The organism is Cetobacterium sp. NK01 (assembly GCF_024506395.1).
GTDB lineage: Bacteria > Fusobacteriota > Fusobacteriia > Fusobacteriales > Fusobacteriaceae > Cetobacterium_A > Cetobacterium_A somerae_A.
In genome coordinates this window covers 1,095,297-1,152,967 of record NZ_JANIBO010000001.1, presented here as the reverse complement: position 1 = coordinate 1,152,967, position 57,671 = coordinate 1,095,297, and the positions used below count along the sequence as shown (strand labels likewise).

General features: G+C 29.8%; 51 protein-coding genes and 2 rRNA genes (2 of these 53 cut by a window edge). 24 read left to right on the top strand and 29 right to left on the bottom strand.

From position 1 onward, the window contains the following. The 3 genes from mgtE to NON08_RS05775 all read right to left on the bottom strand — a co-directional run. A protein-coding gene (gene mgtE, locus NON08_RS05785; protein WP_256690480.1) for a magnesium transporter crosses the window boundary here: on the bottom strand, positions 1-366 show its beginning. It extends 987 nt beyond the left edge of the window; the window shows 366 of its 1,353 coding nt (coding positions 1-366); its start codon is at positions 364-366; its stop codon lies off the left edge, out of view. Positions 367-609: 243 nt separating this feature from the next. Next, entirely contained in the window at positions 610-810 is a 201-nt protein-coding gene (locus NON08_RS05780) for a cold-shock protein (RefSeq protein ID WP_023052090.1), read from the bottom strand. Positions 811-991: 181 nt separating this feature from the next. Further along, positions 992-1,621 carry a polysaccharide deacetylase family protein gene (locus tag NON08_RS05775; RefSeq protein ID WP_256690479.1) on the bottom strand — a complete coding sequence of 210 codons (630 nt, stop codon included), beginning with the start codon at positions 1,619-1,621 and terminating at the stop codon, positions 992-994. A 239-nt stretch (positions 1,622-1,860) separates the two neighbouring features. Between NON08_RS05775 and NON08_RS05770 the strand changes: the two genes are divergently transcribed. Further along, the gene (locus NON08_RS05770; protein ID WP_256690478.1) at positions 1,861-3,399 is read left to right on the top strand and encodes a helix-turn-helix domain-containing protein; all 1,539 of its coding nucleotides are present in this window, start codon (positions 1,861-1,863) and stop codon (positions 3,397-3,399) included. 25 nt (positions 3,400-3,424) lie between these two features. On the opposite strand, the gene NON08_RS05765 is transcribed toward NON08_RS05770, so the two are convergent. Then, entirely contained in the window at positions 3,425-3,943 is a 519-nt protein-coding gene (locus NON08_RS05765) for a hypothetical protein (RefSeq protein ID WP_256690476.1), read from the bottom strand. 273 nt (positions 3,944-4,216) lie between these two features. On the opposite strand from NON08_RS05765, the gene glgB reads away from it, so the two are divergent. From glgB to NON08_RS05720, 9 genes are all read left to right on the top strand, one after another. Continuing rightward, on the top strand, positions 4,217-6,094 hold the full coding sequence (glgB, locus tag NON08_RS05760) for a 1,4-alpha-glucan branching protein GlgB (RefSeq protein WP_256690475.1): 1,878 nt from the start codon (positions 4,217-4,219) through the stop codon (positions 6,092-6,094). A 3-nt stretch (positions 6,095-6,097) separates the two neighbouring features. Beyond that, a complete protein-coding gene (locus NON08_RS05755; protein ID WP_256690474.1) occupies positions 6,098-7,216 on the top strand; it encodes a glucose-1-phosphate adenylyltransferase in 1,119 nt (372 codons plus the stop codon). Continuing rightward, complete coding sequence (gene glgD / locus NON08_RS05750; protein ID WP_256690473.1) at positions 7,216-8,307, top strand: glucose-1-phosphate adenylyltransferase subunit GlgD; 1,092 nt, start codon at positions 7,216-7,218, stop codon at positions 8,305-8,307. The genes NON08_RS05755 and glgD overlap by 1 nt, the downstream gene beginning before the upstream one ends. Positions 8,308-8,326: 19 nt before the next feature. Beyond that, entirely contained in the window at positions 8,327-9,769 is a 1,443-nt protein-coding gene (glgA, locus tag NON08_RS05745) for a glycogen synthase GlgA (protein WP_256690472.1), read from the top strand. Continuing rightward, complete coding sequence (locus NON08_RS05740) at positions 9,766-12,198, top strand: glycogen/starch/alpha-glucan phosphorylase (protein ID WP_256690470.1); 2,433 nt, start codon at positions 9,766-9,768, stop codon at positions 12,196-12,198. The genes glgA and NON08_RS05740 overlap by 4 nt, the downstream gene beginning before the upstream one ends. Then, a complete protein-coding gene (locus NON08_RS05735; protein ID WP_256690469.1) occupies positions 12,191-14,128 on the top strand; it encodes a glycoside hydrolase family 13 protein in 1,938 nt (645 codons plus the stop codon). The genes NON08_RS05740 and NON08_RS05735 overlap by 8 nt, the downstream gene beginning before the upstream one ends. 398 nt (positions 14,129-14,526) lie before the next feature. Then, positions 14,527-15,192 (top strand): amino acid ABC transporter permease, encoded by a 666-nt coding sequence (locus NON08_RS05730; RefSeq protein ID WP_256690468.1) that lies wholly within the window; start codon positions 14,527-14,529, stop codon positions 15,190-15,192. Next, positions 15,189-15,917, top strand: a complete 729-nt coding sequence (locus NON08_RS05725) for an amino acid ABC transporter ATP-binding protein (protein WP_256690467.1) — start codon at positions 15,189-15,191, stop codon at positions 15,915-15,917. The genes NON08_RS05730 and NON08_RS05725 overlap by 4 nt, the downstream gene beginning before the upstream one ends. A gap of 31 nt (positions 15,918-15,948) precedes the next feature. Continuing rightward, positions 15,949-16,668, top strand: a complete 720-nt coding sequence (locus NON08_RS05720; protein WP_256690465.1) for a basic amino acid ABC transporter substrate-binding protein — start codon at positions 15,949-15,951, stop codon at positions 16,666-16,668. Between the two features lie 27 nt (positions 16,669-16,695). On the opposite strand, the gene NON08_RS05715 is transcribed toward NON08_RS05720, so the two are convergent. Both NON08_RS05715 and NON08_RS05710 read right to left on the bottom strand, forming a co-directional pair. Next, positions 16,696-19,542, bottom strand: a complete 2,847-nt coding sequence (locus tag NON08_RS05715) for a non-ribosomal peptide synthetase (RefSeq protein WP_256690464.1) — start codon at positions 19,540-19,542, stop codon at positions 16,696-16,698. Continuing rightward, complete coding sequence (locus NON08_RS05710) at positions 19,539-19,979, bottom strand: DUF2147 domain-containing protein (protein WP_256690463.1); 441 nt, start codon at positions 19,977-19,979, stop codon at positions 19,539-19,541. The genes NON08_RS05715 and NON08_RS05710 overlap by 4 nt, the downstream gene beginning before the upstream one ends. Before the next feature lie 168 nt (positions 19,980-20,147). Here NON08_RS05710 and NON08_RS05705 point away from each other — a divergent pair, with 168 nt between their 5' ends. Then, positions 20,148-21,011 (top strand): hypothetical protein, encoded by an 864-nt coding sequence (locus tag NON08_RS05705; RefSeq protein ID WP_256690462.1) that lies wholly within the window; start codon positions 20,148-20,150, stop codon positions 21,009-21,011. Positions 21,012-21,038: 27 nt separating this feature from the next. Here the strand turns inward: NON08_RS05705 and NON08_RS05700 are convergent, their stop codons facing one another. Together NON08_RS05700 and NON08_RS05695 are read right to left on the bottom strand one after the other, a co-directional pair. Further along, complete coding sequence (locus NON08_RS05700) at positions 21,039-21,902, bottom strand: mechanosensitive ion channel family protein (protein ID WP_256690461.1); 864 nt, start codon at positions 21,900-21,902, stop codon at positions 21,039-21,041. Positions 21,903-22,031: 129 nt separating this feature from the next. After that, on the bottom strand, positions 22,032-22,670 hold the full coding sequence (locus tag NON08_RS05695; protein WP_256690460.1) for a carbonic anhydrase: 639 nt from the start codon (positions 22,668-22,670) through the stop codon (positions 22,032-22,034). A gap of 190 nt (positions 22,671-22,860) precedes the next feature. Between NON08_RS05695 and NON08_RS05690 the strand changes: the two genes are divergently transcribed. Both NON08_RS05690 and NON08_RS05685 read left to right on the top strand, forming a co-directional pair. Further along, positions 22,861-23,499: a bifunctional 2-keto-4-hydroxyglutarate aldolase/2-keto-3-deoxy-6-phosphogluconate aldolase gene (locus NON08_RS05690; protein ID WP_256690459.1), complete on the top strand. Its 639-nt coding sequence runs from the start codon at positions 22,861-22,863 to the stop codon at positions 23,497-23,499. 2 nt (positions 23,500-23,501) lie between these two features. Beyond that, on the top strand, positions 23,502-24,491 hold the full coding sequence (locus NON08_RS05685; RefSeq protein ID WP_256690458.1) for a sugar kinase: 990 nt from the start codon (positions 23,502-23,504) through the stop codon (positions 24,489-24,491). Between the two features lie 50 nt (positions 24,492-24,541). Here NON08_RS05685 and hcp read toward each other — a convergent pair whose 3' ends face one another. Beyond that, positions 24,542-26,209: a hydroxylamine reductase gene (gene hcp, locus NON08_RS05680; RefSeq protein ID WP_256690457.1), complete on the bottom strand. Its 1,668-nt coding sequence runs from the start codon at positions 26,207-26,209 to the stop codon at positions 24,542-24,544. Between the two features lie 168 nt (positions 26,210-26,377). Here hcp and NON08_RS05675 point away from each other — a divergent pair, with 168 nt between their 5' ends. From NON08_RS05675 to NON08_RS05665, 3 genes are all read left to right on the top strand, one after another. Further along, positions 26,378-26,887: a hypothetical protein gene (locus tag NON08_RS05675; RefSeq protein ID WP_256690456.1), complete on the top strand. Its 510-nt coding sequence runs from the start codon at positions 26,378-26,380 to the stop codon at positions 26,885-26,887. 3 nt (positions 26,888-26,890) lie between these two features. Further along, a complete protein-coding gene (locus tag NON08_RS05670) occupies positions 26,891-27,643 on the top strand; it encodes an IclR family transcriptional regulator (protein ID WP_256690455.1) in 753 nt (250 codons plus the stop codon). A gap of 102 nt (positions 27,644-27,745) precedes the next feature. Further along, positions 27,746-28,189 (top strand): Dps family protein, encoded by a 444-nt coding sequence (locus NON08_RS05665; protein WP_256690454.1) that lies wholly within the window; start codon positions 27,746-27,748, stop codon positions 28,187-28,189. A gap of 46 nt (positions 28,190-28,235) precedes the next feature. Here NON08_RS05665 and NON08_RS05660 read toward each other — a convergent pair whose 3' ends face one another. The 3 genes from NON08_RS05660 to NON08_RS05650 all read right to left on the bottom strand — a co-directional run bounded on the left by NON08_RS05660 (position 28,236) and on the right by NON08_RS05650 (position 30,994). Then, positions 28,236-28,574, bottom strand: a complete 339-nt coding sequence (locus tag NON08_RS05660; RefSeq protein WP_256690453.1) for a PTS lactose/cellobiose transporter subunit IIA — start codon at positions 28,572-28,574, stop codon at positions 28,236-28,238. A 24-nt stretch (positions 28,575-28,598) separates the two neighbouring features. Next, entirely contained in the window at positions 28,599-29,684 is a 1,086-nt protein-coding gene (locus NON08_RS05655) for a DUF871 domain-containing protein (RefSeq protein ID WP_256690452.1), read from the bottom strand. Positions 29,685-29,848: 164 nt separating this feature from the next. Further along, positions 29,849-30,994: a replication initiation protein gene (locus NON08_RS05650; protein ID WP_256690451.1), complete on the bottom strand. Its 1,146-nt coding sequence runs from the start codon at positions 30,992-30,994 to the stop codon at positions 29,849-29,851. A 322-nt stretch (positions 30,995-31,316) separates the two neighbouring features. Between NON08_RS05650 and NON08_RS05645 the strand changes: the two genes are divergently transcribed. The 3 genes from NON08_RS05645 to celB all read left to right on the top strand — a co-directional run bounded on the left by NON08_RS05645 (position 31,317) and on the right by celB (position 34,213). Continuing rightward, on the top strand, positions 31,317-31,622 hold the full coding sequence (locus tag NON08_RS05645; RefSeq protein WP_256690449.1) for a PTS sugar transporter subunit IIB: 306 nt from the start codon (positions 31,317-31,319) through the stop codon (positions 31,620-31,622). 58 nt (positions 31,623-31,680) lie between these two features. After that, entirely contained in the window at positions 31,681-32,766 is a 1,086-nt protein-coding gene (locus tag NON08_RS05640; protein ID WP_256690448.1) for a hypothetical protein, read from the top strand. 112 nt (positions 32,767-32,878) lie between these two features. After that, positions 32,879-34,213 carry a PTS cellobiose transporter subunit IIC gene (celB, locus tag NON08_RS05635; protein ID WP_256690447.1) on the top strand — a complete coding sequence of 445 codons (1,335 nt, stop codon included), beginning with the start codon at positions 32,879-32,881 and terminating at the stop codon, positions 34,211-34,213. 71 nt (positions 34,214-34,284) lie between these two features. Here the strand turns inward: celB and ligA are convergent, their stop codons facing one another. Further along, entirely contained in the window at positions 34,285-36,333 is a 2,049-nt protein-coding gene (ligA, locus tag NON08_RS05630) for an NAD-dependent DNA ligase LigA (protein ID WP_256690446.1), read from the bottom strand. Between the two features lie 114 nt (positions 36,334-36,447). Here ligA and NON08_RS05625 point away from each other — a divergent pair, with 114 nt between their 5' ends. After that, on the top strand, positions 36,448-37,524 hold the full coding sequence (locus NON08_RS05625; RefSeq protein ID WP_256690445.1) for a glycerol dehydrogenase: 1,077 nt from the start codon (positions 36,448-36,450) through the stop codon (positions 37,522-37,524). Positions 37,525-37,584: 60 nt separating this feature from the next. On the opposite strand, the gene NON08_RS05620 is transcribed toward NON08_RS05625, so the two are convergent. Continuing rightward, on the bottom strand, positions 37,585-38,682 hold the full coding sequence (locus NON08_RS05620; RefSeq protein WP_256690444.1) for a hypothetical protein: 1,098 nt from the start codon (positions 38,680-38,682) through the stop codon (positions 37,585-37,587). A 264-nt stretch (positions 38,683-38,946) separates the two neighbouring features. Further along, positions 38,947-40,128: an ROK family protein gene (locus tag NON08_RS05615; protein WP_256690443.1), complete on the bottom strand. Its 1,182-nt coding sequence runs from the start codon at positions 40,126-40,128 to the stop codon at positions 38,947-38,949. A gap of 312 nt (positions 40,129-40,440) precedes the next feature. Here NON08_RS05615 and NON08_RS05610 point away from each other — a divergent pair, with 312 nt between their 5' ends. Next, positions 40,441-40,716, top strand: coding sequence for a chaperonin GroS (locus NON08_RS05610; RefSeq protein ID WP_023052122.1), 276 nt, complete (start codon positions 40,441-40,443; stop codon positions 40,714-40,716). Positions 40,717-40,750: 34 nt separating this feature from the next. On the opposite strand, the gene pcp is transcribed toward NON08_RS05610, so the two are convergent. The 11 genes from pcp to secA are packed head-to-tail and all read right to left on the bottom strand — an operon-like array spanning position 40,751 to position 51,896. Further along, a complete protein-coding gene (gene pcp / locus NON08_RS05605) occupies positions 40,751-41,392 on the bottom strand; it encodes a pyroglutamyl-peptidase I (protein WP_256690442.1) in 642 nt (213 codons plus the stop codon). 18 nt (positions 41,393-41,410) lie between these two features. Next, complete coding sequence (locus NON08_RS05600) at positions 41,411-42,328, bottom strand: DUF979 domain-containing protein (protein WP_256690441.1); 918 nt, start codon at positions 42,326-42,328, stop codon at positions 41,411-41,413. Between the two features lie 12 nt (positions 42,329-42,340). Beyond that, positions 42,341-43,003, bottom strand: a complete 663-nt coding sequence (locus NON08_RS05595) for a DUF969 domain-containing protein (RefSeq protein ID WP_256690440.1) — start codon at positions 43,001-43,003, stop codon at positions 42,341-42,343. After that, the gene (gene hslO / locus NON08_RS05590; RefSeq protein ID WP_256690439.1) at positions 43,000-43,881 is read right to left on the bottom strand and encodes an Hsp33 family molecular chaperone HslO; all 882 of its coding nucleotides are present in this window, start codon (positions 43,879-43,881) and stop codon (positions 43,000-43,002) included. Before hslO ends, NON08_RS05595 begins: the two co-directional genes overlap by 4 nt. Positions 43,882-43,892: 11 nt before the next feature. Then, positions 43,893-44,390 carry a helix-hairpin-helix domain-containing protein gene (locus tag NON08_RS05585; RefSeq protein ID WP_256690438.1) on the bottom strand — a complete coding sequence of 166 codons (498 nt, stop codon included), beginning with the start codon at positions 44,388-44,390 and terminating at the stop codon, positions 43,893-43,895. Between the two features lie 3 nt (positions 44,391-44,393). After that, the gene (locus NON08_RS05580) at positions 44,394-45,794 is read right to left on the bottom strand and encodes a coproporphyrinogen III oxidase (RefSeq protein ID WP_256690437.1); all 1,401 of its coding nucleotides are present in this window, start codon (positions 45,792-45,794) and stop codon (positions 44,394-44,396) included. 16 nt (positions 45,795-45,810) lie between these two features. Continuing rightward, on the bottom strand, positions 45,811-46,614 hold the full coding sequence (locus tag NON08_RS05575) for an undecaprenyl-diphosphate phosphatase (protein WP_256690435.1): 804 nt from the start codon (positions 46,612-46,614) through the stop codon (positions 45,811-45,813). Positions 46,615-46,625: 11 nt separating this feature from the next. Next, a complete protein-coding gene (gene rfaD, locus NON08_RS05570) occupies positions 46,626-47,621 on the bottom strand; it encodes an ADP-glyceromanno-heptose 6-epimerase (protein WP_256690434.1) in 996 nt (331 codons plus the stop codon). Positions 47,622-47,637: 16 nt separating this feature from the next. Then, entirely contained in the window at positions 47,638-48,474 is an 837-nt protein-coding gene (locus NON08_RS05565; RefSeq protein ID WP_256690433.1) for a PHP domain-containing protein, read from the bottom strand. 56 nt (positions 48,475-48,530) lie between these two features. Further along, entirely contained in the window at positions 48,531-49,268 is a 738-nt protein-coding gene (locus tag NON08_RS05560; protein ID WP_256690432.1) for a hypothetical protein, read from the bottom strand. Positions 49,269-49,277: 9 nt separating this feature from the next. Beyond that, entirely contained in the window at positions 49,278-51,896 is a 2,619-nt protein-coding gene (gene secA / locus NON08_RS05555; RefSeq protein WP_256690431.1) for a preprotein translocase subunit SecA, read from the bottom strand. A gap of 187 nt (positions 51,897-52,083) precedes the next feature. Here secA and NON08_RS05550 point away from each other — a divergent pair, with 187 nt between their 5' ends. Further along, complete coding sequence (locus NON08_RS05550) at positions 52,084-53,112, top strand: YeiH family protein (RefSeq protein WP_256690430.1); 1,029 nt, start codon at positions 52,084-52,086, stop codon at positions 53,110-53,112. Positions 53,113-53,137: 25 nt separating this feature from the next. On the opposite strand, the gene gmhB is transcribed toward NON08_RS05550, so the two are convergent. Then, entirely contained in the window at positions 53,138-53,683 is a 546-nt protein-coding gene (gene gmhB, locus NON08_RS05545) for a D-glycero-beta-D-manno-heptose 1,7-bisphosphate 7-phosphatase (RefSeq protein WP_256690429.1), read from the bottom strand. A 101-nt stretch (positions 53,684-53,784) separates the two neighbouring features. Here gmhB and NON08_RS05540 point away from each other — a divergent pair, with 101 nt between their 5' ends. Both NON08_RS05540 and NON08_RS05535 read left to right on the top strand, forming a co-directional pair. After that, entirely contained in the window at positions 53,785-54,183 is a 399-nt protein-coding gene (locus NON08_RS05540) for a hypothetical protein (RefSeq protein ID WP_256690428.1), read from the top strand. An 8-nt stretch (positions 54,184-54,191) separates the two neighbouring features. Beyond that, positions 54,192-54,902, top strand: coding sequence for a sulfite exporter TauE/SafE family protein (locus NON08_RS05535; RefSeq protein ID WP_256690427.1), 711 nt, complete (start codon positions 54,192-54,194; stop codon positions 54,900-54,902). A 27-nt stretch (positions 54,903-54,929) separates the two neighbouring features. On the opposite strand, the gene rrf is transcribed toward NON08_RS05535, so the two are convergent. Continuing rightward, positions 54,930-55,046, bottom strand: a 5S ribosomal RNA gene (gene rrf, locus NON08_RS05530). Between the two features lie 49 nt (positions 55,047-55,095). Further along, a 23S ribosomal RNA gene (locus NON08_RS05525) occupies positions 55,096-57,671 on the bottom strand (it continues 341 nt past the right edge of the window).

The following is a 57,671-nucleotide window of genomic DNA, read 5'->3' as shown; positions in this document are numbered from 1 at the left end:
AAATTGATTAATTAAAGATCTATTCTCATGTCTGTAATTTTCAAGTACTCTCTTTACAACATTTGAAGGCATCTCTTCTAAAAAGTCAATCATATCATCAAAATATAGCTCCTCTAATAGAGATTGAAGTTTATCATCATTTATTGAACTTACAATTTTCATCTGCTCTTCAGCATCTAAATTTGCAAATACCTCTGCTGCTAACTCTTTATGTAAAAGTCTAAAAAGAATAATCATATCCTTTTCATTTTCACTATTAGCTTCAATAAATTCAGCTATATTCACAGGAGTTTCTAAGTTTAGAACCTCCTTTAGACCTTTTAAATCCTTTTTTAATAGAAGTTCTTTTACTTTTGCTTGAAACATTTTTCCTCCCTTGATTTTTGCAGAGGAAAAACGAAGAAAAATTTCTAGATTTTTCCCCTACAAACTATTATTAAATTTTTATTCTTTTTAGTCCGTTTGGGGTAACTATCCATCTTTTCTCTCCTTTAATTTATTTTTGTTTTTCAACCTTTAAATTATACCTTTTTTATAATAAAAAGTAAATCCTTTTACATTTTTTAATAAAAAAAAAGCCTTAGATTTCTCTAAGGCTTTAAAATATCATTACTTTACAGTTACGATGTTAGATGCTTGAGGTCCTCTTTCACCTTGAACTACGTCAAAAGTTACTTCTTCTCCTTCTACTAACTTCTTGAATCCATCTTTCTTGATTTGAGAGAAGTGTGCGAATACATCTTTCCCGTCCTCACCAGTGATAAATCCAAATCCTTTTTCTTCGTTAAACCATTTAACTGTACCTTTCATTTGATACCTCCATAAAATTATTTTTTTATAACTCTACAAATCTTAATCTTTAAATCAGAGGTTAAACAAACTCAAGTTACCTATTGGTTTCTCTTCTAAAAATTTTAAAACTCATATTATTAATCTAGAGTTATTATACATGTTTTTTGTTAAAAAGTAAAGTCTTTTTTATTTAAATTTTTTATTTTTTACTTAACTCTTCAACTGTCACAAACTGAAAACCTTTGGCTTTTAATTGAGGAATTGCAACTTTTAAGGCTTGAGCAGTTTTACCATAATCATGCAATAATACAATTCCATTATCTTTAGCATTTTCTACTAAAAATTTAGCTATATAATCTGCATCTGAAGGTTTTTCCCAGTCCTTTGGACAGATGTTCCACATAACAGATTCCATCCCTAAATTTTTTCTTAGCTCCTCTTTTTGAGTTTTAGTTAAAGCTCCATATGGTGGTCTAAAATGACCTACTTTTTTATTTGTTACAGCTGTTATTATTTTATTTGTACTTTCTAACTCTTTTTTTACTTCATTCATTGGTAATTTTTTTAAATTTGGATGATTATATGAGTGATTTGCTATTTGATGACCACCCTCATGGATTTTTTCTAAAATTTTAGGATATCTTTTCCCATTTGTTCCTAAGATAAAAAATGTTGCTTTTGCATCATTTTCATTTAAAACTTCTAGTATCTCCTCTGTAATCTTTGCCTTTGGACCATCATCAAAAGTTAATGCTATTCTCTTAGCCTCTTGAGCAAAAATAGATATACTTGCTAAGCATACCACTAATAAGTACTTTAATATTTTCATTTTCTCTCCCTCTCCATATTTTTTCAATTAAATATAACATATTTTAAATTAAAAAAGCTATAGATTTTTCTATAGCTTTTGGCTTTTAGTTGTCGGGGGGTAACTAAAAGAATTTTGAATATATTTTATATATCCTTTTCACTATATCATAATACTTTTTTTATAATCCGCAATAAAATTCTTTTATTTTTTTCTAAAAATTTATATAATTATTATAATTTTAATTAGAGGAGGCCTTTGTGAAACTTTCAAAAATTGATATATCTATTCTTAAGCTTCTTATAAATCACGAAACACTTTCTTTAGAACAGATTACTTTCTTTTTAAATATATCTATTGTTACAGCTCGAAATAGTATTAAAAATATTAATATTTTTTTAAAATCTTATAATTTTGGAAAAATAATAAAATCTAATAAAGAGTTTTATCTCAATTTAACTAAAGATTCTTTTGAAATTCCTGACAATGATTTAAATATAACTTTAAGTTCTGAAGAGCGAATATCATATATGATTATTCTATTAATTTTTGAGAAAAAAGTTAACCTTAACTCTTTAACTGATATCTTTCAAGTAAGTAGAAATACTCTAAACAATGATTTATTACACATGAAAAAATTTTTTAAAAAATCTAATCTATCTTTAAAAAGTATCTCTTGGCAAGGAATTCTTCTAAAAGGAGACTACAACACTATAAAGGAGTTTTCTATTAAATATTTAAGTAAAATCCTTATAAAAAAAGAACTTAACGAGATTATTTGGACACTTTATGGAAAATTTTTAAATCCTCTTGTAAAAAGGTATTTTGATACTTTTATAACACCTAAACTTCCCGCTAACATAAAATTACTTCAACAAAAGATAATAACTACTTTAAATCTTGAAATTGGAGTATATCTCTATGAAAAAATTGAGTGCATGCTTATATATCACTTTATTTTTTATAAAGATATTTGTGAGAATTTTGATTTAAATTTAAATTCTTTTTCTGAAGATTTACAAATTGTCTTTAATAATATTTATAACTCTTTAGAAAAAATAGATGATTTTAAAAATCTTGATTTAAAAGTTTTTCAAAGCTTAGCAACTTCTCTTTTAACTATAACAGATGAATATATCTATACTACTTATAAACCCCTTACTAAACCTATATCTGACCGTGTTGAAGAAATATATAGTGTCACTTTAAACAAAACAGAAGTTACTCTTCTATCTCAAATATTGAGTAATGCATACTTTAAATTTGATTTTTCCATTATAAGTTATTCTAATTATTTTATAACTGATTATGATATCCCTAAAAGTGTAATTACAGATATTAAATATACTTTAAAAAAGAAAAAAATTACTCTTTTAGAAGAGGACTATTATACTTTAGCAATCTATCTTTATGACACTATATGTACTCGTTATAAAACTTTAGATATCGATATAAACTTTTTAATAATTGATTCATCTTTTAAAAACTGGTTAGGTCATGAATTAAAAAAAGAGTTTCTAAAGCATCTCTCATTTTTAAAAATAGATATTTTATCTATTTTTAATTACTCTACTTTAGACAACTCTCTTATTGAAAAGTATGATTATATACTTTTTACAAACTACATAGATAAAAAAACTCTTTTGAAGAAAAATCCTGAATTAAAAGATAAGATATATTATGTTAAATATAATGATTTTTTTGAAGTCAATAATCTGTGGGGACAACTATTTTTTGGTCCTGGTGGTGAAAAATCACTACCATTTATAAAAAGAAAACTCAACAAATGCCTTTCTTAGATGTATATTTGAAATATACATCTTTTTAAATTTTAGCTATAATTAGCCCCAATTTCCCTCTTCTACTCTTTATAGAAGCCAAACTTCTTTTTAATTCAGCTGCTATTTCTAAATCTGTCTTTCTTAAGTAATTATCTTTTAAATATCTATCATCTATATCATTCCATTTTTTCTTCTCATAAAGCTTTAATTTTCCAATCATATAACCTATTTGATACTCACTTTTATTAAGTATTTCGGATAATTTTTTAGAACATTCTTTATAATTTCTTTTTAAATACTCTACCTCATTTTCTTTCCAAACTATCAAATTACTTCTTGTTTTGCTCTTCTTTTCACTATATCTCATATAAAAATGTTCTAAAGTTTTTTTTTGAAACTCCTTAGTTACATTTTTTATTACTAATATACGATTTTCTTTATTTAGAAGTCTAATCTCATTTTGTGGACAATATACATCTACACTTTCATTTAACAATTTTAAAAAACTCTCTTTTTTACCAGTATACTCATATGAATGACAAAATATATTTTCAAAACTCATAATTTCTAATGCTACCCCTCCTAATTTTTTAAATGTGCTTATACTTAAAGATTATATTAAATTTTAAATTTAGGTAATTCCAATTTTACTTTTTTTTTTTGAAAATTTTTTTGTAAAAATAAAAAAAATCTAAAAATATTGTTTACTAATCAAACTAATACTTTCTTTTTTTAATTTGGAAATTTTTTTTTATTTTAAGAAAGGAAAGGTGTATCTTTTTTCAAAAGAATATATTATAATAATTAAAATTTAAAAAAAGAGAGGGGGATTTCTATGAATTATACTCTTTATAACACTTTCGGAGCTCATATTAAAACTATTGATAATACTCAGGGTGTTTTATTTACTCTTTGGGCACCAAACGCTATCAAAATCTCTGTTGTTGGAGATTTTAATAATTGGGATGGGAAAGCAAATTATATGAATAAAGATGTAAAAACAGGAGTTTGGACTCTTTTTATTCCACATTTAAAAGAGGGAACACTTTACAAATATATGATTGCTGATAAAAATCATAAAATATTTTTGAAAAGTGATCCCTTTGCCTTTCTTTCAGAAGTGAGACCTAATACTGCCTCTATTGTTTATAACCCATTTACATCTTTTCCATGGGAAGATAACAAATGGTTAGAAAAAAGAGAGAAGGAAAACTTATATAAAAAACCTATAAGTATCTATGAGTTGCATCTTGGTTCATGGAAAAGAAACTATAACCGCGGAGAAGGTCCTGAAGATGGAAGAGAATTCCTAAATTATAAAGAGATTGCTAAAAAGCTTGTTCCTTATATATTGGAAACAGGTTTTACACACATTGAAATTCTCCCATTGACTGAGCATCCCCTAGATACCTCTTGGGGATATCAAGGTGTTGGATATTTCTCTATCACCAGTAGATACGGAACTCCAGAAGATTTCAAACACCTTGTAAACGAGTGCCATAAAGCTGGAATAGGAGTTATTTTAGATTGGGTTCCTGGACATTTTTGTAAAGACGCCCACGGTTTATATAGATTTGATGGAACACCTCTTTTTGAATACGAAAACGAAATTTTAGGGGAAAATCCCACTTGGGGAACTGCTAACTTTGACTTTACTAAACCCTTTGTAAAAAACTTTTTATTATCAAGTGCAACATTTTTATTTGAACATTTTCATATTGATGGAATCAGAGCTGATGCAGTCTCTAATCTTTTATACCTTGAGTATGGGCGAGAAAAAACTGGCCTTAAAAACTCTTTAGGTGGAGATGCTAAGCTAGAGGCTATTGATTTTCTTAGAACACTCAACGAAACAATTTTTAAACTTTACAAAAATCCACTAATGATCGCTGAAGAAGCTACTTCATGGCCTTTAGTTACCGCTCCTACATATAAGGGTGGACTAGGTTTTAACTATAAATGGAATATGGGATGGATGAATGATATGTTAAAGTACATGTCTTATTCTCCTTGCGAGAGAGATAGTCATCACAATCTTTTAACCTTCTCTCTTATGTATGCTTTTAGTGAAAACTTTATATTAGCTTTATCTCATGATGAAGTTGTTCATGGAAAAAAATCTCTTCTAGATAAAATGAATGGAGATTATATACAAAAATTTGACTCCCTTAGAATGTTTTATGGATTTATGTTTGGACATCCAGGAAAAAAACTTCTTTTCATGGGAGGGGAGTTTGGTCAATTTATTGAATGGAGATATTATGAGGAATTAGAGTGGAAACTTTTAAAATACCCTCAGCACGACTCTTTAAAAACTTACGTTAGTAAATTAAATGAGTTTTATAAATCAGAGCCAGCTCTTTGGGGAAATGATTCAACTGGTGATGGTTTCCAATGGTTAAATCACAAAAATCATACTCAAAAGCTCATAACTTTTATTAGAAAAGGTGATACTTCTGAAGATTTTATTTTAGTTGTTTGTAACTTTACTAAAAATGAATATATCAACCACTCTATTGGTGTTCCTAGAATGGTTGAATATGAAGAACTTTTCAATAGTGATAAAGATATCTTTGGAGGAAGTAATCAAACTAATCCAAATATTATAAAACCTATAAATAGAGAATTAGATGATCAACCATTCTCTATTCCTATAAACATAGCTCCACTTTGTACACTATTTTTAAAACCAATATTTAAAAGGGGGAAGTAAACTATGAAAAAGAAAATGATTGCCATGATTTTAGCTGGAGGACAAGGTAGTAGATTAAAAAAACTTACTAAAGATGTTGCTAAGCCAGCTGTTCCTTTTGGTGGAAAATACAGAATTATCGATTTTCCACTGAGTAATTGTGTTAACTCAGGAATTGATACTGTAGGGGTTTTAGTTCAGTATAAACCATTTTTATTAAATAGACACATAGGAGTTGGAAGTCCTTGGGATCTAGATATTGAAGGGGCTGGAGTTAGTATTTTACCTCCATACTCCACAGAAAGTGAAAATCGTTGGTATAAAGGAACTGCTGACGCAATCTTTCAAAATGAAAACTATATTGATATGTATAATCCTGAATATGTTCTTATTCTATCAGGAGATCATATCTATAAAATGGATTATGATAAGATGTTAGATTTTCATATTGAAAAAGGAGCTCAAGCCACAGTTGCTGTTATTGATGTTCCTATGGATGAGGCCTCTCGTTTTGGCATTATGAATACAACAGACACTGGAGAGATATATGAGTTTGAAGAAAAACCAAAAGAACCTAAGAGTACTCTAGCTAGTATGGGAATATACATTTTTAATTGGTCACTTCTAAAAAAAGCATTAAAAGAGGATCAACAAGATAAATATTCTGAAAAAGATTTTGGAAAGAATATTATTCCTAAGCTTTTGAGAGAGGGGCATAAACTAATGGCTTATCCTTTTGCTGGATATTGGAAAGACGTTGGAACAATTGAAAGCTTATGGGCTGCTAATATGGATCTATTAGATAGCTCTAATCCTATAGATTTATTTGATAGAAATTGGAGAATCTACTCTCAAGCAACTAATAAGCCAGGGCATCTTCTAGAAGAAACTGCTGTTATTAAAAACTCTATTATTTCAGAAGGGTGTATTATTAAAGGAGAGGTTATTAACTCAATTATCTCATCTGAAGTTCTAATTGAAGAGGGAGCTAAAGTACACAACAGCGTTATCTTAGCTGGGGCTGTTTTAAAAGAAGGAAGTTTTGTTAATAGAATAATTTTAGGTGAAAATGTAACAGTAGAAGCTGGAGAACACTTTGGAAGAAAAGATGAAATTTTATTTATAAGCGGGGGGGATGAATAATGTTATCAAAATACACTGGAGTTATAACATCTTTTGAAAGTAGAGATCTTTTAAAAACTTTAACTTTACATAGAGGAATTGCTACTGTACCCATTGCAGGTAAATATCGAGCAGTGGATTTCCCTCTGTCATATATGAGAAATGCTGGAATAAAAAATATCCACATACTTACACCTAAAAATTGTCGTTCTCTTAGAAACCACCTAGATGTTACTAAATCTTGGGGTTTAAATAGAAAAAATGGAGGTCTTACAATTCACACAGGAGATGTTGAAACAGATACTGAACTTTTAGTTGAAAATTTCGATGATCTTTTAAAAGCTAAAGATGATATGATTGTTATTGCTCCTACATATATGGTAGCTAATATAGATTTAGATAAAGCTATGGAGTTTCATGAACTTTCAGAAGCTGACATTACTGTTATATATAAAAATATCCCTGAACCATCTGAAAATTTTTTAGGATGCGATATATTAGAATTTAATGAAAAAAACAATCTAAATAGGGTTTGCAGTAATTTTTTACCAAAGAAAAACCAAAATGTATCTTTAGAGATATTTTTAATTAAAAGATCTCTTTTAATGGCCCTTATTATGGCAAGACCTAATAAGGATCTACCACTAAAAGATATTATTTATAGAAGTAAAACTAATCTAAAAATTACAGGATTTGAGCATAAAGAGTATCTATCATGTTTAAACTCTCTTGCTAATTATTTTAGAACTAATATGGAACTTATTAACTCTAAAAATTTAAAAGAACTATTTTTCAATGAAAATAGACCTATTTTTAGTAAAATAAAAGATTCTATTCCTACTCATTATTTAAGTGAAGAGGTAGTAAAAAACTCTATTATTTCCAATGAATGTTTTGTTGAAGGAACTGTTATAAATAGTGTTTTATCTAGATATGTAAATGTTGAGCGAGGTGCAAAGCTAGAGAATTGTATCATTCTTCAAAATTGTACTATTAAAGCTGGAACACATTTAAAAAATGTAATTGTTGATAAAAATGTAATTTTAGAAGATACAGAGTTAGAAGGTAATCCTTTTTATCCTCTCGTTATTCAAAAAAAATATAAGTTTTAATCTCAAAGGAGGAGACAAGATGAAAAATATTAATCTACTTTTTGCTACTTCAGAAGCTGATCCTTTCTTAAAAGTTGGTGGCTTAGGGGATGTTTCTCATGCCCTTCCCAAGGCTCTTAAAAAAGTAGGGGTTAATGCTAAAGTTATTCTTCCTAAAAATGGAAATATCCCTAAAAAATTTATTGAAAAAATGAATTTTTTAGGCTCTTTCACTGTTCCTGTAGGTTGGCGAAATCAATACGCTGGACTTTTTCATTTAGAATATGATGGAGTTGATTTTTACTTTTTAGATAATGAGTATTATTTTAAAAGACATGTTCCATATGGTCATTATGATGATGGGGAAATTTTCTCTTTTTACTGTAGAGGAGTTTTAGAAGCTATAAAACATATTCCTGACTTCACTCCAGATATAATTCATTGTAATGACTGGCATACTGGTATGATTCCTGTACTATTAAAAGCTTTTTATAAAAATGATCCTCTTTTAAAAAATACTAAAACAGTTTTTACTATTCATAATTTAAAATATCAAGGAGTTTTCTCTAAAGATATTTTAGGAGAGTTATTATGTCTTGATAGTTCTTACTATTCAGAGGATAAACTTAAATTTTATGATGGAGTTTCTTTTATGAAAGGAGGGCTTATATACTCTGATTTAGTAACAACCGTTAGTGAAACCTATGCTAAAGAGATCACTTATCCTTTCTATGGAGAAAAATTAAATGGATTAATAATCGAACTAGGAGATAAAGTTCATGGAATTGTAAATGGGATTGATTATACTCTCTATGATCCTAGAAAAGATGATAAACTTTATGCTAATTTTGGTCTTACGAACTTAAAGAAAAAATCTATAAATAAAGTTGAACTACAAAAACGTCTTGGACTTCCTGTTGATGAAAACGTTCTTATGGTTGGCTTAGTTTCTCGTTTAGTTAGCCAAAAAGGCCTTGATTTAATAAAGTGGGTTATGGATGAAATTTTAAATATTAACCTTCAATTTGTTGTTCTTGGAACTGGAGATGTTCAATATCAAGATCTATTTAATTACTACTCATATATTAATCCTGGAAAGCTTTCTGCAAATATAAAATTTAGTGATGAGCTAGCTCGAAAAATATATGGAGCTTGCGATCTATTTTTAATGCCGTCACTTTTTGAACCTTGTGGTATTGGTCAACTTATTGCTATGAGATATGGTACTATTCCTCTAGTTAGAGAAACAGGTGGATTAAAAGATACAGTTAGTAACTTTAACCCTGAAACTCTTGGTGGAACAGGATTTGTTTTTCAAAATTATAATGCTCATGACATGCTTTTTAAGCTTGAATATGCTGCTAAGATTTTCTATGAAGATAAAAAAGCCTGGACTGCTCTTATGAGATCATGCATGAAATATAACTCTGATTGGAAAGAGTCTGCTAAAAAATATAAATCATTATATGGAGGTCTTTTATGAATTTAACTAAAAACCAATTTAAAGATGACTATATTAAAAGACTGACACTTACTTTTGCTCAAACTCCTACTGAAGCGTCTTTAGAACATAAGTATTTAGCCTTAGGAAAACTTATTAGAGACTATATCTCTGAATCTTGGGCTGAAACTAACAACTATTACACTAAGAAAAAATGTAAACAAATTTATTACTTCTCTATGGAATTTTTACTTGGAAGACTTTTGAACTCCTATCTTTTAAACCTTAATATCAGAGATACTGTTAAAGATGGCCTTAGAGACTTAGGTATTGATTTAGAAGAGATTTTACAGTTAGAACCTGATCCTGCTCTTGGTAATGGTGGACTTGGAAGACTTGCTGCATGTTTTATGGATTCTCTTGCATCTTTAGGATTTCCTGGTCATGGATGTGGAATTAGATTTAAACATGGACTTTTTAAACAAAAAATTGTAAATGGATATCAAAAAGAACTTTTAAATAACTGGTTAAAGGATGACTTTCTATGGGAGATTAAAAAACCAGAAAAAACTGTAACTGTTAGATTTGGAGGTAGCGTTACTTTAAACAACACTCCTGATGGTATTGTTCCTATATACTCTGGACATGAAGAGATTGATGCTGTACCATATGATATTCCAATTTTAGGAGCAAATATGGAAACAGTTAATACTCTTAGACTTTTTAGTGCTGAGCTTCCTGAAGAGGACATTGATCTTAATAGTTTACAAAAAGGTGACTATCAAAAATTCATAGATAAAAAATTTGCTGTAGAAGCTATTTCTCAAATTTTATATCCTGATGACTCTAGTTATAGAGGGAAACTTTTACGTTTAAAACAGGAATATTTTTTTGTAAGCGCTGGTTTACAAACGATTTTGAAAAGATATAAAAAACTTAAAGAGTCTATTCATAAATTTTCTGACTTTGTTGGAGTTCACATAAATGATACCCATCCTGCTATAGCTGTTGGTGAACTTATGAGGCTTCTTTTAGATGAAGAAAAGCTGGACTGGGATAGTGCATGGGATATAACAGTTAAAACTTTAGCTTATACAAATCATACTATTTTAGCTGAAGCAATGGAAAAATGGCCCTATGATATGTTTAAAAAAACAGTTCCAAGAATCCTTATGATTATAGAGGAGATTGATAGACGTTTCTGTGAAGAGGTTAGCCGAAAGTATGAAGAGGATTATAACAAAATTGATTCAATGAGAATAATCTATAATGGAGAGGTTAGAATGGCAAACTTAGCTATTATTGGTTCTCACTCTATCAACGGAGTTGCTAAAATACATACTGAAATTTTAAAAAATCGTGAACTTCATAACTTTTATCTTCTTTATCCAGAAAGATTCAATAACAAAACTAATGGAATAACTCATAGACGATGGCTTAAAAATGCTAATCCTGATCTTTATAAATTAGTTATTGAGAAAAGTGGTTCTGAATGTTTAAATGATACAAATAAATTTATTAATTTTTTAAAATACATAAATGATGATAATGTGTTACAAGCTCTTGATAAAATTAAATTTAAAAATAAAGAAAAAGTTGTAGCTTTTGTCAAAAATAACTATAACTTAGATATAAATCCTTTTTCAATATTTGATGTACAGATTAAAAGACTTCATGGATATAAAAGACAGCTGCTTAATATTTTCCATATAATTTATCTTTATAATAAATTAAAAGAAAATCCAGAGCTAGATATTGTTCCAAGAACATTTTTCTTTGGGGCTAAAGCTGCTCCATCATATTATTTAGCTAAAAATATAATAAAGCTTATAAATTCTGTAGCTAATATTGTTAACAATGATCCTGATATTAGGAATAAAATAAAAATTGTATTTTTAGAGAACTATGGAGTTTCTATAGCTGAGCTTATTATTCCTGCTGGAGACGTAAGTGAACAGATATCTACAGCATCTAAAGAAGCCTCAGGAACTGGAAATATGAAGTTCATGATGAATGGTGCTGTTACATTGGCTACTTTAGATGGAGCTAACGTTGAAATATATGATGAAGTTGGAGACAATAATATTGTTATCTTTGGACTTACATCTCAAGAGGTTATGGATTTAGAAAAAAATAGAACTTATAACTTTAGAGACATTTTAGATTCTAATTCTGATTTACAAAAAATCCTTAGACAACTTAGTGATGGTACATTTTCTGAGAATAAAGATGAATTTAAAGATATTTTAAATCATATATATGGAGAAGGAGATCCTTACTTTGTACTAAAAGATTTTACGGCTTATGTTGAAGCTCAAAATATAATAAATACTCTTTATGAAAATAGAAAAGGATGGCTTCAAATGTGTTTAGTTAACATTGCCCATTCTGGAAAATTCTCTTCAGATAATAGTATTAGAAAATATGCTGAAGATATTTGGCATATTAAGGAGGTGAAAAGAGGTGAATAGTCTTTCCTACTCTATACCTAATAATTCAATCTTATTTGACTCACAAAACGAAAGATTTAAAACACCTTTTGGAGCTACTCCTTGTGGAGAAAATATAAAATTTAATATTCTTACTCAAAAAAATATCAATTGCTTAAATGTAAGTTTAATTGTTAAAAATGGAAAAACAAACGAGATTAAAATGTTTCCAAATGGAGAAGAAAAAATTGGAGACCACGACTATATAGTCTGGTCTCTTAATTTTACAACTCCATCTTTAGCTAAAACTATTTTTTATCACTTTAAAATAACTATTGGCAATGAAAATACTATTTTTTATTATGGAAATAACTCTCTTGCTCTTGGTGGAAGTGGTGAGATTTATGAAAATTTTCCAATTGATTATCAAATAACTTTATACTATAAAAATAATCCTACTCCTAACTGGTTTAAAGAGGGAATTGCTTACCAAATTTTCCCAGATAGATTTAGAAATGGTAATAAAGATACTAAAGTCAATGAACCTAAAGAAAATAGTTTTTTATATGGAAAATGGTCTGATATACCTATGTATATTAAAAATAATAAAAATGAGATTGCTCGTTGGGATTTTTTTGGTGGAAATTTAAAAGGAATTACAGAAAAAATTAACTATTTAAAAGGTTTAAATGTTAAAACTTTGTATTTAAACCCAATTTTTGAAGCTACGAGTAATCATAGATATGATACAAATAACTATCATAAAATAGATCCTATTTTAGGTTCATATAAAGATTTTAAAGATATGATTAAAGAGTGTAAAAAAAGAGATATTTTTATAATCTTAGATGGTGTTTTTAACCACACTGGTAAAGATAGTATCTATTTTAAAGAAGCATCTATGAATAAAAACTCCCCTTTTTATCCTTGGTATAGATTTCAAAACTATCCATATGACTATGATTGTTGGTGGGGAATTAAAGATTTACCATGTGTTAACGAGTTAGATCCTAGTTTTTTTAAATATATTGTAGAGGGCGAAAATAGTGTTATTAGCCATTGGATGAATACAGGTATCAAGGGATGGAGACTTGATGTTGCTGATGAACTTCCTAGTTTTTTTATAGAGAGTTTAAAATACAAGTGTAAAAATATTGATTCTGATTCTGTTATAATTGGAGAGGTTTGGGAGGATGCTAGCAATAAAGTTAGTTATGGACAAAGAAGAGAGTATTTTAATGGAAAACAGCTAGACTCTGCTATGAACTATCCTCTTAGAACATACCTTTTAAATTTCTATAATGGTTCTATTGATAGTGCTACTCTTTGTAAATATATGAATTCATTAAAAGAAAACTATCCTAGAGAGAACTACTATGCTTCTTTTAATCTTTTAGGAAGTCATGATGTAAAAAGAATAAAAACTTCAGTTAAAGATATTGTTAAAGAGTTTAATATAGATCCTCAATATTTTGAACCTGCAACAACTAGAGTTTTAAAATCTTTAAGTTTAATTCAATTTACTATTCCAGGAGTTCCTGTTATCTACTACGGTGATGAAGTTGGATTAGAAGGTGGAAAAGATCCTGACAATAGAAGAACATATCCCTGGGGAAATGAAGATCAAGATCTTTTAAATTGGTATAAAAAAATATCTTTTTTAAGATCACAATCTAAAGTATTAAAAAAAGGAGAAATTAAATTTTTTTCACCTCACCCTGACGTTTTTGCTTACATCCGATATCTTCCCAATGAGAGAGACTTTATAGGTGTTATAACAAATAGAAATCCAAATAAATCTAAAATTTTTAAAATCAATTTGAAGGAATTTCTTGGTCAGTTTAGTAATAATATAGCGACTGACATATATCGTTGGAATGACCCCCTAATCGTTCCAATAGATTCATCTACTAATTTCCCAATAAAAATCCCCCCACTAAAGACCCTTTTATTTAGTAGTAAAAGTGTCTGAAAAAGCTGAGCACTCCCCCCTGCTCAGCTTTTTTCCTAAGAATATTTAGAAAGCTAAAGCTCTAAATATTTTTAGGAAAAATATTTTTATAAAAAAATAATTGACAAATTTATTTTCATAGTTTATAATCAATCAAACTTTAGCAGTTTATGAATTTTTTAAAGGAGGTCAGGTCATGTTATTTAGAATTGATAGGAATAGGGTACAATATAATAACAACTCTATATTCTATTATATTCTTAGTAATTTTTGATGCTGGCCATCCATTTTTATCCCTATAATTATGGATTACTTTTGCAAAATTATTTACCCTTTTAATTTTGGAAGGTCTAAGAGTATAAGTCTATACTCTTAGACCTTCTTTTTTTATACCAAATACTAATATAAAGGAGATTTTTATGGGAGATTACTTAAGTACACTAAAAACAATTTTTATTGATGGTTACAGATATCAATATGTTCTTCAAGGTTTAGCTTTTTCAGTTGGTGTAACAGCTTTTTCAGCTATCTTTGGTGTTATTTTTGGTATTTTTATAGCTCTTTTAAGATTGTCTACAAAATTTAAATGGATAGCTATTTGTTATATTGATTTAATTAGAGGAACTCCTGCTGTTGTTCAGCTTTTAGTTTTAGCTAATATAATCTTTGCAGGTTTTAGAGATATGCCAATATTTTTAGTAGCTGGTATTGCCTTTGGAATTAACTCTAGTGCATATGTTGCTGAGATTATTAGAGCTGGTATTGAAGGTCTTGATAAAGGCCAAATGGAAGCTTCTAGAGCTCTTGGAATGAGTTATCCTATGGCTATGAAAGAGGTAATTATTCCTCAAGCTATTAGAAAAATTCTTCCTACTTTAGTAAGTGAGTTTATAACGCTTTTAAAGGAAACATCTATTGTTGGCTTCATTGGTGGAGTTGATCTTTTAAGATCTGCTAATATAATTACCTCTCAAACATATAGAGGTGTTGAACCATTACTTTTGGTTGGTTTAATATATCTAATTTTAGTTGGGATATTTACAAAAATTATGAGAGGCGTTGAAAAGGGGTTGAATAAAGCATGATAAAAGTTGATAATCTATTTAAAAATTATGGTGAGTTAGAGGTTTTAAAGGGTGTTTCTACCCATATCAACAAAGGTGAAGTTGTAGCTGTTATAGGTCCATCTGGAAGTGGAAAATCTACTTTTTTAAGATGTTTAAATCGTTTAGAAGAACCTACTCTTGGGCATATCTTCATTGCTGGAGAGGATATTATGAGTCCTAAAACAGATATAAATCATATGAGAGCTAAAGTTGGAATGGTTTTTCAGCATTTCAATCTTTTTCCACATAAAACAGTTTTAGAAAATCTTACCTTAGCACCTATGAAAGTTAAGGGAATGAAAAAAGATGAAGTGGATGAAAAAGCTCTAACTCTTCTTAAAAAAGTTGGATTAAAAGATAAGGCTCTTGCTTATCCCGATCAACTTTCAGGTGGTCAAAAACAAAGAATAGCTATAGCTAGAGCTCTTTGTATGGATCCTGAAGTTATACTCTTTGATGAGCCAACTTCAGCTCTTGATCCTGAAATGATTCGAGAAGTTTTAGACGTTATGAGAGAACTAGCTAACGAAGGTATGACAATGGTTGTAGTTACCCATGAAATGGGATTTGCTAGAAAAGTAGCAGATAGAGTCTTATTTATGGATCAAGGCTCTATTTTAGAGGATACAACCCCTGAAGAGCTCTTTGAAGGGTCTAACCACTCAAGAGCAAAGGATTTTATTGAAAAAGTTTTAAATCATTAATAATAAATTTAATAACACTTAGGAGGAAACTATGAAAAATATTTTTAAAAATTTGGTTTTAATTTTAATGTTAACTATAGGTACTTTAGCTTTCGCAAAGGAGAAACTTTATGTTGGAACAAATGCTGAGTTTCCACCTTTTGAATATCTTGATAAAGGGGAAGTTGTAGGTTTTGATATTGACTTAGTTAAAGCTATTGGAAATAAGCTAAATATGGAAGTAGTTATTAAAGATATGGCTTTTGATGGATTGATTCCAGCTCTTGAAACAAATAAAGTTGATATTGTTATCGCTGGGATGACTGCTAATGAAGAAAGAAAAATGGCTGTTAATTTTTCAAATCCATACTATACTGCCAATCAAGTTATAATCTTAAAAGATGATAATACCAATATTAAAAACTTTGAAGATTTAAAAGGAAAATTAGTTGGAGTTATGCTTGGATTTACTGGAGATGTTGTTATTAGCGAGATGAAAGATGTTAAATCTAAAAAATATAATGCTTCTTATGCTGCTATTATGGAGTTACAAAATAGTAAAATTGATGCTGTAGTTTTAGATTCAGAAACAGCTTTAAACTATGTAAAAAATAATAAAGGTTTAAAATTAGCTGAAACATCTGGGGAACCTGAAGAGTATGCCATTGCAATCTCTAAAAAAAATACTGAACTTTTAAATAAAATTAACACAGCATTAGATGAATTAAAAAAAGATGGGACTTATGAATCTTTATTAAAAAAATATATGTAAAAAAATCCCCTAAATAGGGGGATTTTTTTATTTACTATAGAGTTTTATTGTTTCTAAAGTTGGATTTAATATTATATTTTCTACTCCTTCAGTCTTAATTAAAGGTTCAATTTCATTTATAAATCTTACTATACTCAAAGAATCTGCTCCTAATTCATAAAAACTTTTGTATATATTTTCTCTTTGAATTTTTATCTCTAGTATACTTTCCCATATTTTTATTATTTTTTTTTCAAAAGTAGATAACTCAATTTCATCTTTTTCTTCTAATATAATATTTTTATTTAACTCTCTCAATTTTTTTAAATCTAACTTTCCATTGGAATTTAATGGAAACTCATCTATTTGAAAAAATGCATAGGGTATCATATACTCTGGTAAATTTTTCTTTAAAAATTTACGTAACTCATTTTCATCTGCTACTCCTATATAGTAAGCTAGAAGTGCACTTTTTGATGAATTAGGAATTACTCTACATGCGCTAACTGTTGAAAACTCCTCTATTTTTTTCTCTATCTCTTCTAACTCTATTCTATATCCTCTAATTTTCACTTGAAAATCTTTTCTTTCTAAAAATTCTAAATCTTCATCTACATTTATTCTACATAGATCTCCAGATTTATAAAATCTTTTTCCATTTAGATAAATAAATTTTTTCTCTGTTTCTATAGGATTATTTGAATAACCTTTAGCTAAGCAATCTCCTCCTATTAATAATTCACCTAAATTTTCTTTTATATCAATATCTAAATATAGATCTATATTATCTAAAGGTTTTCCAATTGGTACTCCCTCTCCTAAATATTTCTTATCTTTATCAAAAATATGATATACACACCCTACGGTAGCTTCTGTAGGTCCATATTCATTAACTATTTTACAATTGTCTCCAAGCAAATCTTGAGCTTTTTTAGCTGTAGTAACCTTTAGTTGCTCTCCTCCTACAATAACAAGCTTAAATCTATCTTTTTGAATTTTATATTTTGACATTATCTCTAAATGAGTTGGTGTCATTTTTACACTATTCATCTTACTATTTTCAAAAATATCTTTTAATGTAACTGGAGTAACTTTTTCATCAAAAAATTCTATTTGTCCTCCTGTCACTAAAGTAGTAAATATAGCAGTTATTGATAGATCAAAGGAAATTGATGTAAAGAAACCAAAAATAGTATTCTTGTCTATATCATATTTTTTTATACAATTTGATATATAGTTACAAAGCGTTCCATAGGTTATCTCTACACCCTTTGGATTTCCCGTACTTCCTGAAGTATAAATTGTATAAACCACATCTTCTGAGTTATATTTAATATAACTTTTATTATTTTTATTCTCTATATCTTTTTCAAGCAAAATTTCAGTTATATCCTCTAGTAAAATTTTACTTTTTGAATTTTCTTTGATGTAATTAATTCTATCTTTAGGATATTCAGGATCAATAGGAATAAATACTGCCCCAGCTTTAATACAAGCCAATATTGATATTAAATAACTTGAATCTCTTTTCGTTGAAATTGAAACTCTATCTCCTTTTTCTACTCCCAATCTTTTTAAATAGTTATAAAGTATCTGAGTTTTTTCAAATATATATTTATATGTTAACTCTTTATTTTTTTCTATAACTCCTATTTTAACCTCTTCATCTTTTTTAAAAATCTCTTCAAATATATCTAGCTTTTTTACTTTTTTCTCTCCCAATATATTAACTATTTTTTTATTTGATAATATATTTTTTAGTTTCTCTAGATATGTTTCTATCACCCTATTATCATAATTTTCCTCATAGTATCCAACTGTTAAAATAATTTTATTTTCTAACTCTGTTATTACAAAAGAAAGTGGTACTAAAGGAGTTATAACTGGAAGTGCAAATACTTCTTCTGGATAAAACGTTTTTGTTTTGTAATTTTCTAAATCTATTCTACCTAAATTTGAAATTACAGCTGTTGTAGCTGTCTTTTTTTGCTTATTATAATTAGATATTGTATATCCTAATCCTAATTGTAAAATATTTATTGGAATCTTTCCAAATATAAAATACTCTTTTGGGGAATAAATTATATCTTTATTTTTTAAAATCATATTTATTAAATCTATATTTATTTTTTTCCAATTTTTATCTTGCACTTCTAAATACATAGGTAATGATAGATTTCCTACATTCAAATCTTCACTTTTAAATTTTTCTCTAATATCTCTCGTTACTATAAATCTACTTACTTTATCTTCACTTAAAGTATGAATACTTCCCATTAATTTAGAAGTTAAGCTACTTATTTTTCCATCTATAATTAACTTTTTAGAAATTGGACTAGTTATTTCATAGGATATTCTATCTTTTATAGGAGAATAGTTTCCAACTGTTACTATATCACTATTTTTTTCTATTCCATTTCTTTTTAAAAGATCTATATCTCTTATTTTAGAAGGCTCTCTTTTTATCTCAAAAAGATTGAGTTTTTTAAATATCGCTTCAATCCAAATTCCTTGTCCTTTTCCATCCATTACTCCATGATGAGTTCTAAAAATAAGTGTAATTTTATTAAATTCTTTTAAATAGTATATTTGACAAGCGGGCTCTTTTGTTGGATCTATTTTTCTTTTCATCAACTCTTTAAAATCTTGTCCAATATCTTTTTTTTGAATAATCATAACTTGTGGATTAATTTTTGAATCTATCCAGTACTTTCCATTTAATTTATATCTACTTTCTGGAAATATATTAGCTATTTCATCTACAGCTTTTTGTAACATTTCTACTTCTATACTTCCGCTTCCCATAACTACTCTATTTATCATAAATGAATTATAGTTTTTTTCAAATGTGATATACATTCTCTCATTAGGAGATATTTTTCTTTTATTTATCATAATTTTTCATCACCATATTTTTTTATGTACTCCTTATCAACTTTTTTCCAAACCCTTCTTGCACCTAATATCCCATGAGGGTCAAGAGAACCTCTTAAAAGAAATTTATCACCTTCTAGTTTAACTGATGCATAATATTCTCTAGAACTTTTAGGATCTATCACTCTACCATTTTTATAGATATTATCATCTACTTTTTTAAAATCTTTTACTAATTCAAATCCTATTATTTCATCTTTATTAGTATAGCTTATTATATTAAATTTTTTATCCACTGTTGCTATATATTTTATTTTTCCATTATATGTTTCTCCAATTTTTTCCACTAAAACAATAGCTTCTTTTCCTGTTTTCCCCTCTTGTGTCATCCAATATCCTAAAATTGAATTGGCAAATAATACATTTCCTAAAATTATAAACATTAAAATAATTCTCATTTTTTCACAATCTCCTTTTATGTTTTTATGCCTTAACAGTATATACCATCCTCTTTTATACTAATATTTGAAATACTATACATCTTTTTTCAAAAGTTTTTTCTAATAGCTTTATTTATTTTTTTATGATATAATTTTCCGTTAAAGTAAATTTTAGGAGGTTCTTTTTTGAAAAAAAAATTAGTTTTACTTATTACTTTTATTTGCAATAGCATTTTACTTATCTCTTCTGATACTTTCCAGGATAAACCTTTATTTCCTTTATTAGGAGAGGAAGCTCGTCAAAGAGGCTATGAACTTCCTAATCCTTATGGAATAAATGTTATATATGTTGATATGAAGCAAAACGTTGATATTGAAAGTATCAAACTTTCTCCAATGATTGGAAATTTAAATATTGGAAAAAATCTTAATTTAACTGCTAGCAAAGCTAAAACAGTTAATACAAATAAATTAGTAAGAGCTGATATTTGGATATTTCCATTTTTAAATGTTTATGGAATTTTAGGAAAAACAAAGGGAAATTCTAGTGCAAATGTTAATGGTACTTTTTCTATTCCATCTTTTTTTCCTGGTGGAAAACCTATCCTTATTCCTATAAAAGACATAGATTTCACTCTGAAATATGAAGGAACTACTTATGGAGTAGGTACTGTTCTTGCTGCTGGGAATAAAAACTTTTTCTCACTAATTGATTTTAATTATACAAAAACTACCTTAAACATTATCGAAGGAGAGATCAACGCTCTTGTAGTATCTCCTAAAATTGGATATAATTTTGATTTTTATAATACAAAAAATTCAATTTGGATAGGTGGAATGTATCAAGACATTTCTCAAACTTTAAAAGGTAATTTAAGGGATATTGGAGTTGATATTCCTGGAAAGTTTGAAGTTAACCAAAAATCATCTTCTCCATGGAATAATGTTATTGGTTTCAGAACCGAAATAAATAAATCTGTAGAGTTTACAACTGAAGTAGGGTTTGGTAAAAGAAAAAGTGTTACTCTTTCTTTAGGGTATAGATTTTAAAAAAAGCTGAAAATATTCAGCTTTTTTTTATTTATCTACACTGTTTAGATGAACATCCATTTGTGGGAATGGAATACTTATATTTTCTCTATCTAAAGCACCTTTTATTCCATTTAATGTCTCTTTATAAACAGTCCAGTAGTGTTCGTTTGTTGTCCACCCCTTTAAAGCTATATTTATAGAACTATCTGCATAAGCGTCAACATGACTATAAACTGCTGGATCTGTTAGAACAAGAGGATTACTTCTTAATAGTTTTTCCAAAGCTTCTCTAGCCACATCTAAATCAGCATCATAGGATACTCCTATTATAAACTTTAGTCTTCTTATTGGTGTTTTTGTATAATTTATTACTTTATTTGAAACAACAGAACCATTTGGAACAATTACTAAATCATTATTATGAGTTCTAACTGTAGTTGAAAAAATATCAATGTCGTGAACATATCCCATCTCTCCTGATATATTTACTTCATCTCCAACTTTGTATGTTTTAAAGATAAGTACAATTATACCTCCTGCAAAATTCGATAGATTATCCTTTAATGCTAAACCAACACCTATTCCAAGAGTTCCAAAGAACGCCAATAAACTACTTTCCTTTACTCCCATTATTAAAAGACAAATAGTTATTAAAGTTGCGTGTAATCCTACATATAAAATAGATCTTATAAAACTTCTAAGAGATGGATCTATTACATTCTCTTTTTTAGCACGATTATAAATAGGAGCTATTTTTTTTACTAATTTTAAAACGAAATAGTATATTCCTATGCATATAAATAATTTTATTATAAAAAATAAAAATTCTACTGTAAAATTGACAAATATATTCTTATTAACTAAATGATTTAAAACTTCTTCTAAAAAACTTTTAGATTTTATCTCCATTTCAATCCTCCTTAAATTATTACTTTTTTTTACTTTTAAATTTAATAAATTCTATATATGAAACAAATTTATCTTTTAGCATAATAAAATCCCTTATCTTTTATTGTTAAAAAGACAAAGGATTATCTGTTAAGCCTGATACTCTTTTGGTATAATTCCTTTTGATTTCCAATCCTCTATTGGTATCTTTATCTCCACTATTTTACCACTTCTAATATCTAAGACCCAACCATGAACTTTTGGATATTTTCCATTCTCAATTCTATTTCTTATAACAGACAACTCAAATATATGTTTTAATTGTTCTAAAACATTTAACTCTGTTAATCTATCTAATCTTTCTCTTTCTGTTGATAAACTTTCTAATTCCTCTTTGTGTTCTACCTCTATCTTTTTTATTGGCATCAACCAACTAGATATTATTGAAGAATGTCTGCATTTATCATGAGCTGTTTTTATTCCTCCACACTCATAATGTCCTGAAACAATTATATGCTCTACTTCTAATTGCTCTACTGCATACTCTAATGTTGCTAAAAAATTCATATCATTTGAAAATACTTGGTTAGCTATATTTCTATGAATGAAAAAACTTCCAGGTTCACTTTGTGTAAATGTATCTATTGGCATTCTACTATCTGAACATCCTATATATAGAAATGGTGGATTTTGTCCTTTTGCTAGATTTTTAAAATAATCCTTATCTAAATCAAGTCTCTTTTCAACCCATTCCAAATTTGCTTCTAATAATTCATTATAATTTTGCATTTTTCCTCCTTAACCTACATAGAGTATTATTTATATTTTACAATATTTCACAAAATATTTCTACTTTTTTAGTGTCCTATTTCTTTTAATTTCATATATGAAACTTTTTTATAAATTTGATATTGTTTATTTTCCTTGATTTTTATAGAATTATCTCAATTAATAAAAGAAATTTATGGAGGATTATAAAATGTTAAAAAAGCATGAAATTATAGATAGAATTATAAATACTGGAGTAGTTGCTGTTGTTAGAGCAGAAAATCTAGAGGAAGCAAAGCGTGTTTCTAATGCTTGTATTGCTGGTGGAGTTAATGCAATCGAAGTTACTTACACTGTTCCTGGAGCTACTGAGGTTATTAGAGAACTTTCGAAAGAGTTTCCTGGAGATGATTTCATAATTGGTGCTGGAACTGTTTTAGACTCTGAAACTGCTAGATTAGCTATTTTAGCTGGAGCTAAGTACATTGTTTCTCCTGGTTTTGATCCTGAAACTGCAAAACTTTGTAATAGATATGCTATTCCCTATATGCCTGGATGTATGACAATAACTGAAATGATTAAAGCTATGGAATTAGGTTGCGATATTATTAAACTTTTCCCAGGAAGTGCTTTTGGACCTGACTTTATTAAAGCTGTTAAAGCACCTTTACCTCAAGCTAACATTATGCCTACAGGTGGAGTTTCTTTAGAAAACGTTGATCAGTGGATTAAAAATGGTGTTGTGGCTGTTGGTGTTGGTGGAAAATTAGCTACTGGACCTAGCGAAGAGATTACTGCTACTGCTAAAGCTTTTGTTGCTAAAGTTAAAAAGGTTAGAGAGGAGATCTAATTATGAGTAAAATTGTAACTCTTGGAGAGATTATGTTACGTCTTTCTACTGAAAACAACAATAGATTTATTCAAAGTAATACATTTAGAGCTGACTATGGTGGAGGAGAAGCAAATGTAGCTGTATCTCTTGCAAACTTTGGAATAGAATCTGAATATGTTACTAAACTACCTAACAATCCGCTTTCTGATTCTATTTTTAGATACTTAAAAGCCAATGGAGTTGAAACTAGAAATATTGTTTTAGGTGGAGAAAGACTTGGAACTTACTACTTAGAAGTTGGAACAAGTGTTAGAGCATCATCAGTTATTTATGATAGAAAATACTCATCATTTTCTACTTTAGATTATAGTGAACTTCAAATTGAAAATATTTTAAAAGATTGTAAAATACTACATCTTTCTGGGATCACACCTGCACTTTCTCAAAGCTGTAAAGATCTTACAATTAAAATTATGGAAAAAGCCAAAGAGATGGGAGTTTTAATTAGTTTTGATTTTAATTACAGAGGAAAACTTTGGACTTTAGAAGAAGCTTCTCCTGTTTTAACAAGTTATCTTCCATATATAGATATCTGTTTTGCTGGTATTTTAGATGCTAAAAATATTATGAAATTAGGAGATCATTCTGATTTAAATGAATATTATAAAGAGATTACAAAAAAATATCCAAATATAAAATATCTACTTTCTACAAAACGTGAAACTCACTCAGTTAATGAAAACTCTTTAACTGGTTTCATCTTTAAAGATGGTGAGCTTATAGCTTCACCTAGATATACTTTCCAAATTGTTGATAGAGTTGGTGGAGGAGATGCCTTTGCTGCTGGAGCTCTTTTTGGAATCTATAACAATCACTCACCTAAAGATATTGTAGATTTTGCAACTGCTGCTTCTGTTTATAAGCATACTGTAAGAGGAGATGCAAATTTAGTTTCAAAAGATGAAATTTACAATATAATTCATAATGGTATTTCAACTGTTTCAAGATAATATATATAAAATGGTAAGGAACTCATCCCTTACCATTTTTATTTTCATTTTTAGAAATTTTTTAAATCCTCTTCTACTGTTGAAACAGTTCCAATATTAAAGTTATCTATTAAAACTTTTAAAACATTTCCTGATAAAAATGCTGGAATTGTTGGTCCTAAATGGATATTTTTAACTCCTAAGTGTAATAATGCTAGTAAAACTATTACAGCTTTTTGCTCATACCAAGCTATATTATAAGCAATTGGTAACTCGTTTATATCATTTAACTGGAATACCTCTTTTAATTTTAAAGCTATTAATGCTAATGAGTATGAATCATTACATTGTCCTGCATCTAAAACTCTTGGAATTCCTCCAATATCACCTAAATTTAATTTATTATATTTATACTTTGCACAACCTGCTGTTAAAATAACTGTATCTTTTGGTAAGTTAGCTGCAAACTCTGTATAATAATCTCTAGACTTCATTCTTCCATCGCATCCTGCCATTACATAAAATCTTCTAATAGCTCCTGATTTTACTGCATCTACAACTTTATCAGCTAATGCAAATACTTGGTTATGTGCAAAACCACCTATAATTTTTCCTGTTTCAATCTCTGTTGGTGCTTTACATGTTTTAGCTAATGCTATAACTTCTGAGAAATCTTTTTTCCCATCTTTTTCTTCAACTCTTTTCCATCCTGGGAATCCAGTTGCATTTGTTGTAAATACTTTTCCTTCATATGAAGCCCCAGCTTTTGGAGGTACTATACAGTTTGTTGTAAATACAACAGGACCATTAAATGTTTCAAATTCCTCTTTTTGTTTCCACCATGCATTTCCGTAGTTTCCAGCTAAATGTTTATATTTTTTTAACTCTGGATAATAGTGAGCTGGTAACATCTCTGAGTGAGTATATACATCTACTCCTGTCCCCTCTGTTTGCTCTAAAAGTTGAACTATATCATTTAAATCGTGACCTGATATTAAAATTCCAGGATTATTTCTAACTCCTATATTTACCTCTGTTATCTCTGGATTTCCAAATTTTCCCGTATTAGCAGAATCTAATAAGGCCATTACATCTACCCCAAATTTTCCTGTTTCTAAAGTTAATCCTACTAAATCTCCTAACTCTATTGAATCATCTAAAGTTGAAACTAAAGCTTTTTCTATAAACATAACTATCTCTGACTTTTCATATCCTAAATTTACAGAGTGCTCATAATAAGCTGCCATACCTTTTAAACCATAAGTTATAACCTCTCTTAAAGATCTTATATCTTCATTTTCAGTTGAAAGTACCCCAATAGTTAAAGCTTTTTTATTCATATCCTCTATTGTTTTTACTGTAAATGTTGTTGCATCATGATTTTTTAACCTTTTTATATCTAATCCAAAATTATCCAATTGAGTTTTTACTTTCTCTCTTATTTCTATCCCTTTTAAGATCTCTTTTGCTATCATCTCATCATCAAAATTAGCATTTGTTATTGTTATAAATAATGCATTTGTTATATAATAATCAATTTCTGAATTTAATTCTCTATCTTTTTCTCTCATCTCCAATGAGATATTTTCTCTTAGAATAGAGATCCCTTTTGCCGTATAAATAAGTAAATCTTGAAGATTTGATGTAGTTGGTTTTTTTCCGCAAACTCCTACTATTGAACAACCTTTATTTCCTGCTGTTTCTTGACATTGAAAACAAAACATTGGTACTTTTTCCATTAATCTCTCTCCTTGGTTTTAAAATTTATAACTGGATTATATCAGTATAGTTAATATAAATATGTAACATATGTTACACACTCAACTTTTTTTCTAGTAGATTTTTTATATTTAATGTATAATCAAATCATACTGACAAAAATATTCTTTGTTATAGGAGGAAATTTTATGAAAAAATGTTTGTTTATATTTGGATTTTTACTTTTTTTAGTTGGATGTACAAATACAGAAGATTATATTGTCTCTGATTTTTTTGTAGCAGGAGACTTTACTTATAAAGGTGGTTTTGAAAATGCTGGTTCTAAAAGTAGCAGTAAAGTAGTTAGAAAAAATGGATTAAAATTTATTGTAGAAGAAACTGTTGATACAGCAACTAGAGTTGAAAGGGTTTATCTAATTAATAGAGATTCTATTTCATTGATCTATACTGGTGAAAATACTTCTGTTGATCTAAATAACATTGACCTAACTAAAGGTGAGGTTATACTAAAAGCACCATTTACTGTTGGAAAAACTTGGAAATCTAAAGAAAATATCTATGAAATTGTAAATTTCATTGATGCTGAATCAGGTCCTGAAGTAACTGTTGAAAAAACATTTCCTAATGGAACTGTTGAGAGAATTATCTATCAAAAAGGATTTGGAAAAATACAAAAAACTATAATAACGAGGAATTAAGCTATGAAAAAATTAGTTCCAGCTATGGAAAAAATAGATAAAATTTTTAATTATCTTTATTTAAAAGAAAAAGCTTCTCAAGCTGAGATATCAAAGGATCTAAACATTCCTAAAGCTACAACTAATAGACTTCTTTATACATTAGTTACAATGGGATACTTATACTTAGTAGGAAAAGAATATACTTTAGGAAATAAATTTGATTATTTTTCAAATAAAAATAAAAATTATAATTTAATTAAAAATATCTCTTACCCATATTTAGAAGAACTCTCTTTAAAGTTTAAAGAAACTTTTAAAGTTAGTGTCTTTGATAAAAATAAGATTAGAGTTATAGCTTCAGTTGAAAGTAATGACTATTATAAAATTACAGTTCCTGAAAATGCTATTTTCCCATTACACGCAGGAGCAGCAAGTAAAATTTTAATCTGTCAATTAACAGAAAAAAAATTAAACTCTTTACTTCCTGAATCTTTGCCAAAGTATACAGAGAATACTATAACAAGTAGAGAAGAATTAAAAAAAGAGTTATTTAAAGTTAACATAAAAAAAATTGCTTTTGATAATATGGAGCATTCAAATACTATTAGTGCTGTAGCTATACCTATATTTGATAAAAATAATAAAATTATAGCCGCTCTAAGCTGTCCATTTTTTAGTACCGAAGCTAATAAAGAGCATATTGATGAAATTGTTATAGCTATGAAAGAAGTTTGTAAAAAAATAAGTGTTACGATTACAAATATGACATATTAATTATTTTTTTTTTTTCTTTGAAGGAAATTTTGAAAATCCCCGAATAATGAAAGTGAAGTTAGAAAATAAAACCACCGGTTTTAATTAAAAGGAGGATTTTTTATGGAAAATAAAGATCTAGTATTTCAAATGAACAAATTTGTAGGAGATTTACACGTATTTAAAACTAAAGTACACAACTTCCACTGGAATTTAACTGGAGAGCATTTCTTCGTTATACATCCAATGCTTGATGGAATAATGGCTGAAATTGATGGACAAATCGACTCTGTTGCTGAGAGAATCTTAATGATTGGACACAGACCTTTTGGATCTTTAGAAATCTATTTAAAACATACTGTTTTAGCTGAAGCTGAAACTAAAGCATATCCAGCTAAAGAAGCTGTAAAATTAATGTTAGAGGATTTCAAACTTCTTTTAGCTGAAATTAATATCATAATGGGAATCGCTGAAAAAGAGGATGATCAAGAAACTCTTACTTTAGTTACTGATATAGCTGCTTTATATCAAAAACATATCTGGATGTTTGGAGCTTGGTTAGCATAATAATAAAATTAAAACCCCTTGAAATTTCAAGGGGTTTTTTATTTAATTATTTATTTTCTAAAGCAAATAATCTTTTATTTAACTTTATCATTTTTTTAATTAATTCTCTTTCTGATAAAGCTGTCATTAAATGATCTTGAGCATGAACGAAAACTATTGATAAAGGAATCTTTTGTCCTCCAGCTTCTTTTTGTATCATATCAGTTTGAACGTGGTGAGCTTTTAATACTGCTGCATCACACTCTTTCATACACTCTTCAGCTTCTTCAAATTTCCCCTCTTCTGCAAATGCTAATGCTTGATGAGCACATCCTTTAGCTTCTCCTGCATATGCAACTATTGAAAATATTATCTCTTCTAATTCCTCTTCTGTAAAATCTACCATTTTTATCCTCCTAAACCGATTTTATTACTTTTTTATTTTAATTTTGAATTTTTGCCAAGGTTTAATACTGTCTAATAATCCCATATAATTAGGATTTATTCTTCCTACAACACTTGTTTTTCCTGAATTTTTCATATCTTTTCTAGCTATATGTAACTCTCCTGCATATTGTCCATAAAGTGATGATTCAATTAATACATCTCCTTTTTTTATATCCACAGGATTGAATAATTCAAAATGTGTTCCTTTATATTTTACTCTTGATTGAGTTGACCTTACAACATATTCTCCTACATCTCCTCTTTGGAAATGTAACTCTTTTTCTATTATATCTTTTTCAACTGTACCTACACCCTCATAAACTTCACACTCTAACTCTAGCATCTCTTTATTTATATCTGCTAATTTTTTAAGTTCTTCTTCTGTTGGGAAACAGTTTGATATTATTACAACATCTATTCCTTCATTGAATAACTCTCTTCCTTGAACTTCAATTGGAAGATCTCTATGCTCTTCTAATGTGCACAGTCCATCATTTACTGGCCATGGTCCAAAAGTTCCAGTTTGTGATGTTACAAAGGCTGCTGTTGTTAATGAAAACCCTTTAAACCTTTTATTACAGCTTCTAAAATGTTCTCTTGAAAGTCCAGTATATCTATGTGGATAGAAATTATGACAACCTACTAATTTCTCTTTATTTGGCATATAATCCATTATAGTATTAACATAATTAGTATCTTGACTCATATTTATCTCTACTAAAAGTCCATGCTCATTGAAAGTCATTATACTTTCCTCATTTCCAGAGAATCCTAAATCTAATCTTACTCCACAAGCACCTATCTCTTTAAAAAATGATAGATCTTCATAACTTATATTTAATTTACTAAATATTGAAGGAGCCACATCTACCATAACTTCCATTCCAAAACTATTAGCGTGTTCTATCGTTTCTTTAAATTCTTTTAGTATAGCCTCTTTATCTCCATCTACTGATAGTAAGCAAGTAAAAACTCTTTTATATCCGTATTTTGCTGCTAATTCAATATAATTTTTATTTTCTTCTAGTGTTGCATGAAATGGATATATAGATATTCCTAATTGTTTCATTTTTTTACTCCCTCCTAAAAACCTTTGTTTTACTTAGTTTTTACTAGATTTTTCCGAGTAAGTCAAGAACTAAAACTACAAGAAAAATATATTATTTTTTTTCGTCTAATACTTACAATATTTTCAATACTTTATATCTTTTTTTTTAATATTAACGCTTAAATTTATTTTTTTTCTCCATTAGCATCTTCAGCAGCCTTATATATTTCTATAGTACTTTCTCTTCCTTTATCTAAATATAAAATATTAATCTTATGTCTTTCATCTTTGTATTCTAAAGTTTCTCCTACTTTCATATTTCTAAGAGCTTTTAAAAAATTATAATTATAATAAAATTTACACTTTAGTAACTCTTTATACAACCTTGATTCAAAAATAAATCTATTAGAAAATATATCTGACGTTTTGCTAACCAAAATATATTTTTCTTGATGATCGGTATCTTGATTCTCTTTTAACGCTAAACAAATAGCTTCATCTAATGATCCTGAAATTCCCTTATCTAGATGATAAAGATTATTTCTTACAAACTCTACACCTTCTTTTAAAAGTGCTTCCTCTATAACTTTACTAACTGTAGATATAGAATCAACTCTATCTCTTAAAGGTAGAAGAAGTCTATCAATCTCCTCTGATAAAATTGGTGAAAGCTTATGATTAAAACTAAACTCTATCTCCATTATCTTACTTGTAAATCCATCACTATTTTTTATTTTTTTATACTCTATATTATACTTAGTTAATTGATTGATATCTTCTAATGCTGGTTTCAAAATAGTTTTTTCAAAATCATAAAACCTTTCATAATTTTCCTGTCCTACTCCTAAAAGTTCTTTTAGTTGATCTCTTGTTATTATAAATCCACCTTGATTTCTATTTTTTATCATAGCTAAATATAGTTGAAAACTTTTCTTATCTTTAAATAGTAGGATTAATAGCAGATCTATATCATCAAATATTCCACTTTCTTTTAACGACTTCAATGATCTTGAAATATATAATCTGTACTCCTCTCTATTTCTCATGTAAAAATCAAATATTGGAAATGAAGAGAAAAATATCTCCTCTTCTTTTTCTATTAACTTCAAATGTATTCTTCTCTTTGAAAATTTATCTAAGAAATCTTCAATTAAACCTCTTTCTTTAACTATAGATCTCAGTTCTTTTTCTGTAAAAATTATATATTTTTCATTTTTTCCTTTATACTTCTCTCTAATTATTTCCAAAAAATCTCTTTCTTTTTTATTCAATTTTTTATCTGTATCTATAAAAATATCATTTTTGGAAAAATCAAAAGCCATTTTTCTCATATTTTCACCACCTTTTTTGTGTATTTTTAAAAAAATTTTAAATTTTTTTGTTTTTTTTTTACCATTTTCTACAAAAATTAGACGATTTTTTTTGTTTTTTTTTTCGTTCTAATTAAAGAATACAACATTTACCTCTTATTTTCAAGTTTTTTTTTAGTTTACATATTATTATTCGACGAAAAAAGTCTGATTTTTGTGAAATTTGACTTTTTTTAAAACATATTTTATAATTCTAGTGTCGGATGAAAGATCTACTTAGAAAAATTTCAAAAGTTTAAATTAAAATTTCAAAATATTAATTAAGTAAAAAGGAGAAATAGTTATGAAAAAAATATTATTACTTTGTTCTGCAGGAATGTCAACAAGTATGGTTGTTAAAAAAATGGAAGCTGCTGCTGCTGCTGAAAATATAGAGGTTAAAATTGATGCTGTAGGTTTAGAGCAATTCCACGAGTTATTACCTCAATATGATGTATTTCTTTTAGGACCACAAGTTAGATTTAAGAAAGCTGAGTTAGGTGCTATTGCGGCTGAAGCTGGAAAGCCTTTAGATGTTATTGATACTATGGCTTATGGAACATTAAATGGTAAGAAAATTTTAGACTTTGCTTTAAGCTTAGCTAAATAAAAATAGTTATACATTTTACTTTAAATAATACTTTTATTTAAAAATGGGAGGGTAACAAATGAAAAAATCACTTTATTTATTGGCTGCTTTATCATTATTAGGTACAAATGTTTTTGCTAAAGAGGTTGTAGCTAATCCTACACCTACTACTGAAACAGTTGCACCTGTTGCTGGGGAAATTAAAGAAGAGAACGTTAATGAGGAAACTCAAGTTATGTCTATAGTTGAAGTTCCTGAAGATAAATGGTCTTTTGCTGGAAGAGCGTACTTAGAGATGGAAGATTTCGATAATGGATCTGATTTAGCTGGGGGAGACGACGAAGATGGTACTTTCTTTGGAACTGGAATATCAGCGTCAAAAGGAAAGTTAACTTTAGATTTAAATGTTGAAAAAAGACTTGGTGGAGATCTATCAAGTGATAATAATCCTGAATGGGAATCTTTAAGAGCGGACTGGAAAGTTAGATATCAATTATTTGCTAATCAAGGTTTCCATTTAAAATATAGAAACGAAACTAGAACTAGAGATTTTTCTCAAGAAACTTATCACGATGACTGGAGAAGAAATAGATTTGAGTTAGGAACTGATTTCAATCACTTTAATGGTCTTTTAGCTGGTTGGTTAGTTGTTGGTTACGATAGAGACAAACAAGATAATAACTATGGGCTTTTAGATACTAATAAAAATAATGGTTGGTATTGGGAAGGAGATTTTGGACCTTCATTTAAATTAACTGATAAGTTATCTCTTAACCCAACTGTATTTACTACTGGAGAAATGTATGATACATATGAAATGGTTGAAACTCAAATCAGAGTTATGATGCCATATCAAGCTACAGAAAAACTTACTATCATGCCTAGAATTAGATTTACTTTAGAAAGAACTTATGATGAAAAAGATTCATCTCTTGATGGTAAATTCCACAGAAAGTATGATAACAAAGCTGGTAATAAAATCAGATATGAATTAATGGCTAACTATGTTATTAATGAAGACTTCTCTACATTTGTAGGAGTAGCTTATGAGGCTAACACTAGAACTTATAAAAACGAAGAGAAATTTGGATGGGGACCAGGAAATGGAGATCATGATATCGATTTATGGTGGTCATACATTGGTTTAAACTACAAGTTTAACTAATATTTTAAACAAATTATCAAGAATATTATAAAAATTATGGGGAGGGGAAGTTTTTTCCTCCACCCCTTTCTATAAAATTTGATATAATAAACTAAAAAACGGAGGAAAATTTATGAGTAATTTTATGAATCTTATTGAAGAAAAACTTATGCCTGTTGCTGCCAAAGTTGGGCAAAACAGATATTTAAATGCAATCAAAGATGGTTTTGTTTATACAATGCCGTTCTTAATTATCGGTTCATTTATCCTTTTAATGGTAAACCTACCATTCACTGATCCTAATAACATACTTTACATGGAGTGGTATGCTAATTTAATGGGAGCTTTTAAAGGAGATTTAGTACAACCTTTCTATGTAAGTATGGGAATTATGTCTTTATTCGTTTCTTACGGAATTGGAATGTCTTTATCTAATAGTTATGGTCTTAACGGTACAACTGGTGGATTCTTATCAATGTATGCATTTTTACTAGTTTCAGCGAAACTAGATTGGTTACCTGTTGGTCAAGCTGAGGGAGCTGGAGCTCTATTCCTTATCCCTGATGGTGGATGGATGCCAATTATGGATGCTAGATATCTTGATGCTAAAGGACTATTCACAGCTATCCTAGGAGCAATAATAGCTATTGAAATATTCAGATTATTAGTACAAAAGAAGTTCGTTATTAAACTTCCTGATTCTGTACCACCTGCAATTGCTAAATCATTTGAGTTATTAATCCCAATCGTGTTTGTTACAATCCTTTTCCAAGCAATAAATATATTTGCAATGAAGAGCTTAAACATCATGGTTCCTGAGATTATCTTAAAAGCTTTTGCACCATTACTTAATATGTCTGATTCATTAATCTCTGTAATCTTTATTATCATAATCACTCACCTTTTATGGTTTGCTGGATTACACGGAACTAATATTGTTATAGCTATTATTAACTCTATAACACTGTCTAACTTAGCTGCTAACCAAGCTGCTCTTCAAGCTGGTGAAACTTTACCTAAAATATTTGCAGGAGGATTCCTTGATGCTTATGTTTATATTGGAGGAGCTGGAGCTACTTTAGGACTTGCACTTGCTATGTCTGTAAGTAAAAATGCACATATTAAATCAATTGGAAAACTTTCAGTTATTCCAGCAGTATTCAATATCAATGAACCAATAATGTTTGGAGCACCTATTGTAATGAACCCATTACTATTCATTCCATTCGTTGGAATCCCAGTATTAAATGCTTGTATAGCATGGTTTGCTACAAAGTTTGATTTAGTAGGAAAAATTATAACTCTTGTTCCTTGGACAACTCCAGGACCAATTGGAGCATTACTTGCTACTAACTTCAGTATTACTGCCTTCATTTTAAGTTGTGGATTAGTTGCTGTTTCATTCTTCCTATACATTCCTTTCTTAAGAGTGTATGAAAAATCTTTAAATGAAACTGAAGCTGCTTAATAAAAAGTTTATAAAATAAAAAAGTGCTAATATAAAAAAATCTCTCAAGAAATTATCTTGAGAGATTTTTATTATTTAGTTAATTCTATAAATTCATCCTCTGTTAAAATTGTCACTGTTCCTAGTTCTTTTGCTTTTATTAACTTACTTCCTGCATCTTCTCCCACAATTAGATAATCTAATTTTTTACTTACAGATGACATATTAGTCCCACCTAAAGACTCTATTAGATCTTTAATCTCTTCTCTTTTAAATTTTTGTAGTTTTCCTGTAAATAAAAAAGTTTTTCCTGTAAACTTTCCATCTTCAACTACCTTTTCTTCAACATCTTCATCTGCTTTTCCAAAATTTACTCCATAATCTTTCAATTTTCTTACTATTGTTATAGATTTTTCATCTCTAAAAAAGTTATAAACTGACTCAGCTACTTTATCTCCTACACCATCAATTTCTAAAAGTTCCTCTTTAGACATTTGAGATAATTTGTCTATGTTTTTACTTTTTTTTGCCAAAACATTTCCTAAAAATTTTCCAACAAAAGGTATTCCTAAAGCATACAGTGTTTTAGAGTATGGTCTCCCTTTACTTTTCTCTATTGAAGCTAAAAGTTTTTCTACACTTTTTTCTCCCATCTTATCCAACTGCATAAGTTCATCTTTATGTTCTCCTAAATTATAAATATCTGTTATATCTTTTATGTAATTCATTTGTAACATTCTTTCTACAATCTTACTTCCAAATCCACTTATATTCATTCCATCACGAGAAACAAAATATTCTATACTTCCTTGAATTATAGCTGGACAATTAGGATTTACGCATTTTAAATCAACTAATCCTTCCTCTTTTTCTAGAATTGAATTACATACTGGGCAATGAGTCGGAGGAATAACTTCCTTTTCCTCTCCTGTTCTAATGTCTTTTATAGAGCTTACCACCTGTGGAATAATTTCAGCTGCTTTTTCTATAAATACTCTATCTCCAATTCTAATATCTTTTCTTAAAATCTCATCCATATTATGTAAACTCGCTCTTTTTACTCTACTTCCTGATAGTTCAACCTCTTCTAATTCTGCCACAGGAGTAACTTTACCAGTTCTTCCTACCTGCCAAGTTATATCTAAAAGTTTTGTTGTAACCTGTTTTGCTGGAAATTTATAAGCGATTGCCCATCTTGGACTTTTTGTTGTATAACCTACCTCATCCCATAAATCAATATTATTTAGTTTTATTACTAATCCATCTGTCTCAAAGTCTAATTTTTCTCTTTCAATCTCCCAATAAGAAATTCTTTTCTCCATAATAGTTAGATCATCTATCACTTCAGCAACTTTAGTTGTCTTTATACCAACTTTATCTAGATAATCTAAGCTTTCTCTATGAGTTTTAAATCCATATTTTAAAGGCTCAACAACATAATAAAAATATGCATCTAATCCTCTTTCTTTAACTATTTCTGAATCTAACTGTCTTAAAGTACCACTAGCTGCATTTCTTGGATTGGCAAATATCTCTTCACCATTTTTTAATCTTTCTTCATTTAATTTTTCAAATTGACTTAAAGGAAGTACAATCTCTCCTCTAACCTCTAAATTAACATCTTCTTTTAAATAATTAGGAATTGTTTCAATAGCTAAGATATTCTCTGTAACATCCTCTCCCTCTATTCCATCGCCTCTTGTTACCGCTCTTACTAGCTCTCCTTTTTCATAAGTTACACTTATACTAGCTCCATCTAATTTCAACTCAAGAACATACTCCAATTTTTCATGCTTATACTCAAGATTTTTCTCAATTCTTTCTGTAAAAGCCACTACATCCTCAATATTATATGAATTACTTAAACTTAACATAGGCTTTTTATGAATCACTTTTTTAAATTTTGATTCTTTTAAATCTATTGCTCCTACATGTTTTGTAGGAGATATATCCTCTTTAAATTCTGGATAATCTCTTTCTAACTTTTCTAGCTCTTTTAAAAGTTTATCAAATTCAAAATCTGAAATTATAGACTCATTTTTAGTATAATAATAATAATTGTAACGCTCTATCTCTTTTCTTAATTCATCTATTCTTTTTTTAGGTTCACTCTCTTCAACTAAATTAAAAAGTTTTAGCATCCTCCACCATCCTTTTTTATTAAATTATACCACTTTTCTATTTACAAATTAAGACTTTAGTGGTAATAAATAGATAACAAAAATCTTTTTTATTAAAGTTTACGGAGGTATCAAATGGAAAATATTATTTTATCACCTGGTAAATATATTCAAGGACCTAACTCTTTAAACAATATTGCTAAGTATGCCAAAAAAAATGCTTTTATTATTGCAGATAATTTTGTTATGAGCATTACTGAAGATATTATAAAAGAAAGTTTTATTAAAGAAAACTTAACTCCTTATTTTGAACTTTTCAATGGAGAATGCTCTAAAGTTGAGATTAATAGATTAAAAGAGATTTTAAAAGAAAAAAAATCTGAAATTGTTATAGGAGTTGGAGGTGGTAAAACTTTAGATACCGCTAAAGCACTTGCTCATTATTGTGATCTTCCTGTTTTAATTGTTCCTACAATTGCTTCTACTGATGCTCCTTGTAGCGCATTATCTGTACTTTATACTGAAGATGGTGTTTTCGATGAATACCTTCTTTTACCCAATAATCCAAATATTGTTTTAATGGATACTGAGATTATTGCTAAGGCTCCTGCTAGATTATTAGCTAGTGGTATGGGAGATGCTCTTGCCACATACTTTGAAGCTAGAGCTTGTGAGAGATCTGGTGCCTTAAATATGGGAGGTGGTCTTCCTACTAAAGGAGCAATGGCTCTTGCTAAACTTTGCTTTGATACCCTTATTTCAGATGGTGAAAAAGCTATGTTTGCAGCTCAAAAATGTGTTTGTACAAAGGCTGTTGAAAATATTATTGAAGCTAATACGTATTTAAGTGGTATTGGATTTGAAAGTGGTGGACTAGCTGCAGCTCATGCTATTCATAACGGACTAACAGCTTTAGAAGAGTGTCACGATCTATATCATGGAGAAAAAGTAGCTTTTGGAACTTTAGTACAGCTATTTTTAGAAAATGCTCCTATGGAAGAGATTGATGAAGTTTTATTTTTCTGTAAAAATATTGGACTTCCAACGTCTTTAGAGGATTTAGGAGTTAACTCTATTGAAAGAGAAAGACTTTTAGAAGTAGCTAAATTAGCTTGTGCTCCTGGAGAAACTATACATAATATGCCATTTGAAGTAACTCCTGAAAAAGTTTTAGCTGCTATTTTAGCTGCTGATAACTATGGTGGATATTAATATATAGATTTATAAAAAAATAAAACCCTTGGAAATTCCAAGGGTTTTTTATTACATATATTAGAATGTTACTTTCATTCCTGCATATGCAAGTGGTTGCCATCTCCAGTGAGAAGCTGAACTTTGATCTATATTATCCCAGTTTCTATACTCTGCTCCCACTCCTGCGTTTACAGCTAAATTCTCTGTGATTTTATATGTTGCATCTAAAGTTAATAATGTATATAAGCTGTAAGTTGTTTTAGGTGATTTTGTAGTTACACCATCACTATCTTTAGTATATTTATCATATTGTCCAAATACATATGGATCGTATCCACCTTCAAAATTGAAGTCAATTGCATATGCATCAGTTGTGTATAATGCAAAGTTTCTACGTAAATAGATTTCCCATGTTACAGTGAAATCTTTGTCTTTGTTATCTGTTAAATCTTTATTTGTATGGAAATCATGTCCATAGAAGTTTTGATCTAAATAGATTGTACCATCCCAAGTAAATCCAAGTGGTAAGTTACCTGCATATTCAATATCCATACCAATAGTATTCATATAGTTTGATCCACCATCTTCTGGGAATGAATGATAGAATTTTGGAGCAAGTAATAAATCACTTAATAATGCTCCTTTATTTTGATAAACTGTAAATCTTGCTTGGTACTCTAAGTTTTGAGAGTCATCCTCTTCATCTCTATATTGTACTCTTGAAGTAAACCAATCATTATGCTTATAGTAAGCTCTTAATCTTGTTTCAGTTCCATTTTGAGAGTTTTCATGTCCATCTCCATTTGACTCTAAATTGTTATAATCTCTAATTCTTCCTTCTAATGAAAAATTTTCTGTTGCTTGAACACCGAAAGTTGTTTCAAGTCTAGAATATTTATTAGAACCTCTATTCCATTCGTCCTGAGCTACATTTGGATCTGTTCCAAAACCAGGAGCTACTCTATCTCCATGCCCTTCAGTCTTCCCATATGCTCTATATTCCACTCCGATATAACCAGTTGGTCTAAATGCTGGTGCAATAACCTCTTCAACTACAGGCTCAGCTACAACTATAATCTCTTTTGATACTTCAACTGGAGCTACTACAACCTCTTTGGCTTGAACAGCAGTTCCTACTACAAGTAAAGATCCTAAAAAAAGTGCTAATTTTTTCATAAAATCCCCTCCGATTTTTAATTGTGTTATTTATGAGAAATAATTTTTTATAGTAAAAATTTATTTCCCTCCACTGTATTCTTTATACAATATTTTTTTAATTTTGTAAATAAAATTTTTCTTAGTAAATTATTTTTTTGTATAAAAATAAGCTACAAACCCTTATTTTTAAAAGAAAAGTACTATTTTTTATTTTTATTATTATTTTACCAATTAAAATCTCTCCAATAAAAAAAGAGATAGAAAATAAATCTATCTCTAAAATTATTCTTCTGATCCATCTTGGAAATGATAGTTATAAAATATATAGTTTATAGGTAAAAATGAAGCTATTAACTCCTCTTTTTCTATATTTTTTTCTAATACAATCAATTTTTCGTGAACTTCACCTAATTGAAACTCTTGTAAGTACATTTTTAAATAACTTAAAAATAGGGAACTTTTAAAAACTCTTCCTGAAAGTAAAAATGTATCTAAAGGCAATAAATTATTATGATTTATCATAAGTATTGCTATATACCTTGCTACTTTTCTAAGAGATTTACACTCTGTAATCTCTCCATTTTCAGCTCTTTTTATGAACTCATCAAAGCTCATATTTTTATATATATCTACTATACGAGCAGAATAATTATTTTCCTTTAAAATTTCTTCAAAAATATTTTTAGGAGAAACCATTGTATCAAAACAACCTTTTTTCTTACAAATTTCACAATACATATCTGAATTAGGTTCTACTATAAAATGCCTTGTTCCCATTGATCTATAATGAGAAATAGCAGGATTTACAAGCTTATTATCTATTATTATTGCACTTCCTCTTTTTTCTCCATATTTTACTAAAAAAAAGTTTTTGTGATTAGGCTCTAAAAAGGCTTCATACAAAGCTTCTGCTCTAATTTCTGTTTCAACAAATACATATCCAGAAAATTTTTGCATTATCATTTTTTTTAAAGTTACAAAACGATCTTCTTTAAAGAGATCTAATGATTTTTTTACAACAAACTCATTGGTTACAACTACACCAACACCTAGTATCTTCTCAGATACAACACTACTCTTATTTACAATTTCCTCTATAAATTTAAGTAAATCTTTCAGATATTCATCAAAATCTCCATCATAGTGGTTTAAAAACTTTAATTCACCTAAAATCTCATTTTTTAAATTAGTTAATATAACTTTAGTAAAATTCTCCTCTATTAAAACCCCTACTGAATAAAATCTATCATAATTTATAACTAAAAGATTTTTTTTTCTATTATTTTCATCTATATATTTTTTTTCAAGAAGTACATTATCCCCTAATAATTTTTTTGAAATTTTAGTTAGTGCCGCTGGTGAAACCATTATATTTTCAGCTATATCTAACTTATTTGATCCACCACATTGATTGATAAATTTTAATAAATTTGTAATATTTTTATTTTGACTTTTAAACTCCATCCCCATCTCCTTAATTTTTTTATTGACAAACCCTTCTTTTTAATGTATATTTTACCTTGTAAAACTTATATCTAATTTTAGATATTTTTTTTTAACTTAATTAAATAAATATACTATATTTACTTAATTATATCATAATTTGATAATAAGGTGCTAAACTTATTATATAAAGTAGCCAACAACCCTCCAGTTGATTGGTTTGAAACCCGTTTAAAGAAGAGGTGTTCCCGTCACCTCTTCTTTTAATTTTTGTTGCTTTTTTCTTTTTTTTTGTTACAATTTTATTATCTTAAAATATTTTAGGAGGTAAAAATGAAAATTAAACCTATTGGTAAAAGAGTTCTTGTTAAAACTATAAATTTAGAAGAAAAAACATCAACAGGGATTATATTAATTCAAAATAATGAGGAAAAAAATTACAGAATTGGAGAAATAATCTCTTTAAGCACTGATTCTGAGGTAAACTCTTTATTTAGTATTAATGATAAAGTTATTTTTTCTAAAAAATCTGGAGTTAAAATTAATGATTCTTCTAAAGAACAAATTTTATTAAATTTAGAAGAAATCTTTGGTATTATTGAAGAGTAAAAGAAAAGCCCATCTTTATGACGGGCTTTTTTTATTAAAACTCTTTACCACCTGAAACTTTAACATCTACTTTATATTTATTTAATGCTTGAATTGCACACTCTAAAGCTTTTGTTATAGTTGTAACTTCCATATAAGGCATATTTTTCTTATCAACAACTTGCTCTGTTATGTAAGGAACATGAATAAATCCACCTTTTATATTTAAATTATTCTTTGATATATAATAAAGTAGTGAATACATTATATGATTACATACATATGTTCCTGCTGTGTTTGAAACTGAGGCTGGTATTTTTGCTGACTTAATCTCTTCAACAATCCCTTTAATAGGAAGTGTTGCAAAGTAAGCATTCTCTCCATCTTCATAAACTGGAGTATCTATTGGTTGATATCCTTCATTATCCGGAATTCTACCATCATCCATATTAATCGCTACTCTTTCAACTGACATATCATATCTTCCACCAGCTTGTCCAATACATATAACAGCATCTGGTTTATGCTCTTCTATTCCTGCAAATAGTTTTTCAGCTGATTTTTTGAAAACTGTTGGTATTTGTAATTTTATTACCTCGATACCATCAATACTATCTTTCATTGCTTTCACTGCTTCCCATGCTGGATTTATACTTTCTCCTCCAAATGGATCAAATCCTGTAATTAAAACTTTCATTACACTACCTCCTAAAAATTAAAATGCTAAGAAATACATTAGTCCAATATGAATAATAAGAAGTGGTACTGCTACTCCTATTTGCTTTAATATTACACCATTTTTATTCTTCATCTCTAATATAGACGCTGGAACTATATTAAAGTTTGCTCCCATTGGTGTTAACAATGTTCCACAGAAACCTGCTGTTAATCCAAGAGCTCCAACTACTGCTGGATTTCCACCCTGAGCTATAACAAAAGGATATCCTATACCTACTGTTATAACTGCAAAAGCTGCGAAACCATTTCCCATTATCATTGTGAATATAGCCATAGCTAAACAATAAACAGTTACACCTGCTAAAATATTCCCCTCTGGAACTACACTTCCCATTATTCCAGCAATTACAGTTCCAACCCCAGCTTTAGCAAATACAGAACCTAAAGAACCTAAAAGTTGAGGTAAAATAACTGTTGGACCCATTTGTTGTAAAATTCTACTTGAATCATAAGGAATTTTATCAAACTTTTCTTTTGTTACTAGCATAGTTACAATTAAAGCAACAATTGCCCCTATTCCCAGTCCTACTAGTCCACCTAATTTTGTAAACTGAGCTATTGAAAATGCCACAACTCCTATTAACCCAGCTGGAACAAATAACATATTTCCAATTTTATGAGCTTGCTTCTCTCTAAACTCCTCTGTACTTGTTTTAAACGAAGCTAGTGAAACAGATTTTGTAGCACTTAAAACTCCCATTACTAAAAGTAACCCTCCTACTATTGATGGATTTACATGAGGTCCACCTATAAATAAAAATCCAAATATAATCCAAAATGCTGCTGATCCTATTCTCTTAGGATTGCTTTTATCTAAAAATGAATATACTCCGCTTATCAATAAAATAATTCCGCAAAGTATATACATAAGTTCTAATAACATCTTTACATCCATTAATTTTGCCTCCTACTTTGTCCTTAACTTTTTAATTTTTCTATCTAGACGATAATATTGGAAATAAGCCAATACTAAAGTTATTAGTGCTACAGGAATAGAAGCTTTAGCTACATCATAAGCCTCTACCTTTACACCTAACTCTTGTAAAGTTCCAACTATTAAAAGAACTCCAGAAGAAGCTACGAAAACATTTTGTCCAAAAAAGTTAGCATAGTTTTCAGATGCATTTGTAATTCCTTTTAAATCTTCATCTAACTCTTCTGAAACTTTCCCATCTTTTTCAATAGCACCTTTTGCCATAGGATAAATTAATGGTCTTATAAATTGAACATGTCCACCTAGTCTCATCGATAAAACCGCAGCTAACATTCTTACTGTTACGTATATTGATAATACTTTACCAGCTGTTGCACCCTTTAACTTTGATATACAAATTGATGCTCTCTCTCTTAAACCATTTCTCTCTAGTATTCCAACTACAGAAAGCGTTAATAATAAAAGTGTCATATATCTAGTTTGAACAAAAGCTGTTCCTAAAATATTTAAAACCTCGACAAAATCAATTCCTGCAACAAGCCCTGTTGCTATTCCAGCTATTAAAACAACAGCTATAGTATCTAATTTGATTATAAATCCAATTAGAATTATTAATACCCCTATTAATTTAATCACAATATCTCACCTAAATCCTCTCTTTTAAATGAGTATCTCTTTCCACAGAAATGACACTCAGCTTCAACCTCTCCTCTTTCAGCTAATATCTCTTCTAACTGCTCTTTTCCTAAAGTGATAATTCCTTTATAGAACTTCTCTTTATCACAATTACAATTATATTTTATCTCTTTCGAATCTAAAATTTCATATGATTCTATTAATTTTTCATGAGTTTCATCATTCATATCTTCATATAAAAGGTGTAAAATTCTTTCTAAATCCATTCCACCTTTAAATAGCTCTGTTACACTTCTTATAGCCCCTATTTTTTTCTCTAACTCAACTATAAAATCTTCTTCTGCATCTGGTAAAAGCTGAATCATATACCCACCAGCTGATCTAACTGTTGTTTCATTTTCTAAATCTACACCTAAAGCAATTACTGTAGGTGTTTGTTCTGAAGTTACATAATAATATGCTATATCATATGCAATCTCTCCACTTTCTATTGTTGATACTCCAACATAAGGATCCTTTAACCCTAAATCTTTAATGACATTTAAAGTTCCTCTTCCTACTAAAGCTTGTACATCTGGCTGTCCATTTTCCTTTGCTGGTAAATCTGCTTCTGGATTTGAAACATAACCTTTTACACCATCCTTATCAACTGTCACTACCATACTTGATAACGGTCCATCTGTAACTGTTCTAAGTGTTAATATATCATTTCCTTTTAGGGTTGCTCCCATCATAACTCCTGCTGAAAGAAGTCTTCCAAAAGCTGATATAGCAGTTGGACTACACTTATGAATATTTAATGCTTCCTGTACAATATCTTTTGCATCTACAAGAACAAATCTTGCATTTTTACTTACTCCTCTAATTAATCTACTCATTTTTTTCACCTCTAATATTCAATATAATCTTTTAATTCTTCATATTTTTTAGTAGAAATAATATTTTTTAATTCTAAATTATTTCTTATAATACTTTTTTCGTGGTATTTTCTAATATTTTGTATCTCTTTTTTAGTAAAACCATAATATATTAAAGTTTTATCATCCACTTTATTAATATTAAATCTATTTAACTTAACACTTTGTGGCTCCTTAAACTTTACTTTTAATTTTTCATAAGTTTTTTTTCCAATTCCAGATATTCTAGTCATTTCATTTAATTTTTTATATCCACCAGTTATATCTCTATATTCAATTATTTTATCTACATAACTTTGAGATATCCCACTTTTTAACATATCACTTTTACTTGCTTTATTAATATCTAAAAGTAAATTTTGAGCTTCTAAAGTATTTTTACTTTCAATAACTTTAAATTTACTGTCAATTGCTCCATAAGAAAAAGTTGATATTAATAAAATTAAACTTGAAATAATTAACTTTTTCATATATTATCTCTCCTTAGAAAAAAGTTCTATTTTCTTAGCATGTCTCATTTTCATCTCTGCTATATACAGTGCAGGATCTTTAGGATTAACTAATCTTTCTATTTGATCAATATATTCTGTTTCTTTACGGATGGCTTTACTTATTGCTCCGCCACCAAGTCCCATAGTTTGTTGGTTTTCTTCTATCATCTCTATATTAAATCTAGATTCAGCTCCAGGAATAGAATATCCTACGTTCTCTCCCCAATCTAAACTATTTTTTTGACGATACATATAATAAGGTTCCATTCCTTTTCTTTTTACAAGCTCACCTATTGCGTTTTCAACTAATTTTCTTTCAACTTCAGACTCCTCAAAATCTTCATGATATAAAGGTGATCCCTTCTTCTTAGCTAAGGCATGAACTGTTAGATTTTCTATATCATATTTCTCAATCTCATTTAAAGTATTTAATATATCTTCAACACTTTCACCAGGCAAACCTAATATTAAATCCATATTCAAAATAAATCCAATCTCTTTTATGTCTCTATATACTTCATCAAAATGTTCTCTATTAAAAGTTCTATTTAAATCTTTTAAAGTTTGCTCTTTAAATGTTTGTGGATTTAAACTTACTCTATCTACTCCATACTCTTTAAGAATCTCTAATTTTCTTTTAGTTATAGCATCCTCTCTTCCAGCTTCAAAAGTAAATTCTTTTAAATTTGAAAGATCTATATAGGTATGTACTGCTTTTAAAACTCTTTCAGTATCCTCTTCTGTTAAAATACTTGGTGTACCACCACCTATATACAATGATTCGTATTTATAACCTTTATTTTTTGAAAGTTCTCCTACAAGCTCAATCTCTTCTAAAAGCGTCTCTACAAATTTTGGATAAAAACGCCCTAAACTGCTATTTATTTCATAAGATGCAAAAGAGCAGTATCTACATTTTGATGGACAAAAAGGAATTCCTATATACATATTCATTGCATCTTTATTTAATAATCTTTCCTCTGTTTCAATCACTCTCATCAAAAGATCTATCTTATCAAAATTAGCAAGATACATATTATTTAAAAGATTTCTAACTCTTTCCTTTGAAAATCCCATTTGCATAAGCCTTCTTGTCATTTTTGTAGGACGTACTCCTATTAAACTTCCCCACGGATAATTTTTATTAAGAGCTTTTAACAATCCTCCTTTTAACATAATCAGATTTTGGTCTTCTATTATATGTTCAAAGTTTTCCTCTTCCATTACAGCTTCTTTTCCATCTATTTGAGCTTTTACAATTATCTTATCATCTTTATAACTTACTTCACCTTTTATATCTTTACCTACTTCTTTAGGCAACATGATTCTTACAAACTCCTCTAAACTTTTTTCACTTAGAGGAAAGTTAGTAACTATTGACACTTAAATACACCACTTCCTATTTCATTAATAATAAAACTAAAATTCCAATTATGATTCTATATACTCCAAAAGCCACAAAAGTTCTCTTTTTTATATATCCCATAAACCAATTAATAACAACATATGCTACAACAAATGATACTACTGATCCCACTATTAATAACTGCCACTCTAAAGTTGTGAAATTAAGTCCATTTTTCACAAGCTTTAATAGAGTTGCTCCAGCCATTGTAGGAATAGCTAAGAAAAATGAATATTCTGCTGCTGCTGCTCTTGAAACTCCTAAAAGTAGAGCTCCTACTATTGTTGCCCCTGAACGCGATGTTCCTGGAATCATAGCTAAACATTGGAAAAATCCAATTGTAAAAGCCAATTTATATGACATCTGCTTTATTGAACTTACTTTACCCTTTAGGTTTTTTCTTTCAACTAAAATAAAAATAATACCATAAAGTATAAGCATACTTGCAACTACTGTTGTGTTGTCCATAAAAAATTCAGATATATAATCATCTGCTAATAATCCTATAACTCCTGCAGGTAAAACTCCCACAATTATTTTTGTCCATAAAGAAAATTTTTCTTTAAACTCCTCTTTAGATTTTACAAAAGGAGTTAAATCTTTCCAAAAGTAAGCTACAACTGATAAAATAGCTCCAAATTGTATAATAACTAAAAAATTATCCATAAAACTTTTCGACACCAGTGGAGAGTTTATAAATCTCTCCACTAATATCATGTGCCCCGTACTACTTACAGGAACAAACTCTGTCATCCCTTCTACAATTCCCAGTATAATAACTAGTAAAAATGGGTTCATTTCATCTCCTCCTATAAGTAGCTATCCTCTTTTTTAAGATATTTAACATAATCTGCTACACCATCTTCTAAAGAGCAAAACTCTTTTGTATATCCTGCTTCTTTTAATTTTCTCATAGAAGCTTGAGTAAAATATTGATATCTTCCTCTTAAATCCTCTGGCATTGGAACAAACTCTATTACTTCTTCTGTTTTTAATTCAAAATTTCCACTAGCATTTTTCATAGTTTCCATTGAAAGATCGTGGAAGCTTCTTGCCTCACCAGTTCCTATATTATAAACACCTGATGGAACTTCACTAAACATACAGAAATACAACATATCTACAACATCTTTTATATAGATAAAATCTCTTAGTTGCTCACCATCTTTATATCCCTCTTTATGAGATTTAAATAGTTTTACTCCTCCATTTTCATTAAATTGATTGAATGTATGGAAAACCATTGAAGCCATTCTTCCTTTATGGTATTCTTGAGGTCCATAAACATTGAAAAATTTAGCTCCTATCCATTGCTTAGGTGTCTTTTCTTGCTTAAATGCCCAATCATCAAAAAACTTCTTAGAATATCCATATTTATTTAAAGGCATTAATTTTTTTAATTCTTCTGGAGTTCCTTCATCACTATATCCTTGCTCTCCTCCACCATAAGTTGCTGCTGAAGATGCATATACATACACAATATTTCTATCAGCACAGAAATCCCATAACTTTTTTGAATATTCGTAGTTATTCTTCATTAAAAGATCTCCATCTTTCTCTGTTGTAGCAGAAATAGCTCCCATATGTAATACTGCCGTTACTTTACTAGCATTCTCTTCATTTTCAAGCCAAGCAAAAAGCTCATCTCTGTCACACCAATCAGCATAATCTCTCTTTCTTAAATTTAGCCATTTTTCCTCTGTTCTTAATTTATCCACAGCCAATATATCATTTATTCCCATTTCATTTAATTTCCAAATATAAGCGCTTCCTATAAATCCAGCTGCTCCTGTTACTATAATCATTTTTTTCCTCCTTGCTTTATCTTTCTAATAATTTTTTTATATCTTCTTCAGAAATAGAAGCATGAGCTATATCAACACCTACTCTATTTCCACCATGAAAATCAGAGCCACCAACTTTTAATAACCCTTTTTCTGTAGCTAGCTTTCTGTAGTACTTAACCTCTTTAGATGTATATGAGCTATACTCTACTTCTAATCCATTTAATCCAGCTTCTATTAGAATATCTAATATTTTTTCCGTTTTCTCTCTAGAGTTAGAAACTAAACTCGGATGAGCTAAAGCTGAAACACCTTCACACTCTTTTATAAGTTTAATAATCTCAATCGGATCTGAGCTTCCTTTCTCTACATACGCTACACCATTTCTTCCCAGGTATTGTTTAAAAGCTTCTCCTTTTGAGTAAACAAACCCTTTATTCATCATAACATTACAAATATGTGCTCTACTAACAATAGCTCCTGTAGCTTCTTTTTCTATCTCTTCCATTGTTATTTTTAGTCCTAAATTATTTAATTTTTTAACAATTTTCTCATTTCTTTCTTTTCTAGCTTGTTTTAACTCTACTAGCTTTGACGTTAATTTTGGTGATTTTTCATTTAAAAAATATCCTAAAATATGAATTTCATACCCTTCATAAGAACATGAAAACTCTATTCCTGGTATAAATTCCAATCCCAATTCATAAGCCATTGCCTTCCCTTCAGAAATACCTTCCATTGTATCATGGTCTGTTATTGCTATACCTTTTAGTCCTATATACTTCGCTCTTTTTAAAAGTTCTTCCACTGTAAATGTTCCATCTGAATATGTTGTATGAGTATGTAAATCATACCTTTCACTTAAATCCTTCATAAGACTCCTCCCTTAAGTAAAAATGGCACCTTTATTTCTAAAGGCGCCACAGTTTTTTAGTCATCCCACTTTTCTAATTTTGAAAAATACTCTGAATAAGCAAGGTATAAAGCCTTTGCATTTATATTGTTCTTCTCTAATTTAGTTTTTTCTGTTTTCTTATAAATATCATTTACTTGTACAACTCTTGGAGAAACTTCTACAAAATACCATGCTTTTGAATCAAAGAACTCTCCTCTTTTTATAAACTTATTTAAAAGTTTTCTAAATCTTTTAATCTCTTTTTCTGATAAGTCACTCTTTTTAGAGAACTCAACTATTTCAGCCCATTCCTCTTTTGTAGCTACTTCATTAGCTATATGATTTGATGGATTAGCCATTCTTACATATGATTGAGTTACCATATATTTTGCTAAACCAGCTGGATCTTTAAAATTCTCATCTTTTAAATAGTACTCTCTTGGAAGTTTTTTTACAGTTTTTTCTAAAATTGAATTAAACTGCTCTTGATCAGCCTCTGTAATTTCATTTTTTGTTTTTAATGAATCTAAAAACTTTACTTGTTTTTGATCTAGTTTTTGATTTCTAGCTAAGAACCCAATTGGCTCCTCTGCTCCATACCAATCTTCAAGCTCTGATTCTCCAATTATAACAGTACTAAAAGTTTCTTCCCAATTTTTCATCGCTACTGTATCAACTTTATACTTTTCTTGTAAATTAACATTGTTTTTATTTAGTGAGCTACATGCTGTTAATGCAGCTAGCATTGCAACTAAAACTATAGTTTTTTTCATTTTTCCTCCCTACACTCTTCCACAACATTTTCCGTATATTTTTCCACTTCCACACTTACAAGCTGAATCAAAATCAAGCTCCTCTTCTACTCCTGGTTCTACCACTTCTTCTGGATTTTTAACAACAACTTTAAACATATAAGATGTTGCCTCTGTCTTTATTGTTGATAGCATTCTTGAATACATATCTCCAGATATTATTTTGTATTCTACAAGAGGATCTTTCTGCCCGTAAGATCTTAAATAAATTCCCTCTCTTAAAGCATCTAATGCTTTTAAGTGCTCTCTCCATCTTGCATCTACCACTTCAAATAGAACATATTTTTCTACTTTTCTCATAATTTCAGAAGATACCTCTTCCTCTTTTCTTTCATACTCTGCTTCTATGTCTTTATATATTTTATCAACATATTCTTCAACAGTTAAAGCCTTATACTCTTGCATATCTGTTATTTCATAACCATATTTTTCAAGAAGCATATCTTTAACTCCAACTATATCCCACTCATCTTTAAATTCTCCAACAAATCTCTCTACAACTATGTCAGAGATACTTGATTTTAACATTCCTAAAATTGTCTCTTTTAAATCATCTTTTTCTAAAGCCTCATTTCTACTTGCATAGATAGCTTCTCTTTGTTTATTCATTACATCATCAAATTCAAGAAGATTTTTTCTAATTCCAAAGTTTCTTGATTCAACTTTCTTTTGAGCATTTTCAATAGCTTTATTTATCATTCTATGTTGAATAGATTCCCCTTCAGGTAATCCTAATTTCTCCATAACACCTTGAATTCTTTCTGATCCAAACAATCTCATTAAGTCATCTTCTAAACATAAGTAAAACTCTGATGCTCCTGGATCTCCCTGTCTTCCTGCTCTACCTCTTAATTGGTTATCTATTCTTCTAGATTCATGTCTTTCTGTACCTAAAATAAATAATCCACCAGCTGCAATTACCTTTTGCTTTTCTTCTTCACATTCAATTTTGTATTTATCTAAAATTACAGGGTAGTTTCCTGCATCTCTACTTCCTATTTCTGCTATTGCTCTAAACTCTGGATTTCCTCCTAACATAATGTCAGTTCCTCTACCTGCCATGTTAGTAGCTATTGTTACTGCTTTATATCTTCCTGCCTGAGCTACTATTTCAGCTTCTTTAGCGTGTAACTTAGCATTAAGAACATTATGAGGTATACCTTTTTCTTTTAATAACTCTGAAAGCTCCTCTGAACTTTTTATTGATACAGTACCAACTAAAACTGGTTGACCTTTTGCATAAAGCTCTTCTATTCTTTTTATAATTGCATCTGTTTTCTCTTTTTTAGTTTTATAAACTAAATCTGGGAAGTCAACTCTTTGAACTGGTTTATTTGTTGGTATTACTATTACTTCTAAACCATATGTATGCATAAATTCTGCAGCTTCTGTTTCTGCAGTTCCTGTCATACCAGCTAGCTTTTCATACATTCTAAAGTAGTTTTGAAGTGTTATTGAAGCTAGAGTTTGATTCTCTCCCGCAACGTTTACTCCTTCTTTTGCCTCTATAGCTTGATGTAATCCATCAGAGTATCTTCTACCTTCCATTGCTCTACCTGTGAACTCATCTATTATAACTACTTCTCCCTCTCTAATTAAATAGTCTCTATCTTTTATAAATAGTTCCTTTGCTTTTAAAGCTTGATTTAAGTAGTGAGTTAACTCAACGTGCTCTGGTGAGTATAAATTGTCTATATTTAATAATTGCTCTACTTTTTTAATTCCTTTATCTGTTAAAACTATGTTTCTAGCTTTTTCATCTACTTCATAGTCTCCCCATTGCTCGTCAGGAATATTCATCTCTTTTTTTGTTTTTGCATCTTTTATTTTTTCTGTTTCGAAACTTCTATCTAATCTAAAAGCCACCTGACAGAAAATAGAGTACCATTTAGTCGTCTCTGAAGCTGCTCCTGATATGATTAATGGCGTTCTCGCCTCATCTATTAGTATTGAGTCCACCTCATCTACTATACAGAAATTTAATGGTCTTTGAACCTTATCTTCAACCTTGTTAACCATGTTATCTCTTAAATAATCAAATCCAAACTCAGAGTTTGTACCATAAGTTATGTCTGCTTCATATGCAGCCTTTCTTGCACTATTCTCCATTCCATTTACAATTACTCCTGAAGTTAGTCCTAAGAACTCATAAACTCTTCCCATTAACTCTCTATCTCTTTGTGCAAGATAATCATTAACAGTTATTACGTGAACACCTTTTCCACTTAAAGCATTTAGATAAACTGGAGCTGTTGCAACTAATGTTTTACCTTCTCCTGTTTTCATCTCTGTTATTTTTCCTTCATGAAGTACAATTCCACCAATTAATTGCACATCATAATGTCTCATTCCATGTACTCTTTTTGATGCTTCTCTCACAACTGCGAAAGCTTCAACTAGAACATCGTCTAATGTTTCTCCCTTTTCTAATCTTTCTCTAAATTCGTAAGTTTTCCCCTTTAACTCATCATCTGAAAGCTTTTCTATTTCAGGTTCTAATGAGTTTATCATTGCTACTAATTTTTTAATTCTCTTGACCTCTCTGTCATTTCTTGTACCGAAAATCTTCTTTAATAAATCTCCAAACATCCTTACGTCCTTCCTAGCTTTTTTGTGCTTATTTGTTACTCAATATATTACCATAATTAGATTTATTAGTCAATTTGTAGAGCACATCCGAAATATTTGACCCATGATTCAAAAAAAGCTGTTAATTCATACAAAAATATGTTATATTGTAAATAATTTAACAATATATTTTAGGAGGTTTTTTATTTTGACTATATTTAATACTACTAAGAAAATAATTCCTGGGCTACTTATCTGTATTCTGATTGCACAGCTTGGAGTTTTTCTTGGGAAATTTGTCCCGAGTATTGGAGGAGCTCCCCTTGCTATTTTCTTAGGCTTAATAGCTGGAAACACTTTTGCTAAATCAAATATTTTTGCCTCAGGCTCAAAATTTTCAGAAAGTGATTTATTATCATATTCAATTGTTTTATTAGGTGGTACTCTTAGTATAAATACTATTTTACAACTTGGCTTTTCTGGTATTGCCTTTATTCTTTTACAAATGGCTTTAACAATTGCATTAACTATGTTTATTGGTAAAAAACTCGGTTTTTCTAAACACTTTAGAGCTCTTATGGCTAGTGGAAATGCCGTTTGTGGATCTTCTGCTATAGGTGCTAGTTCTCCTGTTATAAATGCTGAAGATAATGATAAAGGAATTTCTATTACAATTGTAAACTTAACTGGTACTTTACTTATGTTTGCTTTAATACCTATTGCAGGTTTTTTATATAATTTTGATACCATAGAGACTTCTGCTCTTATTGGAGGTATTCTTCAATCAGTTGGACAAGTTATTGCAGCTGGAAGTATGGTAAATCATCAAGTTCTTGAAATGGCCACAATTTTTAAAATTGTGAGAATTGTATTTTTAGTTATTGTTGTTTTATGGCTTTCTAGAGAATTTAATAATAAAGAATTAGAAATGGACACAGAATTTGCTTTAGAAGAGGAAGCATATAGTAAGAAAAAAAGTAATATCTCTGTTCCTTGGTATATTATTGGGTTCTTTGTTCTTTGTATTCTTTTTAGCTTTGGATTAATTCCTGCCGAAGTTTCTAAAACTTTCAAAATGATTTCTTCTAAATTTGAGATTGTTGCATTAGCAGGTATTGGTATGAGAGTAAATATTAGTGAACTAGTTAAACAAGGGCCTAAGGCTTCTTTATATGGTTTATTAGTTGGATTAGGTCAAATTGTAATAGCAGTTACTTTAATTAAAATTTTTATATAAAAAAACTGGAAAAAATCCAGTTTTTTTATTTTACTAAATTGGTAACATCTAATAGATCATTAGCTATTAAGTAATTATCTTCTATATCTTTTACCGTGTTTTTTCCATAACCAGTTAAAACTAAAATAGATTTTAAACCAGCTTTTTCCCCTGCTTCTAAGTCTCCCTTTTTATCCCCTATCATATATGAATTATTTATATCAACATTGTATTTCTTGATTCCTTCAAGTAACATTCCTGGACTCGGTTTTCTACAATCACAATCAACTTTATACTTTCCAATACCTTTCTCTTTGTGGTGTGGACAATAAAAACATTCTAAAATTTCAATTCCATATTCTTTTAATTTTTTCATCATTTCGTTATTTAAAGCTATCAAATCATCTTCAGTATAATAACCTCTTCCTATTCCAGATTGGTTAGTTACAACAATAAATTCATACCCTAACTTTTTTAACTTTTTTAAACCTTCTATTGCATTTTTTTCAAATTCAAAATCTTCCCATTTATGAAGATAAGATTTTTCTATATTTATAGTTCCATCTCTATCTAAAAATATAACCTTTCTCATAATTACTCCTTTCTTTTTTATATATTATACCACTCTTATAAAGGATTTTTTAGTTTATTCAGAATATATTTATATCAATTAAATTATTAGGAGGAGTTTGTATGGATTTAAAAGATATCATTCAATTTATTGGATCTTTAGCTTTTATATCTGCTATTTTAACAGTAACTGTATTTATTATTAATTATAAATATAAAGATTTTTTAAAAAAAATTCTTAGTGGAAAATTAAATCATCTTCAGTTACATAAAATTTTAGGTATAACAACAATTGTTTTAGGAACTATACATGGATTTTCTATGGCTTTAATTTATCCAAGTGTTTTAAAAAAATATACTGGTTTAAGTGGAGTTTTACTTTTGTCTCTATTTTGGATTCTTGGAACTTTACCTTTTATTGTTAAAAAAGTTCCCATAAAATATAAAAAGACTGTTTTAAAAAGTCATAAAATTTTAGGTGGTATTATATTTATTTTTATACTTATTCATATATCAGTCTAGGAGGATGCATGGATACTTTTGAGATTTTACTTATGTTAACTGCTGGAATTGGAATGGGATTTAGCTTAATGGGGATGTCTACAGCTATTGTTTTTTCCCCAATTTTAATCTCTATATATGGTTCAAAATTAGGAAATGGTATTATGTTTATTCCTTTTTTAATAGCTGACTTATATGTTTCATACTTATATCGAAAGAACTATGATAAAAAAATTGTTTTAAAACTTATTCCCTTTTCAGTTGTCGGAATGATTATTGCTTCTATTTTTGCAACTTATATATCTGAATATATATTTAGAAAAATTATTGCTATTATTATCATTTTAGCAAGTATACTATTTTTCTTAAAGAAATATGAAGACAAACTTACTAAGCTATCTTGGGTATTTGGTATTTTTGGTGGAGCTTCATCCTATTTAGCTAATGTCTCAGGTCCTATTTTCAATATTTATCTTCTTAGTTATAAACAAAATAAAGAAGATTTTATAGGAACTCGAGCAATTTTTTTTACTGTTATTAATATAATAAAATTATTTATGTATATCTTTATTTTTAAAAATATAAATAGCTTTACAATATCTAGAGGAGTCGTTGCTATTCCAACTATTTTTTTAGGTGTTTTTCTTGCCAAAAAACTTTTAAAAATAATAAATCAAAAAACTTTTAATACCATAATTGTTTTTCTAGGACTTATAGTAGCAATAAAGATGCTTCTATAAGTATTTTTTTTACAAAAAATAAAAAAAGATTGGCAACTTCCTATCCTCCCAGGGGGCTGCCCCCCAAGTACTTTCAGCGTTTATGGGCTTAACTTCCAGGTTCGAAATGTTACTGGGTGTACCTCCATAGCTATCGTTGCCAATCAATATTTATTTGTGTTCTTGAACACTTGAAACTATATAGTAGTATATTAAGGTTAAAACTTCGATATATTAGTATTGGTCAGCTAAAAGTCTCACAACTCTTACACCCCCAACCTATCAACCTCCTAGTCTCGAAGGTATCTTAAAGAGTACTTATCTTGAAGTCAGTTTCCCGCTTAGATGCTTTCAGCGGTTATCTGTTCCAAACGTGACTACCCAGCTGTGCCACTGGCGTGACAACTGGTACATCAGAGGTTTGTCCATCCCGGTCCTCTCGTACTAAGGACAGATCTTCTCAATACTCTAACGCCTACAGTGGATAGGGACCGAACTGTCTCACGACGTTCTGAACCCAGCTCACGTACCGCTTTAATGGGCGAACAGCCCAACCCTTGGGACCTTCTCCAGCCCCAGGATGCGATGAGCCGACATCGAGGTGCCAAACTCTACCGTCGATATGGACTCTCGGGTAGAATCAGCCTGTTATCCCCAGGGTAGCTTTTATCCGTTGAGCGACGACCCTTCCATTCGGAATCGCCGGATCACTATGTCCTGCTTTCGCACCTGCTCGACCCGTCAGTCTCGCAGTTAAGCTCTCTTATGCCATTGCACTCTACGGTTGATTTCCATCCAACCTGAGAGAACCTTTGAACGCCTCCGTTACTCTTTCGGAGGCGACCGCCCCAGTCAAACTGCCCACCTAGCACTGTCTTCGAGGGTACAAACCTCAAATTAGAATTCCGACATAGTATGGTTGGTATTCCACCAGTGACTCCGCGTAATCTAGCGACCACACATCTTAGTCTCCCAACTATCCTATACATACGATGCCAAAACCCAATACCAAGCTACAGTAAAGCTCCATGGGGTCTTTCCGTCCTACTGCAGGTAACCGGTATCTTCACCGGTAATACAATTTCACCAGGCCTCCCGTCAAGACAGCTCTCAGATCGTTACACCATTCGTGCAGGTCGGAACTTACCCGACAAGGAATTTCGCTACCTTAGGACCGTTATAGTTACGGCCGCCGTTCACCGGGGCTTCAATTCGGAGCTCTCACTCCTCCTCTTAACCTTCCGGCACTGGGCAGGTGTCAGCCCATATACGTCGCCTTACAGCTTAGCATAGACCTGTGTTTTTGTTAAACAGTCGCCTGAGACTCTTCACTGCGGCCTCTCATAGCTTTGCGTCGCGTGTACGCTCACCATAAAAGGCACCCCTTCTCCCGAAGTTACGGGGCTATTTTGCAGAGTTCCTTAACGAGAGTTAGCCTGTCCGCCTTAGATTTCTCATCCTGACCACCTGTGTCGGTTTGGGGTACGGGCACTAATATCTTTATAACGCTTAGAAGCTTTTCTCGGCAGTGTGGTATTTGCACCTTCCATCTTACGACTCCTCATCACACCTCACGTTTAGTCTAGCGGATTTTCCTACTAGACCACGCTACATGCTTGAACTGGCACTTCCGTTCGCCAGCGTGCATAACCTCCTGCGTCCCTCCATCACTTGATATCAGTGGCACAGAAATATTAATCTGTTTTCCATTCGCCTACGCAATCTAGCCTCGGCTTAGGACCCGGCTTACCCAGGGGAGACAAACTTTACCCTGGAACCCTTGGTCTTCCGGCGTGGGGGATTCTCCGCCCCATTCTCGCTACTTATTCCTGCATTCTCACTTCTGATACCTCCAGAGTCTCTTGTCGATTCTCCTTCAACGGCCTACAGAACGCTCTCCTACCAGTCGCTTACGCAACTCCACAGCTTCGGTTTATAACTTAGCCCCGTTACATTGTCGGCGCAGAGACTCTCGACCAGTGAGCTATTACGCACTCTTTAAAGGTATGGCTGCTTCTAAGCCAACCTCCTGGTTGTTTGTGAATCTCCACCTCCTTTCCCACTTAGTTATAATTAGGGACCTTAGCTGGTGGTCTGGGTTGTTTCCCTTTTGACCATGGAAGTTAATTCCCATAGTCTCACTCCTGAGCTCTAGAATTATGGTATTCGGAGTTTGATTGACTTCGGTAAGCAGTATGCCCCCTAGGTCATTCAGTGCTCTACCCCCATAATTGAACACTCAAGGCTGCACCTAAATGCATTTCGGAGAGAACGAGCTATCTCCTGGTTCGATTGGCTTTTCACCCCTAAACCTACCTCATCTCCCAACTTTTCAACGGCGGTGAGTTCGGGCCTCCACTGTGTCTTACCACAGCTTCACCCTGGACAGGCTTAGATCACCAGGTTTCGCGTCTACGCCCAGCGACTATGTCGCCCTATTCAGACTCGGTTTCCCTTCGGCTCCGTTAAACTTAACCTTGCCACTGAACGTAACTCGCAGGATCATTCTCCAAAAGGCACGCCATCACCCCAAAGGGCTCTGACCGCTTGTAAGCACACGATTTCAGGTTCTATTTCACTCCCCTCCCGGGGTTCTTTTCACCTTTCCCTCACGGTACTATGCGCTATCGGTAAGTAAGAGTATTTAGCCTTACGAGATATGGTCCTCGCAGATTCACACAGAATTCCTCGTGTTCCGTGCTACTTGGGAGAGATCATACATTTGATACGGTTTACCTGTACGAGGCTTTCACTCTCTACGGCAGGCCTTTCCAGACCTTTCCAGTTCGG

What these genes read in the sequence shown, in the direction of transcription:
- NON08_RS05740 (WP_256690470.1), top strand. Translation starts at nt 9,766, where the DNA reads ATGAATTTAACTAAAAACCAATTTAAAGATGACTATATTAAAAGACTG.
- pcp (WP_256690442.1), bottom strand. Translation starts at nt 41,392, where the DNA reads ATGAAAGTTTTAATTACAGGATTTGATCCATTTGGAGGAGAAAGTATA.
- NON08_RS05775 (WP_256690479.1), bottom strand. Translation starts at nt 1,621, where the DNA reads ATGAAAATATTAAAGTACTTATTAGTGGTATGCTTAGCAAGTATATCT.
- secA (WP_256690431.1), bottom strand. Translation starts at nt 51,896, where the DNA reads ATGTTTGGAGATTTATTAAAGAAGATTTTCGGTACAAGAAATGACAGA.
- NON08_RS05660 (WP_256690453.1), bottom strand. Translation starts at nt 28,574, where the DNA reads ATGGTAGATTTTACAGAAGAGGAATTAGAAGAGATAATATTTTCAATA.
- glgB (WP_256690475.1), top strand. Translation starts at nt 4,217, where the DNA reads ATGAATTATACTCTTTATAACACTTTCGGAGCTCATATTAAAACTATT.
- NON08_RS05725 (WP_256690467.1), top strand. Translation starts at nt 15,189, where the DNA reads ATGATAAAAGTTGATAATCTATTTAAAAATTATGGTGAGTTAGAGGTT.
- NON08_RS05565 (WP_256690433.1), bottom strand. Translation starts at nt 48,474, where the DNA reads ATGAAGGATTTAAGTGAAAGGTATGATTTACATACTCATACAACATAT.
- rfaD (WP_256690434.1), bottom strand. Translation starts at nt 47,621, where the DNA reads ATGATTATAGTAACAGGAGCAGCTGGATTTATAGGAAGCGCTTATATT.
- NON08_RS05645 (WP_256690449.1), top strand. Translation starts at nt 31,317, where the DNA reads ATGAAAAAAATATTATTACTTTGTTCTGCAGGAATGTCAACAAGTATG.
- NON08_RS05655 (WP_256690452.1), bottom strand. Translation starts at nt 29,684, where the DNA reads ATGAAACAATTAGGAATATCTATATATCCATTTCATGCAACACTAGAA.
- NON08_RS05610 (WP_023052122.1), top strand. Translation starts at nt 40,441, where the DNA reads ATGAAAATTAAACCTATTGGTAAAAGAGTTCTTGTTAAAACTATAAAT.
- gmhB (WP_256690429.1), bottom strand. Translation starts at nt 53,683, where the DNA reads ATGAGAAAGGTTATATTTTTAGATAGAGATGGAACTATAAATATAGAA.
- NON08_RS05560 (WP_256690432.1), bottom strand. Translation starts at nt 49,268, where the DNA reads ATGAAAAAAACTATAGTTTTAGTTGCAATGCTAGCTGCATTAACAGCA.
- NON08_RS05685 (WP_256690458.1), top strand. Translation starts at nt 23,502, where the DNA reads ATGAGTAAAATTGTAACTCTTGGAGAGATTATGTTACGTCTTTCTACT.
- NON08_RS05670 (WP_256690455.1), top strand. Translation starts at nt 26,891, where the DNA reads ATGAAAAAATTAGTTCCAGCTATGGAAAAAATAGATAAAATTTTTAAT.
- NON08_RS05675 (WP_256690456.1), top strand. Translation starts at nt 26,378, where the DNA reads ATGAAAAAATGTTTGTTTATATTTGGATTTTTACTTTTTTTAGTTGGA.
- celB (WP_256690447.1), top strand. Translation starts at nt 32,879, where the DNA reads ATGAGTAATTTTATGAATCTTATTGAAGAAAAACTTATGCCTGTTGCT.
- NON08_RS05715 (WP_256690464.1), bottom strand. Translation starts at nt 19,542, where the DNA reads ATGATAAATAAAAGAAAAATATCTCCTAATGAGAGAATGTATATCACA.
- NON08_RS05640 (WP_256690448.1), top strand. Translation starts at nt 31,681, where the DNA reads ATGAAAAAATCACTTTATTTATTGGCTGCTTTATCATTATTAGGTACA.
- NON08_RS05730 (WP_256690468.1), top strand. Translation starts at nt 14,527, where the DNA reads ATGGGAGATTACTTAAGTACACTAAAAACAATTTTTATTGATGGTTAC.
- NON08_RS05665 (WP_256690454.1), top strand. Translation starts at nt 27,746, where the DNA reads ATGGAAAATAAAGATCTAGTATTTCAAATGAACAAATTTGTAGGAGAT.
- NON08_RS05695 (WP_256690460.1), bottom strand. Translation starts at nt 22,670, where the DNA reads ATGCAAAATTATAATGAATTATTAGAAGCAAATTTGGAATGGGTTGAA.
- NON08_RS05620 (WP_256690444.1), bottom strand. Translation starts at nt 38,682, where the DNA reads ATGAAAAAATTAGCACTTTTTTTAGGATCTTTACTTGTAGTAGGAACT.
- NON08_RS05720 (WP_256690465.1), top strand. Translation starts at nt 15,949, where the DNA reads ATGAAAAATATTTTTAAAAATTTGGTTTTAATTTTAATGTTAACTATA.
- ligA (WP_256690446.1), bottom strand. Translation starts at nt 36,333, where the DNA reads ATGCTAAAACTTTTTAATTTAGTTGAAGAGAGTGAACCTAAAAAAAGA.
- NON08_RS05755 (WP_256690474.1), top strand. Translation starts at nt 6,098, where the DNA reads ATGAAAAAGAAAATGATTGCCATGATTTTAGCTGGAGGACAAGGTAGT.
- NON08_RS05535 (WP_256690427.1), top strand. Translation starts at nt 54,192, where the DNA reads ATGGATACTTTTGAGATTTTACTTATGTTAACTGCTGGAATTGGAATG.
- NON08_RS05540 (WP_256690428.1), top strand. Translation starts at nt 53,785, where the DNA reads ATGGATTTAAAAGATATCATTCAATTTATTGGATCTTTAGCTTTTATA.
- NON08_RS05585 (WP_256690438.1), bottom strand. Translation starts at nt 44,390, where the DNA reads ATGAAAAAGTTAATTATTTCAAGTTTAATTTTATTAATATCAACTTTT.
- NON08_RS05765 (WP_256690476.1), bottom strand. Translation starts at nt 3,943, where the DNA reads ATGAGTTTTGAAAATATATTTTGTCATTCATATGAGTATACTGGTAAA.
- NON08_RS05700 (WP_256690461.1), bottom strand. Translation starts at nt 21,902, where the DNA reads ATGGAGATAAAATCTAAAAGTTTTTTAGAAGAAGTTTTAAATCATTTA.
- glgD (WP_256690473.1), top strand. Translation starts at nt 7,216, where the DNA reads ATGTTATCAAAATACACTGGAGTTATAACATCTTTTGAAAGTAGAGAT.
- hcp (WP_256690457.1), bottom strand. Translation starts at nt 26,209, where the DNA reads ATGGAAAAAGTACCAATGTTTTGTTTTCAATGTCAAGAAACAGCAGGA.
- NON08_RS05710 (WP_256690463.1), bottom strand. Translation starts at nt 19,979, where the DNA reads ATGAGAATTATTTTAATGTTTATAATTTTAGGAAATGTATTATTTGCC.
- NON08_RS05625 (WP_256690445.1), top strand. Translation starts at nt 36,448, where the DNA reads ATGGAAAATATTATTTTATCACCTGGTAAATATATTCAAGGACCTAAC.
- NON08_RS05575 (WP_256690435.1), bottom strand. Translation starts at nt 46,614, where the DNA reads ATGAACCCATTTTTACTAGTTATTATACTGGGAATTGTAGAAGGGATG.
- hslO (WP_256690439.1), bottom strand. Translation starts at nt 43,881, where the DNA reads ATGAGTAGATTAATTAGAGGAGTAAGTAAAAATGCAAGATTTGTTCTT.
- NON08_RS05615 (WP_256690443.1), bottom strand. Translation starts at nt 40,128, where the DNA reads ATGGAGTTTAAAAGTCAAAATAAAAATATTACAAATTTATTAAAATTT.
- glgA (WP_256690472.1), top strand. Translation starts at nt 8,327, where the DNA reads ATGAAAAATATTAATCTACTTTTTGCTACTTCAGAAGCTGATCCTTTC.
- NON08_RS05780 (WP_023052090.1), bottom strand. Translation starts at nt 810, where the DNA reads ATGAAAGGTACAGTTAAATGGTTTAACGAAGAAAAAGGATTTGGATTT.
- NON08_RS05690 (WP_256690459.1), top strand. Translation starts at nt 22,861, where the DNA reads ATGTTAAAAAAGCATGAAATTATAGATAGAATTATAAATACTGGAGTA.
- NON08_RS05650 (WP_256690451.1), bottom strand. Translation starts at nt 30,994, where the DNA reads ATGAGAAAAATGGCTTTTGATTTTTCCAAAAATGATATTTTTATAGAT.
- NON08_RS05600 (WP_256690441.1), bottom strand. Translation starts at nt 42,328, where the DNA reads ATGGATGTAAAGATGTTATTAGAACTTATGTATATACTTTGCGGAATT.